This is a genomic window from Paracoccus aestuariivivens, from assembly GCF_009711225.1.
Taxonomy (GTDB): Bacteria; Pseudomonadota; Alphaproteobacteria; order Rhodobacterales; family Rhodobacteraceae; genus Paracoccus; species Paracoccus aestuariivivens.
The window spans coordinates 1-57438 of record NZ_WMIE01000007.1; the positions used below are offsets into that span (position 1 = coordinate 1).

Consider the following 57438-nt stretch of genomic DNA (forward strand, 5'->3'; position numbering starts at 1 on the left):
GCACAGCGCATGGCCCCGGCGTGACGCCGGCGGACATCGTCGATCTTCGAAGCCGGTTCGGGTTGCGGGGCCGGTAACCTGAACGAGGAATGTGCCATGTCGCGCCACCGGTCCGAGCGACCATGGAGAACTATGACCGATGAAAGGATGGCGCTGCTTGATCTCGTTGAAATGCAGGCTGATGGCAATCTGCTGCGCGAGATGCTGACCTTTGCGGCCGAACGGACCGCGGAATGCGAACGTCAGGAAGCCGATCAGGTGGATCGATCTTAATGAGAATGGGCACCGGCGCGGTCGAGAGCGCGCGGTCGGCCCTGCGCAAGGTCCAGCGTCACGGCTGTCGCGAGCGCGACCGGGCTGCCCGCGCCGGTTAGATCGCGCTGGAGATCCCGAAGCTGCGCAAGGACAGCTACCTGCCCGTTCTGCCCTTCGATCGATCTCCCGATCGATGGACGCCTGCGGCACCGGGTTCTCACTTCTCGACGCCGTCGCAGGGCCAGGAAAGCCCTCGTGGCGTTGATCCTGGATACCCATGTGTCAGGCATTCCCGCGCGCTTGGTCAACGATCCTATCAAGGCCATGGGCGCGGGAGGCATGTCCAGAAGCCAAGTCAATCTACTCTGCCCCGTGGTCGAGGCGCAGGTGAACACTTTTCCGAACCGCCCGCTGAAGGGCGCGTGGCCCGGCGCCACCTTTCTGAAGGTGCGTGCGGGAGGACGCATCGTCGGCCGTGCGGCCAAAGTGGCGGTGGCGGTCAATGCGGATGGGCCCCTCGGAAGCCGGAACGTTCTGTACCGGGTTCCCGCGCCTCCTGGCTGATCGGGGGTTGCGCGGCGCGAAACTGGTGATCGCCGATGATCACAAGGGCCTACGGGCCGCCGCCAGACGGATCTGCAATGCCAGCCATCAGCGGTGCCGCGTTACGCAAGAAGATCGCAAAGCTCGGCACCTTCATGGACAATTCCCGCGACGATGTCCTCGCCGACAACGGCGACGCCCGTTCTTGCCTCGAACAGTCTACTGAATAGTTTGCTGCTTCCAGCGGACTGACGCGAGCCACCGCGCGAGCATTGGACCCGGCTTGCATCGACAAACCCAGTCGAACGGGCGAAACGGGAGATCAAGCGGCTGGCAGATGTCATCATTCGCCGCGCCGGCGCGCCGATGCTGAAGTTTAATGACGAATGGGCTGTCGCGCGGCACTACATGTCGCTTGAAACCATCGCCCGCGTCACCGACAATCGAAACCTCAGGCTGCCCGCTTTGGCCGCCGGAGCGGGCTTAGGCTTGGCCGAAGGTCGGCGCTCGTACATTAGGCTCAGGGACACAGTCCAGGAAACTGTCATCGCGTCCCACCCGGCAGTCAGTGACTCGAAAGTCCTTAACGCCCCAACCATCTGCCGATTGGATGGAGGGGCTGCGACGTCTGCTAACCTCTTGCCGCACAATTACTTGGCATGGTCCGGAAATTGCAAATTGTCCAAACACAACGAACCCGACTGCGGCCGACCGCAACTTTGCTCATTGTTGGTAAATGGAACCACCGGCTCAGACAGAACAGGCAAAACAATACCTTATGTGGATGAGTGGTGGGCGACCCTGGAATCGAACCAGGCATGGGTCTCCCCGGCGGAGTTACAGTCCGCTGCCGCACCTTGCAGCACGTCGCCCGCCGGATCACTCTCGGCGTGGGGCGGTGATTACCCATAGCTGGCGGGAGCGTCAAGCGCTGAAACAACGAAAAAACGCGACTTCTGCAAAAAGTCCTGCGACCCTGGGAAAGGTTGCATTTTTCATCGATTTCTGCGCAACCAAATCCGAAATTGAGGAAGCGTCATGGCCGAGAAACCGCATAAATCCAAGAAGCCCACATGGGTCATCGACAAGGAACGTGCCAAGCGCGCCGCCGCAGCCGAGACTGTCTGGCTGTTCGGCCTTCATGCGGTCCGCGATGCATTGGCAAACCCTGCCCGCGAAAAGCTGCGGCTGGTCGTCACGCAAAATGCGCTGGACCGGCTTGGCGCCCCCCCCGAAGGCATCGAGCCCGAAATCACCGATGCACGGACCTTCGACCGCGCCGTGCCGCTGCAACCCGACAGCGTCCACCAAGGGGCCGCGCTCGAGGTCAAGCCGCTGAAATGGGGCAGCCTGATCGATGTGGCGCTTTCCGGCGCGGGGAAACCCCTGATCGTCGCATTGGATCGCGTCACCGACCCCCACAATGTCGGCGCGATTCTGCGCTCGGCCGAAGTGTTCGGTGCGCGGGCCGTCATTGCCCCGTCACGCCACAGCGCCCCCGAAACCGGTGCATTGGCCAAAACCGCCTCGGGGGCGCTTGAGCGTCAACCCTATCTGCGCGTGGGTAACCTTGCCGACACGCTGATCGAACTGAAGGAAATGGGCTATATCGTCCTTGGCCTTGACGGCACTGGCGATGAAGCCTTGCCAGACGCGCTTGGCGCCCTGCCCGGTCGTGCAATCTGCATCGTTCTGGGCGCCGAGGGCCCGGGCCTACGCGAACGTACGCGCGAGACATGCGACAAAATACTGAAAATCCCCTTCGCTGCGGATTTCGGCTCGTTAAACGTGTCCAATGCCGCAGCGATTGCGCTTTACGCCGCATCACGGATCTGAGTGCAGCCTTCACAACGCGGATAGCCTAGCCCCCCGATGGTTGAGAATCGCGGGGCTTTTTGCCAAATGAAGGGGTAACCGCACCGCACCCCCAAATTTGGCATCCATGTTCCGTCGCGCCCTCATTGTCCTGTCGATAGCCGTCGGGCCCCAGCTCGCATCGGCACAGGACTGGGCGCTGAACGGAATCGATCCGGTCGCCTACGGTCAAGAAGGCGCGGCCATTCCGGGCCGGAGCGATATCGTGACGATGTGGCGTGGCAAGACTTGGCACTTTGTTTCCGAAAACAATCGCGACAGATTCGAAGCCAACCCCCGGGCGTTTGCGCCGGGTCTTGGCGGGTTATGCGTCGTCGCACTGTCGGAAGGCCGCTCCGAGCCCGGCAATCCCCGCTACTTCGCGATCATCGGCCAGCGCACCTACCTGCTTCGGACCGAGGCCGCACGCGAACGTTTGCTGGCTGATCCGCAGCGGATCCTGATGAGGGCAAAAGCCACATGGTTGCGTCTCCACCCCTAGATTCTCACTTTTTCGAGAGAGGAGTGGAACTTTAGCGCCACAGTTGTCATTTATTTAGTGGACATAGGCACGGAACGCTTATGTCAGATCACTGTCCCTCGTTCCGCGACTTGCGCCCGGCCACACTCTGGACCGGGCGCTTTTTATGTGCGACCTTAGGTTGAGATCTGGGGGAGGATCAGATGGAATTTGCCATACTGCGCGACGTCGGCAGTTCGCCGATGGACGCCGATATTGCGCGAATCGCCCGCGAGACTCGTTGCATCGCAATGGTCGGCCTTTCGCCAAACGAGCATCGTCCCGCCTGGGGCGTGGCACGCTTTCTGAAGTCCCAGGGTTACCGCGTCATCCCGATCAATCCCGGCCATGCCGGAAACCATATTCTGGATGAGCTGGTCTATCCCGACCTTGCTTCGGTTCCCGTCGATATTCCGGTGGATATGGTTGATATCTTTCGCAAACCCGAAGCTGTTCCGACGATTGTCAATGACGCGATAGCCCATCTTCCGCGGCTGCGGACGGTCTGGTTGCAGCTTGGCGTCCGGCACGCGCAAACAGCCATCTGGTCGCGCAGGCAGGGGCTGACGGTGATCGAGGACCGCTGCCCGAAAATCGAATTCCCGCGCTTCCTGTAAACGGAAAGGGCCCCGGACGCGGCAGCATCCGGGGCCCCTCGCGGCGTGGATGGGCCACGCCGCATTCGATATCCGCTCAGACGTTGGTGTACAGACCTTCGTAGATCGGGCCCAGTGAATCGACTTCGAACAGCGAACTGACCGAGGTGCCGTTCCAGATGTTCAGGATGGCTTGAGCAAACATCGGCGCGGTCGGCACGATGCGAATGTTGCTTGCGGCTTTCACCTGATCGGTGGCTTCGATCGAATCGGTGATGACCAGCGATTTCATCACCGACTTCTGCACGCGATCAACGGCGGGACCGGACAGCACACCATGGGTGATATAGGCGTGGACTTCCACAGCGCCGTGCTCGGTCAGGACCTGAGCGGCTTTGCACAGCGTGCCAGCGGTATCACAGATGTCGTCGACAATGATACAGGTCTTGCCGGTCACGTCACCGATCACGGTCATCTCTGCGATCTCGCCGGGTTTTTCGCGACGCTTGTCGACGATGGCCAGCGGCGCACCGATACGCTGCGCCAGATCGCGCGCACGGGCCACCCCGCCGACGTCGGGGGAAATGATCATCAGGTCCGACAGGCGGTCCTTGAAATGGTGCATGATGTCCAAGGCAAAGACAGGTGCGGCATAAAGGTTATCCACCGGTATGTCGAAGAAGCCCTGGATCTGCGCGGCGTGCAGATCCAGCGTCAGCACGCGGTCCACGCCTGCTTCGGTCAGCAGGTTGGCGACCAGCTTGGCGCTGATCGGCGTGCGGGCCTTGGAACGGCGGTCCTGACGGGCATAGCCGAAGTAGGGGATCACTGCTGTGATGCGCTGCGCCGACGAGCGCTTCAGCGCGTCGGTCATGATCAGCAGTTCCATCAGGTTGTCGTTAGCCGGATTCGAGGTCGACTGGACGATGAACATGTCCTCGCCGCGCACGTTCTCGTAGACCTCGACAAAGATCTCCTGATCGTTGAAGCGCTCGACACGGGCTTCGATCGGGGCGACATTCATGCCACGATGCATGGACATGCGGCGGGCAATCGCGTTGGCCAAGGGCCGGTTGGCGTTGCCTGCAATCAGCTTGGGTTCGGTCATCGCCGGCATGGCTTGCTCCGTCTATCTTGAATGGCTGGATTCGCGTGATTGCACACCGCTTATCACCGGGCTAGCGTGCCCGCAAACCCCGGAGGCCCCTCTTATGGCGCATATCGACTATTACTTTGGGACACCGAGTCCCTGGACCTATCTCGCAGGCACCCGGCTTGAGGAAATCGCGGCCAGACACGGCACTGGTATCACTTACAAGCCTCTCGACCTGCTCCAGCTCTTCGACCGGACCGGCGGGATCCGTCCGGCCAATCGGCATCCCTCGCGTATGGAGTACCGCGCGCAGGAATTGCGCCGCTGGTCCGAATATCTGGGCATGTCGCTGAACCTGAAACCCGCTTTCTGGCCCGTCAATCCGGCTCCCTCGTCATACGCGATCATCGCAGCCCAGAAGGCTGGTGGCGGCGACCTACCCGCGCTGATCAGCAGCTTTGTCCGTGCGGTCTGGGCCGAGGATCTGAACATTGCCGATGACGACGTGATCCGCGCCAAGCTGAGTGCCGCCGGATTTGATCCGAGTCTTGCCGATAGCGGGTTGTTCGTTGGCGCACAGGCTTACGAGCGCAATCTGGAAGAAGCCGTCGAGGCAGGAGCCTTCGGTGCCCCCTTCTACATCGTGCGCGAAAGCGGTGAACGGTTCTGGGGTCAGGATCGGCTGGACTTTCTGGATCGGCACCTGTCCACACTATGAGCCCGATGCATATTCGAAACTGGTCCGGAAACTCTGATCGTCCGGCGTTGGCCCTGCATTGCATGATGGGGAATGCCAGTTATTGGGCCCCCATCGCGACGCAACTTGCCGATCTGGTCGAAATCACCGCACCCGATCTGCCGGGCCACGGGCAGAGTCCCGATTGGCCGGGCGATCCCGATTACCACACCCATACCACCCGAGAAACCGCGCCGCTGATCCAGCGCCCGCTTGATCTGATCGGGCATAGTATCGGAGCAACCGTCGCCCTGCGCATCGCGGTCGCTGCTCCCGAGGCCGTGCGCAGCCTGACGCTGATCGAACCGGTGCTGTTCGCAGCCGCCCCAGATCCAACGGCTGTGGATCAACTCGAAGCCATCCGCCAGCTTTCGGTTGATGGCAAAGACGAAGAAGCCGCGCGGCAATTCCTGTCGATCTGGGGAGAGGTCGATCTGGACAACCAGTCCCCGACCAGCCGCTCACGGCTGATTCGCCAGATCCGCATGGTGGTATCGGGCAATGATACCCTTGTGCACGACAGTGCAAAGATCCTGCGCGACGGCGGATTGGAGGCCATCGACGCTCCGGTGATGTTGGTCATGGGCGAAGAATCTCCGCCTGTGATCGCGGCGATTGCCGAAGCCTTGGCCGCGCGGATGCAGGATGTCGCACGCGCAAGCGTACCGGGCGCTGGCCACATGCTGCCAATCACGCATCCGAATCAGGTAGCCGGCCTGATCCGGATGAATCTTGAGCAAAGCTAAGGCTTAATCGTCGTCGAAATCATCGTGGTGGCGCAATGGTCCGATGGCCAGCCAATTAACGCGGACCCGCGCCACCCGAGTATCTCCCCAAGTCCGGAATTCGACACGGAATCCTTCGGTCGTGATCTGCGTCGCCTTGATATCGACGCGCTGGTTGGCGTTGACACCGATATCCCACATCGCCAGTCCCACCTGAACGGTCGGTGCTTCGGCAAAGGGCTGGTCGAAATGAATTTCTTTGATCTCAAGCCGCGGGCCTTCCCCCGTCCACATCGGACCGGAATCCTCGAAGGCCGAAAACATATCAGCGGTGCCGTTAGTGACACCAACAGCATAATTGTCGAAACGTCTCAAACTTTCATGCTCCTCACGCCGCGATCGGCGTCCTCCGTGAAACAATAAAGCCCCGGAATCCCGGGGCTTCAATTGGACTTCCAGACAGGTTTTTGCCTTAGTGCGGGAAGTTCGACTGGTTCGGGTCCAGACCGATATGGGTGCCAAGGGCCTCCATGTCGGCCAGCAACTTGACGGCTGCCGCGACGACCTCTTCACCCACCGAGCCACGCTCTTGGGCAACCTTCACCTGACGCTGGGCCTGAGCCATCATGTCATTGAAAATCGCCTGCGTCATCTCTGCGCGCGGATGGCCACGCTCGGCCAGCAGGGTGACGGATTCCCCGTTGATCTCGGCGAAGCCGCCGGTCACCGCGAATTCCGTTTCCGACCCGTCAGCCTTGACCACGGTCACCAGACCGGGGCGCAGGTTGACGATGGCCGGCGCATGGCCGGGCATCGCCGTCAGATCGCCCTCGGCGCCGGGCAGGCGCACCTCGCGCACCGGGACGGAAACAAGGTTCCGTTCCGGCGAGACGAGGTCGAACTGCATCGTGTCGGCCATGTTGCCCCCTTACGCCGCGTCAGCGGCGAGACGCTGCGCCTTGGCTTTCACTTCTTCGATGCCGCCAACCATGTAGAAGGCCGCTTCCGGAAGATGGTCGTACTCGCCGGCCACAACCGCTTTGAACGACTTGATCGTGTCTTCCAGCGGAACCTGAACGCCGTCCGAGCCGGTGAAGACTTTGGCAACGTCGAAAGGCTGCGACAGGAAGCGCTGGATCTTACGAGCGCGCGTCACCGTCAGTTTGTCTTCTTCCGACAGTTCGTCCATGCCGAGAATGGCGATGATGTCCTGCAGCGACTTGTATTTCTGCAGGATACCCTGGACCGAACGGGCGACGTTGTAGTGATCTTCACCAACAACTGCCGGGTCGAGAATACGCGAGTTCGAGTCCAGCGGGTCCACGGCCGGGTAGATGCCCAGTTCCGAGATCGCACGCGACAGAACGGTCGTGGCGTCGAGGTGGGCGAAGGTCGTGGCCGGAGCCGGGTCGGTAAGGTCATCGGCCGGGACGTAGACGGCTTGGATCGAGGTGATCGAGCCGTTCTTGGTCGAGGTGATGCGTTCCTGCATCGCGCCCATGTCGGTGGCCAGCGTCGGCTGGTAACCCACGGCGGACGGGATACGACCCAGCAGCGCCGACACTTCCGAACCAGCTTGGGTGAACCGGAAGATGTTGTCGACGAAGAACAGAACGTCGGTGCCCGAGGCATCGCGGAACTGTTCGGCCAGCGTCAGACCGGTCAGCGCGACGCGCATACGGGCTCCCGGCGGCTCGTTCATCTGGCCATAGACCAGCGCCACTTTCGATTCCGACAGGTTGTCGGGAACGATAACGCCCGATTCAACCATCTCGTGATACAGGTCGTTGCCCTCACGGGTCCGTTCACCAACGCCCGCGAACACCGAGTAACCCGAGTGCACTTTCGCGATGTTGTTGATCAGTTCCATGATCAGAACGGTCTTGCCGACGCCTGCGCCGCCGAACAGACCGATCTTGCCGCCCTTGGAGTAGGGCGCCAGCAGGTCGATGACCTTGATGCCGGTGACCAGGATTTCCGAAGCGGTCGCCTGCGCGGCGAATTCCGGAGCCGGCTGGTGGATCGCGCGCTTGTCGGTGACGGTCAGGGCAGCGCCCTCGTCAACCGGCTCGCCGACGACGTTCAGGATGCGGCCCAGCGTCACGTCGCCCACGGGAACCATGATCGGCTCGCCGAGATCGGTGACCGGCAGACCACGGACCAGACCTTCGGTCGCGTCCATGGCGATGGTGCGGACAGTGTTTTCGCCCAGATGCTGTGCAACTTCCAGAACCAGACGCTTGCCGTTGTTCTCGGTTTCAAGCGCGTTCAGAATCGCGGGAAGTTGGCCGTCGAACTGTACGTCCACGACGGCGCCGATCACCTGCGTGATTTTTCCTTTGGCCTCTGCCATGTTATACCCCTAGGTGTCAGAGCGCCTCGGCGCCCGAGATGATTTCAATCAGTTCCTTGGTGATCGCAGCCTGACGCGAGCGGTTATACTCAGTGGTCAGGCGGTCGATCATGTCGCCGGCATTGCGCGTGGCGTTATCCATGGCGCTCATCCGTGCGCCCTGCTCGGAGGCCGCATTTTCCAGCAGCGCTGCGAAAACCTGCGTCGCCACCGAACGGGGCAGCAGGTCGTTCAGGATCGCGTTCTCATCCGGTTCGTAATCGTAAAGCGACGAGGCACCGGCCTCGGTCGGCTCATCGATCACGGCGGGGATGATCTGCCGGGCGGTCGGAATCTGGCTGATGACGGATTCGAACCGGTTGTAGAACAGCGTGGCCACGTCGAAGCTGCCTGCCTCGAAACGCTCGAGGATCTCATCCGCGATGCCGCGCGCATTGTCGTAACCGATGCGCTTGACCTCGCTGAGATCGACGTGATGCACGAACAGATCGCCGAAATCGCGTTTCAGCTGTTCGCGGCCCTTCTTGCCCACGGTCAGGATGGTCACCTCTTTGCCCTGCGAGCGCAGCTCGGCCAGGCGCAGACGCGCAAGCTTGACGATGGACGAGTTGAACCCGCCCGCAAGCCCGCGCTCCGAGGTCAGCACCACCAGCAGGTGTCGGCGATCTTCGCCGGTTCCCGCCAGCAGGCGCGGCGCCATGTCCGAGCCGGCTGCCGAAGCAGTCAACCCGGCCATGACAGCGGCCATCCGGTCAGCATAGGGACGCGCGGCTTCCGCCGCTTCCTGCGCACGGCGCAGTTTAGCGGCGGCGACCATTTGCATCGCCTTGGTGATCTTGCGCGTGTTTTTAACGCTGCCGATCCGGTTCTTTAGGTCCTTGAGGCTGGGCATCTATCCCTCCCCTCAGGCGTAGGTCTTGGCGTAACCGTCCAGCGCTGCCTTGATCGATGCTTCCAGATCGCCCGCGATTTTGCGGTCGTTCCGGGTCATGTCGTCAAGCAGATCGGCTTTCTGGTTACGCAGGAACTGGATCAGGCCCTGCTCCCACTTCGTCACGTCCTTGACCGGAACGGCATCGATATAGCCTTTGGTGCCGGCATAGATGACGATCACGATCTCGGCGTTGGTCAGCGGCGAGTATTGCGGCTGCTTCATCAGCTCGGTCAGGCGCGCACCGCGGTTCAGCAGCTTCTGGGTCGCGGCATCAAGATCCGAACCGAACTGCGCGAAGGCAGCCATTTCGCGATACTGAGCCAGTTCCAGCTTGACCGGACCTGCGACCGATTTCATCGCCTTGGTCTGAGCGGCCGAGCCAACGCGCGACACCGACAGACCGGTGTTCACGGCCGGGCGGATGCCCTGGAAGAACAGTTCCGTTTCCAGGAAGATCTGACCGTCGGTGATCGAGATCACGTTGGTCGGGATGTATGCGGAAACGTCGCCAGCTTGGGTTTCGATGATCGGCAGAGCCGTCAGCGAGCCATTGCCATTCGCGTCGTTCAGCTTGGCCGAACGCTCGAGCAGGCGCGAGTGCAGATAGAAAACGTCGCCCGGATAGGCTTCACGTCCCGGCGGACGGCGCAGCAGCAGCGACATCTGGCGGTAGGCAACAGCTTGCTTGGACAGGTCATCATAGATGATCAGGGCGTCCATGCCGTTGTCGCGGAAATACTCGCCCATCGCGGTTGCCGAATAGGGCGCGATATACTGCATCGGAGCCGGGTCCGAAGCAGTTGCCGCAACGACGGTCGTGTAGGCCATCGCACCGGTTTCTTCGAGCTTCTTCACCAGCTGAGCGACGGTCGAGCGCTTCTGACCCACGGCGACGTAGATGCAGTGCAGCGTCTTCATGCCATCGGCTTCGCGGCCGTTGTAGTTCTGCTGGTTCAGAATGGTGTCGAGCGCGATTGCGGTCTTGCCGGTCTGACGGTCACCGATGATCAGCTCGCGCTGGCCACGGCCAACGGGGATCATGGCGTCGACGGATTTCAGGCCGGTCGCCATCGGTTCGTGCACCGATTTACGCGGCATGATGCCCGGAGCTTTGACGTCGGCGATGCGGCGCTCGACATTCTCGATCGGGCCTTTGCCGTCGATCGGGTTACCAAGGGCGTCAACGACGCGACCCAGCAGACCTTTGCCAGCGGGAACTTCCACGATGGCACCGGTACGCTTGACGGTGTCGCCTTCCTTGATCGAACGGTCGTCGCCGAAAATAACGACGCCGACGTTGTCGGTTTCAAGGTTCAGCACCATGCCGCGGATGCCGCCCGGGAATTCGACCATCTCACCGGCCTGAACTTTGTCCAGACCATAGATGCGGGCGATACCGTCACCGACGGACAGCACCTGCCCGACTTCGGCCACCTCGGCATCCTGACCGAAATTCTTGATCTGATCCTTGAGGATGGCCGAAATTTCGGCTGCCTGGATTCCCATTATCCGACCTCTTTCATAGCATTCTGGAGGGAGGCGAGCTTGGAGCGGATCGAGCTGTCGATCATCTGCGAGCCCAGTTTTACAATCATGCCACCGATGAGGGTCTCATCGACGCGCGCGTTCAGTTTGATTTTCTTGCCCGATTTGCTGGCCAGCGTATCGGCCAGACGGGTCTTCTGGTCTTCGGTCAGCGCCTGTGCGCTGACAACATCCGCGGTCATCTCTCCGCGCGCATCGGCGATCAGGCCGCGCAGCTTGGCGATGAATTGGGGCAACGTGAACAGCCGGCGATTCTGTGCCAGCAAACGCAACGTGTTGGTCAGCTCGACCGAGAAACCCATGCGCGAGGCCAGCGCGGAAATGGCGGCCTCCTGCGCATTGCGGCCATATAGCGGCGAGACAGTCAGGTCGCGAAGATCGGCGCTTTCACCAAAGGCGGCAGCCAGGTCGTCGATTTGCGTGGACAGGGCGTCAAGACCCGAATCCTTCACCAGATCGAAAAGGGCCTGTGCATAACGCCCGGCGATATCAGCGGAAATCGAAGCGGAATTGGCCACGGTCATCCTTCCGGTTTGCGCAAGCTCCGCTGGCGGGCCGGTTTTCCAACCGGTCTGTCACGGAGCGCGGGTCAAAGGGCTCCTTAGGCCGTGCCAGGCCAAAAGTATCCCGAAATCTGCGGCGTCATTAGCAGGTGATTTCCCGTGCCGCAACCGCATTGCACACGGAAATGAGAGGCTTTGCGCCCTTAGTGGTATGACGCCGCGACGAAAGCCCTAAAGATGGCGCTAACGGTGGCGCAAGACCGGAATTCGCGCCGCCAAACCACCCCGTCACAGCAGATGCGAAGGTTCGCTTTTCTCGCGCGCCGTCTTGCCGCTTCCGGCCGGTTTGGGACGCGCGATCCCCTCCAGAATGTCCAGCGGGCTGGGGACGGTCACGCGTCGCACCTTGCCGATCGGCGCCGGAACCTGCTTGCTGAATTCACCCAGCACGACGCCCGCGACCAGCACCTGGCTGACCTTGCTGCCGACCCGTTCCCACATCTGCGCGCTGCGCAACCAGAAGCGGCGGTCCGAGGGCGGGATATAAAGTGCTGCACCCGTGTTCTCGACCGCGAAACCGGCGGTCCGCGCCAATGCCTCGAGCTGGCCAGCGGTATAGCTGCGGCCAAAGCCGAAGGGGGTCGCATCGGACCTCGCCCATAGTCCGGCGCGGTTCGTCGCCATGACCAGCATCCGTCCGCCCGGCCCCAGCACGCGCCACGCTTCGGCCAGCACGGCCTGCGTGTGGTCCGCCGTCTCAAGCGCGTGCAGCAGGATCAGCCGGTCCACGCTGCCCGTATCCAGCGGCCAAGCGGTTTCCTCGCACAAGGCGGCGCAATTGGGCAGCCCCGGAGGCCATGCCATCACCCCTTGCGGGCTGGGCATCAGGCTGATGACACGCCGCGCCCGTCCCAGATAAGGGCGCTGCATCGGAGCCGCAAAACCGTAGCCTGCCAGCGTCATTCCCGCGGTCTTTTCCGGCGGCCACAGCAGGGTCAGCCGGTCACGCAACACCTTTTGAACCACCCGACCAAGCGCGCGATTATAGTAGAATTTCCGTAACTCGATCACATCGTGATGCATTGCGCCTCTCGTTCGACCGCGCCAGACTGGGGCAAAGCAAAGGATTTGCCAATGCCGCTGGAACTTGTCCCCGTTCGCTGCCTGACAGACAACTACGCATGGTTGTTGCATGGCAATGGTCAGACCACGCTGATTGACGCCCCCGAAGCCGCGCCCATCCTTGCCGAACTGGCCGCGCGCGGCTGGACGCTGGACCTGATCGCGCTAACCCATCACCACGCCGACCATATTCAGGCCGTTCCCGAACTTGTGGCAATGACCTTTGCCAAGGTGCTGGGCAACGCGCAGGACGCCGCCCGCCTGCCGCCGCTGGATATCGCGACCCGCCCCGGCGAACGGATCGAGATCTGCGGCGAGCCTGCCGAAGTCATCGACGTTTCCGGCCACACCATCGGCCATGTCGCCTTTTACCTGCCCGATTCAGACATGGCGTTCACCGCCGACAGCTTGATGGCTTTGGGTTGTGGACGCCTGTTCGAGGGCAACCCGCAGATGATGTGGGACAGCTTGTCACGGCTGAATGCTTTGCCGGGCGAAACGCTGATCTGCTCGGGTCACGACTACTGCCTCGGCAATGGCGCATTCGCCCTTTCCGTCGATTCCGGAAATGATGCATTGAGGCAACGCTTGGATGACACTGCCTCTGGCCGCCGTCCCTGCGCCCCCGCCACCCTTGATGACGAACGCGCGACGAACCCCTTTCTGCGTGTGGCGGAATTGCGAAGCCCGCTTGAGATGAGCGATGCCAGCGATGCCGCTGTTTTTGCTGAACTTCGCGCGAGAAAGGATCGCTTTTGAGCCGGTTTCTGCGCCGCAGCAAGAGCTTTCTGCCAAGCGTCTGCGTTGGTGCCCGAACTGATCGGCCATTCCTCGGGGTGCTTGAAAATACGGCAGCCCGAGATCACATCTCGTTAAACCGCCGGAGTTTCAGTACGAGACAAGTCAATTACCGCTTGAATTGCGCGAAATTCCCCCAAATTCTTAATTGTATCGTGACAGTCTGGACAGGTGGACCGCCCCATTTGCGGCCCATACCGCCAGCCGACTGACAGGAGCTGAATCGTGCCGTCCTTTTCGAACACCTTGGAACAGGCAATCCATTCCGCGCTGGCTTTGGCCAATGAACATCGCCATGAACTGGCCACGCTTGAGCATCTTTTGCTCGCGCTGACGGAGGAACCCGACGCCGTAAAGGTGATGCGGGCCTGCAATGTCGATCTGGACGAATTGCGCCGCATGCTTGTGGAATTCATCGAGGATGACCTCTCGACCCTGATCACCGATGTCGAGGGCTCCGAGGCCGTCCCCACCGCCGCTTTCCAGCGCGTGATCCAGCGCGCCGCCATCCACGTCCAATCCTCGGGTCGCACCGAAGTGACCGGCGCGAACGTTCTTGTCGCGATCTTCGCCGAACGGGAATCGAACGCCGCCTTCTTCCTTCAGGAATTGGACATGACCCGCTATGACGCGGTGAATTTCATCGCGCATGGCGTTGCCAAGAATCCGTCCTTCTCGGAAAGCCGGCCGGTTCAGGGCGCCGACCAGCCCAATGAGGAAACTCAGTCCGAAGCGCCCGCGGCCAAGGATGAATCGGCATTGGCAAAGTATTGCGTCGATCTGAACAAAAAGGCCTCCAAAGGCGATGTCGATCCGCTGATCGGTCGCGCCGACGAGGTCGAGCGCTGCATTCAGGTTCTGTGTCGTCGGCGCAAGAACAACCCGCTGCTGGTGGGCGATCCCGGCGTCGGCAAGACCGCCATCGCAGAGGGGCTGGCGTTGAAGATCACCCGTGGTGAGACGCCGGACGTGCTGGCCGGCTCTACCATCTTCTCGCTGGATATGGGCGCGCTGCTGGCAGGCACCCGCTATCGCGGCGATTTCGAGGAACGGCTGAAAGCTGTCGTCAAAGAGCTTGAGGATCACCCTGACGCGATCCTGTTCATCGACGAAATCCACACCGTCATCGGCGCGGGCGCGACCTCGGGCGGGGCGATGGATGCCTCGAACCTGCTGAAACCGGCACTGTCGGGCGGCAAGCTGCGCTGCATGGGCTCGACGACCTACAAAGAGTTCCGCCAGCATTTCGAAAAGGACCGCGCGCTTTCCCGTCGCTTCCAAAAGATCGACGTGAACGAGCCGACCGTGCCCGACACGATCAAGATCCTGATGGGCCTGAAACCCAGCTTCGAGAAGCACCACGACCTGCGCTACACCAATGACGCGATCCGCATGGCCGTGGAACTGTCGGCGCGCTACATCCACGACCGCAAGCTGCCCGACAAGGCCATCGACGTGATCGACGAAGCCGGAGCGGCGCAGCATCTGGTTTCGGAAAGCAAACGCCGCAAGACCATCGGCCCGAAAGAGATCGAGGCGGTCGTAGCCAAGATCGCCCGCATCCCCCCGAAAAGCGTCTCCAAAGACGACGCTGCGGTGCTGAAGGATCTGGAAGCGACGCTGAAACGGCTGGTCTTTGGTCAGGATGCCGCGATCTCGGCGCTGTCCTCCTCGATCAAGCTGGCTCGTGCGGGTCTGCGCGAACCGGAAAAACCCATCGGCAATTACCTGTTCGCGGGTCCGACCGGCGTCGGTAAGACCGAGGTCGCCAAGCAACTCGCCTCGACCCTTGGCGTGGAGTTGCTGCGGTTCGATATGTCGGAATACATGGAGAAACATGCAGTTAGCCGACTGATCGGCGCCCCTCCGGGCTATGTCGGCTTCGATCAGGGCGGGCTTCTGACCGATGGCGTGGACCAGCACCCGCATTGCGTGCTGCTGCTCGATGAGATCGAAAAGGCGCACCCGGATGTCTACAACATCCTGTTGCAGGTGATGGATAACGGGAAACTGACCGACCATAACGGACGGCAGGTCGATTTCCGCAACGTGATCCTGATCATGACCTCGAACGCGGGCGCCGCCGATCAAGCCAAGGCCGCCTTCGGCTTCGGTCGCGACCGCCGCGAGGGCGAGGATACCGCCGCCATCGAGCGCACCTTCACGCCGGAATTCCGCAACCGTCTGGATGCGGTAATCAGTTTCGCGCCCCTCTCGCGCGAGATCATCGTGCAGGTGGTCGAGAAGTTCGTCCTGCAACTGGAAGCCCAACTTATCGACCGTGGCGTCCATATCGAACTGTCCTCGGAAGCTGCCCATTGGCTGGCTGAAAAGGGCTATGACGACAAGATGGGCGCGCGTCCTCTGGGTCGGGTCATTCAGGAGACGATCAAGAAACCGCTGGCCGAGGAACTGCTGTTCGGTCGCCTGACCAAAGGCGGCGTGGTCCGTGTGCATATCGAGGACGACAAACCGGTCTTCGACATCACCGGCCCCGACACCCCGCGCATCAGCAAGTCAAAGCCTCCGCTACTGACGGCGGACTGAACGGCAAGCCATAAGTGTGAGGGGCGGCGCTTCGGGGCCGCCCTTTTACTATGGGTGATTGGTGGTCGTGGCTTTAAGCTCGGCCAAGATAGTCGGTGTATCCGCAAGCCGCGCAAAATCTGCCTCGAGATGGGCCATGGTCACGTCAAAGATCGTCCGGGCCGAAAGGTTGGCGGCAGGTAGGCCAAACCCGATGACGGCATCCGTTGCGACCGTCATGTGAAAGCCCAGATCCGCACCCGCGCGAATGGTCGAGTTGACGCAGAACCCCGCGACCGCGCCGACAACGACCAGATCGGTGATGCCCTGCAAGGCCAGATGTTCCGCAAGTCTGGTCGAGGCGAAGGCGGACGAGGTGCGCTTGACGAAGACTGTCTCACCGCTTGCAGGTTCAGCGCAGGCCATGACGGGATAACCCGCCGCATCGGGATGAAAGGCCGACGCCCTATCCGATTCCTGATGATGGATATGGATAACGGGTAGCCCTGCGGCACGGAAGGTTGCCACAAGCGAGGCAATACGAGCCGGAGCGGCAGCGTTGACGTGATCCGCTCCGCCCGCAATGCGGTGCTGCATTTCCATCTGCATGTCGATGATCAACAGCGCCTGCATTACCCGCCCTTCCCGTTTACCGCTTGGCGCGGCCTTCCTTGATTTTCGCCGCCAGTTCCTTGGCAATCGCGAAGGATCCCTTGATCCGGTCGGCATCCGAACTCCAGTCCTGCAGCACCACGATCTTGTTGTCGGTGACCTTGGCCTGCCCCTTCTGGTCATGGATGAACTCGACCAGACCTGCGGGGTTCGGGAACTTGTCGTTGTGGAACTGGATGGTGATGCCCTTGGGACCGGCATCCAGCTTCGAGATATTCGCCCGCTTCGCCATCGCCTTGATGCGGATGACCAGCAGAAGCGTGTTCACCTCGCGCGGCAGCGCTCCGAAGCGGTCGATCAACTCGGCAGCGAAGCCCTCCAACTCGACCTTGGTCGTCAGTTCGGCCAAACGCCGGTAAAGTCCCAGCCGCACATCCAGATCGGGGACGTAACTTTCGGGGATCGTCACCGGCACGCCAAGATTCAGTTGCGGCGCCCATTCGTCCTCGGGCGTGCCCTCGATCTCGCCTGACTTCAACTTGGCGATCGTTTCCTCCAGCATCTGCTGGTAAAGTTCGAAGCCGACCTCCTTGATATGGCCGGACTGCTCTTCGCCGAGCAGATTGCCTGCCCCACGCAAGTCCAGATCCTGCGAGGCTAGGTTGAAGCCCGCTCCAAGGCTGTCGATGGCCCCGAGGAATTTCAACCGCCGCATCGCCTGAGGCGTCAGCGGCACACGGGGTTTGGTGGTCAGATAGCAATAGGCCCGTGTCTTCGAACGCCCGACCCTGCCGCGGATCTGGTAAAGCTGCGACAGACCGAACATATCCGCCCGCCAGACCACCATGGTGTTAGCCGTCGGAATATCCAGACCCGATTCCACGATGGTCGTCGCCAACAGCACGTCGTGACTACCGTCGTAGAATGCGTTCATGCGTTGATCCAAATCGCCCGCAGCCAGCTGCCCATGCGCGACGATATAGCTGATCTCGGGGACATGCTCCTTCAGCCACTCCTCGACCTCGGGCAGATCGGAAAGGCGAGGCACAACGAAAAAGCTTTGCCCGCCGCGATATTTCTCGCGCAGCAAGGCCTCGCGCGTCGTGACGCTGTCGAATTCGCTGACATAGGTGCGGATCGCAAGGCGATCGACCGGAGGCGTGCCGATGATCGACAGATCCCGCACGCCGGTCAGCGACAGTTGCAGCGTACGCGGAATCGGCGTTGCGGTCAGCGTCAGAACGTGGATGTCGCTGCGCAACTCTTTCAGACGTTCTTTATGGCCGACACCGAAATGCTGCTCTTCATCGACGATCAGCAGGCCGAGATTCTTGAACCGGACCTGCTTCGCCAACACGGCATGGGTGCCGACGACGATATCGACCGTACCATCCGCCAGCCCCGCACGGGTCAGACTGGCCTCTTTGGCGCTGACGAAGCGCGAGAGCGGACGCACATTGATCGCTGTGCCACGGAAACGATCCGCGAAGGTTCGATAATGCTGCCGTGCAAGCAGCGTCGTCGGCGCGACGACCGCCACCTGCCGTCCTTGGCTGGCGGCGATAAAGGCCGCGCGCATGGCGACCTCGGTCTTGCCGAAGCCCACATCGCCCACGACCAGCCGGTCCATCGGACGACCGGCGGCCATATCCTCGGCCACGTCGGCGATGGCGCTGGCCTGATCCTCGGTCTCGGCATAGGGGAAGCGGGCGGCGAAGCCCTCGATCTCGTGATGCTCGGGTTCCAGCACGGGCGCAGGGCGCAAAAGACGTTCGGCGGCGACACGCATCAGTTTGTCGGCGATCATCTTGATGCGCTCTTTCAGCCGCGCCTTGCGGGCCTGCCATGCGCCGCCGCCCAGCTTGTCGAGCATGCCTTCTTCGTGGCCATAACGGCTGAGCAGTTCGATATTCTCGACCGGCAGATACAGCCGGTCGCCACCGGCATATTCCAGCGCCACGCAATCATGTGGCACTTTCAACGCCATGACGGTTTCGATGCCGATATAACGCCCGATGCCATGTTCGACATGAACGACCAGATCACCGGGGGACAGCGTCTGGGTATCGCGCAGGAAATTCTCGGCCTTGCGGCGCTTTTTCGCGCCACGGATCAGGCGGTCACCCAGAACGTCCTGCTCCGAGATGACCGCCAGCGGCCCCGTCGCCTGCCCGTCGGAAATGAAACCTTCATCCAAGGGCCAGACCGCCAGACCCAATGCGCCCGGTTGATCCGGCAGATCGCGCATAGTGGCAATGGGCTTCGCGCCGCTTACACCTTCGTCCGCGATCAGCCCGGCCAGACGCTCGCGCGCGCCCTCCGAGAAACTGGCGATGACAACACGGCGCGTGGCCAGCAGATCACGGACATGATCGGCCAGAGCCTTGAACAAGTTTCCTTTTTCGGCCTGACGCTCGGGTGCGAAACTGCGCCCGACCCGACCGCCCGCATCCAGCACCCCCGGCCCCGGTGGCTGGTGCAGAACCGACAAGCGCAACATGCGATGCGGGGCCAGCCACGCTTTCCACTCGACCTCGTCGGGGAACATCTGCGACGGAGGCACGGGCCGATAAACCGTATCCGTGCCACCCTTGCGGCTCAGCGCCTCGCGGCGGGCGTCGAACTGCTCGCCAATCGTGTGCCAGCGCACGTCGCGCACCTGATCCAGATGGTCGTCGGTGACAATCGAGGCCTCGGGCAGATAATTGAACAGGCTTTCCAGCCGCTCATGGAACCACGGCAGCCAATGTTCCATGCCGGCCATTTTACGGCCCGCGCTGATTCCCTCGTACAACGGATCATTCGCGCCACCGCCATATTCCGAGCGGTAGTTCTGTCGAAAACGGGTGATCGCCGCCTCGTCCAGAATGACCTCGGACATGGGCGCGAGTTCGACCCAATCCAGCTTTTCGGTCGAGCGCTGCGTATCGGGATCGAAGCGCCGCGCGCTTTCCAGCACGTCACCGAACATATCCAGCCGGATCGGCCCCGCGTCTCCGGGCGGATATATGTCGATGATCCCGCCCCTGACCGCGAAATCGCCGGGTTCGGTCACAGTGGCGGATTGCGAAAAACCCATGCGTGTCAGAAAGGCCCGCAAGGCGCCCTCGTCCATCCGACTGCCCACAGCGGCCGAGAAACTCGCCTCGCGCAGAGCCTCGCGCGGGGGGACGCGCTGCATCGCGGCACCAAGGGTCGTCAGCAGGATGAACGGCCCCTTGATCGCCTGATGCGCCAGCGCGGTCAGCACGGCCATGCGCGCAGCCATTACCGCCGGTGCAGGCGAAACGCGATCATAGGGCGTGGTATCCCAAGCCGGAAATTCCAGCACGACGGCTGCGGGATCGAAGAACGCCAGCGACGCGCGCATGGCGGCCATTCGCCGGTCATCGCGGGCGATATGGATCACCGGCTGGCCACGGGAAAGCTCGCGCAGGATCAGCGCAGCATCAAGCCCCTCGGGGGCACCGGACAGGATCAGATGGTCGGACATGAATGCTGAGGTAAAGCCGTCGCGGGCGAAGTCAAGGCGCGACTCCTAGAAGCCGAACGGATGGGCAATGAACCAAAGCGCGCCGCGATAGGCCGTGACCGCGACGACGATGATCGAGATCAGGGTTACAAACGCCCGATGCCAGCGCATCAGGTGGGCGGCCTGCCGTGCGGCCTCGTTCACCGCGAGTTGCTCTGCGCCAGCGGCCTCGACCAGATGCAGAAGCTTGCGGGTCAGGCGCAGCTCGACGGGAACCAGAATCAGGAAAGGCAGCACCAGCAGCACCAGCGCCTGCGCCATCTCGAGACCGTAGACGAACCCCAGCAGAAACAGCGCGCTCATCGCAAAGGTCGCGACAAACAGCATGACCAGCCCCTCGGTACGGCCAAGATGCCGACGCGGCAGCGTCAGCGACAGCCAGTCCAGCAGCAGGAACGCTGCGGGATGATCCTCGTCGCTGTCGGGCTGTTTGCGTGCGCCCTGCACAATGTCATAGGGCACGCCCGCAACCCGACGACCGGCCAGCGACCAGACCAGCGCCAGCACCAGCCAGAACCAGATGGATCCAAAGGATCGGCTGTCGAGAAGGGCCAGAATACCTTCGATCAAGGGTAAGTCATCTCCTGCGATATGGCCGGACCCTAACCCTGCCCCGCGCAAAGGAAAACCGGAAGTGGTCGCAAGACCGCCAAGGGGTTGCGCCTCTGCAACTGAGGGTGCAGGGTCTGGCCGGTATTCGCGCCGTCTTTGCAATGCCCGGCGCAAGTCAGGAAGGTACCGCAATGTCCAGCGCCCCCATCGTCGCCCCTTATCCGGCCACCCGCCTGCGCCGCCTGCGCCGCACTCCCGCGCTCAGGGCGTTGACGACCGAAACCAGCCTGAGCGCCGACAACCTGATCTGGCCGATCTTTGTCACCGAGATCGCAGGCGGCGAAGGAGAAATCCCCTCGATGCCCGGTGTCGACCGGCTGACGCTGGACGGGGCGAAGCGGGCGGCCGAAACGGCCATGCGCCTGAACATTCCGGCGATCTGCATTTTCCCGCATTCCGATCCCGACCTGAAGACCGAAGGTTGCGAACGCGCCTGGGACCCCGAGAATATCGGCAACAAGGCGATCCGCGCCATAAAGGAAGTCGCGCCGGATCTGGCAGTGATGACCGATATCGCGCTCGACCCCTATAACGCCAACGGGCATGACGGGCTGGTCAGGGACGGGGTCATCCTGAACGATGAAACCGTCGAGGCCTTGGTCCGCATGGCTCTGGTGCAGGCCGAGTCCGGAGCCGACATCCTTGGCCCCTCGGATATGATGGACGGCCGCATCGGCGCATTGCGCGCGGCGCTTGAAACGAACAGCCACAAGGATGTAGCGATCCTGTCCTATGCCGCGAAATATGCCAGCGGTTTCTATGGTCCCTTCCGTGACGCGGTCGGAGCCTCGGGTCGTCTGGTCGGCGACAAGAAGACCTACCAGATCAACCCTGCCAATCGCGAGGAAGCCGTGCGTTGTGTCGCGCGTGACCTGTCCGAGGGCGCCGATATGGTCATGGTCAAACCGGGGATGCCCTATCTGGATATCTGCCGCGAAGTGAAAGACCGCTTCGCCGCTCCGACCTACGCCTATCAGGTCAGCGGCGAATACGCGATGCTGGAAGGGGCAATCCGCAACGGTTGGTTGTCGCGCGATGTGGTGCTGGAAAGCCTGCTCGCATTCCGGCGGGCGGGCTGTGACGGCGTTCTGACCTATTACGCCCCGCAGATCGCCGAAAAGCTGGCGTGATAAACTGAACCCCCCTATTATTCGCACCACAAACGGGCGGGGCAACCGCCGGTCAAAGGGATGAGGCGAGCATGAAATCAATCAATGGCTTGAGCAGACGGAACCTGCTTCTTGGCGGTGCCGCACTGGGACTTGCGGCCTGTTCGAATGCGGTCGGGCAGGATGCTTCTGCACGGCTGGACGCGCGGGTCGATGCGACCCATAACTTCCTGCTACAGACCTATCCGGGCGCGGGCCCCTTGATCCAGAATGCCAAGGGTGTGCTGTATATGCCCTTGATGACTGAGGCCGGCTTCGGAGTCGGCGGCGCGTATGGCCAGGGTGCGTTGCGGATCAACAATGTTACGGTCGATTACTACTCGGCTACGCAAGCTAGCGTTGGTTTCCAGATCGGCGCGCAGCAATATGCCCATGTCCTGATTTTCCAGACCGATGCCGCGCTGGCCGATTTCCGTAGTGCGCCCGGCTGGGTTGCCGAAGCCGATGCCTATTACGCCCTGCCCGCCCGCGGATTGGCCTTGGGCGCGGACACCATTACCGCACAGCAACCGGTTGTCGCGATGATCTTTGGCCAGTCGGGCCTGATGGCCGGAGCGTCGATCGCCGGAACAAAATACAGCCGCGTTATCCCTTCGACCTTCTGAATGGACAAAACGAAAGGGCCGCAGTTGAACTGCGACCTTTTTTCGTTTCGGGAAGCATTCAGCTGCCGTGAATGATCCGGACGTAGTTCGTTGTCTCGCGGAACGGTGGAACGCCGCCATATTTCGCGACCGCCCCGGGTCCGGCGTTGTATGCTGCCAGCGCAAGCTTCCAACTGCCGAAGGTATTGTACATCTGGCGCAGATAGCGGGCTCCGCCTTCCAGATTTTGCAGAGGATCATTCGGGTTAACGCCCATCTTCGCGGCAGTCCCCGGCATAAGCTGCGCCAAGCCTTGCGCGCCCTTATGCGACCGCGCCGAAGGGTTCCAACCCGATTCCTGCTGCACGAGACGCAGGAAAAGATCCTCGGGCACACCATGCTTGCGGGCCATTGCCTTGGCATGAGGCAGGTATTGGCTGCGGCGGCTGCCCTTGTAGGCCGGTATCGCCGAGGGCAAAGCAATGTCCACAACGCTTTTCGACGACGTTCCCGTCGGTCGCAACCGTGCAGATTGCTGGTACTGACCAGACAGACGGGAATCCATCAAACGGGTCTGGCGCTCGAATTGGGCGATCCGTGACTTGCCACTTTTTTGCAACCGCAAACCATCGGCCGAGGCCGGAAGCGCAATGCTGCAACCCAAGGTCAAGATCAGCGCCGCATGGCCCAGAATACGCAGCCGGGCGCGTGCAGGTGAAAGCATCTTTCGTCCCTCATGCCGACATTCGTTTTTTGCGTGCATCATAACGCAAACCCGCCAATCCGCTGCAACCCCGTTTCTCGGAACGAGTGATCTCGACCACAATCGGCAAATTTCCGCCGAAATCGTGGCGCGAAAGGCAACACGAGATGCGACGCCCAAGCCTCTTGCCGCGATAGGGCCAGAAGCGTTAGATCAAGCGCAAAGCGACACGCAAAGACGAAGGACCATTTGCATGGCAGGCAGTGTGAATAAGGTGATCTTGATCGGCAATCTGGGTCAAGACCCCGAAATCCGCACCTTCCCGAATGGTGGCAAGGTGGCGAACCTGCGCATCGCCACATCCGAGACATGGAAAGACCGCAACTCGGGTGAGCGCAAAGAACGCACCGAATGGCACACCGTCGCGATCTATTCCGAGCCGCTGGTTCGCGTGGCCGAGCAGTTCCTGAAAAAGGGCTCGAAAATTTACGTCGAGGGTCAATTGGAAACCCGCAAATGGCAGGACCAGCAAGGCAATGACCGCTACTCGACCGAAGTCGCCCTGCGTCCTTTCCGTAGCGAACTGACCATGCTGGACGGCCGCGCGGGCGGCGGCGGCGGTGGTCGCGATGACAGTTATGGCGGCGGTTACGACAGCGGCCCGTCCTCGGGTGGTGGATATTCGTCCGGCCGCGGCGGCTCGTCTTCGGGTGGCCAATCCTCGGGCGGACGGCCCGATTTCGACGACGAAATCCCGTTTTGATTTCCGAAATCCGGCTTACATTGCTAGAATTCAATCAAAGCGCTGTTTTACAGCGCTTTTTTGATCGACAGCACAGTGAATCCCAACACGGCCCAGCTTCAGATTCGACACCCGCGCCGGTGCAAGCGTTTCGCTCGTCGCCGTTCAACCGACTTCGCGACCCTGACCCGATGAGATAGTTTTAAGAACTTGTTTGGTTCCTAGAGAGATGCGGGGTAGATTTAAGGCTACAGCACTCGGAATTGCGGCTTCTCGACGTTTCGAGATCCGTGCCGGATCTCTCGTCGATGCCCGGACCATTCCGAGTTTCGCTGTTTGATGACTCGACCTCGATATCAATCCTGAACGTATAGTTTCGAGAGGAAGTTAAATCATGATCAGAAGCGCAGGTATTGCAGTTGTCTTGCTCGCCAGCCTGAGCGGCTTGGCCGGTTGCACAGACAATCAGGGCGTCAATGCCGGAACCGGAGCACTGGTTGGTGCCGCCGTCGGAAACCAGGTTGGCAGTGGCAGCGGGAAAACAGCCGCGACATTGGCCGGGGCCGCTGTTGGCGCTCAGGTCGGAGCGATGCAACCAACCACACGCATGTGTAATTACCGCAATACGCAAACCGGACAGACCTATCAGGCAGCCTGCTGACCGTGTCCATGTGGATTTTGACTGCACTCCCCGACCGAACGCAAATTGCGGTCGGGGAGAAAAACCCGTGACCTTTCCGACATCACGCCCTAGTCCGGCAATGTATCCTTATAGATTTTCCCGTCCTTCATAATCAGCAGAAAGTTCTGATCTGGAGCGGCCAGCAGGTCGATATCGCTCAGGGGATCGCCATCGACCAGCAGCAGATCGGCAAGCGCGCCCTGCTCGATCACGCCCAGCTTGCCCTTATAAGGACTACGCGGTCCGGAAAGTGCGAGAAACTCGCTATTTGTCGAGGTGGCCTGACGCAGAATCTCGGCCGGAGTGAACCATTTTGTCAGAGAGGTCAGCATTCGGCCCTGCTGGCGCGCCATGGCCTCTGAAAACAAGACGTCGGTTCCGAAGGCCGTCTTGATATTGTATTTCTTCACCATCTGGTAAAGCTGTTCCGTTCCTTCCATGACCTCGTCTGCCTTGGCCGCCTGATCCGAGCCGGGCGGGAACATGCCCGCGAAGAACTCGGGAACGATAGGCTGGGTCGAAAGCCAGATGTCCTTGTCGACCATATATCGCGCGGTGTCGTCATCGACCAGATGGGCATGTTCGATCACCTTGACGCCCGCATCGATCGCCCTTCGGACCGCAGCCGGAGTATAGGCGTGGACCGTCACATAGGTCCCCCAGTTCGAGGCCGCCTCGACCGCAGCGGTCAGTTCCTCGGCGGTGAAGGTCGAGACATCCAGCGGGCTGTGGGGCGAGGCCACCCCACCTCCGGCTGTCAGCTTGATCTGGCTGGCGCCCTGCATCAATTGCTCGCGCACGCGCTGGCGCACCATATCGGGACCGTCCGCGATCATCGCACCTCCCAGTTCCTCGACCCGCGACAGGGGCTTCGAGCCATCGCGTGGCAGGTCCGAGATCGGGCGGAAATCACCATGCCCGCTGGTCACGGTAATCATCGCACCGGACGGCCAGATCCGTGGACCGGCGACGACACCCGCATCTATGGCCTGCTTGAGTCCGAACGACGGCCCGCCCATGTCGCGCACCGTTGTAAAGCCGCGCATCAGTGTTGCGGTTGCCTCGGCTCCGGCTTGCAGATTGGCAAAGCCGACATCGCCGAACAACATCTGTTCGGGTGTCTGCCGGATCAGCATGGTGTGCCAATGCGCGTCGATCAGGCCCGGCATCAAGGTGCGGCCGCCGCCATTTATCGTAACCGCATCTGAGGCGGGGCTGATCGAATCGCCAATGGCAGCAATCAGATTTCCACGGACCAATACAGAGGTGGCAGCCGAAAGCGTCTCTCCTTTTCCATCATATATCCGCACATCCTTGAACAAGGTCTCGGGCGAGGCCTGCGCGTTGGCCTCGGGTGCGATGTTGGGCATCGACAGCAATGCGCTGAATGTGAAGGCGATTTTCCATGGGCTGTTCATGCTTGCTTCTCTTCCTTTGACCTAGATCAGGAATGCCGCGCGGAACGTAATCTTGTGTCAGTGCCCCCAGAGTTGATTTGAAAGGGATGTGTGTCAATCGACCCTCGGGCGGTTTTTGCCCCCGCGCGCGGTCCCGTTGGGCTGCGTCACCCTCCTTCTTACGGCTTGATGCTTGCCATCGTTCAACTCCAGCGGGCGCGAATTGACGAATCATCTCGGTGCGCGTAAGAACAAAAAGAGAACATAAAGCCTGATCCATGACCGCAAACCCTTTCCTCTTCGGGGTCGCGCCTTTCGGGCGGGCGTCCGGCCCATTGGTGCCTGCCCCTCCGAAGTGGCAGACGCCCGTCCTGTCCGAAACCTTCGGAACCCGCCCTCTGGACGGGGCGGCAAGTGGATTCGTTCGCGCGGCCCTGCCTCAAGGACGCGTGCTATGGGTACAAGACCGACTCAGCCGGATCGAGTTCGGGGCACCCTTCCTGCCCGGCATGGGACGCAGCCTGCTACGGATCGACCTGACCCGCCCGACAGATGTGCTCAGCGCAATGGAGGACGGGTTGCAAAGCCGCGCCCTTGCCGCCGTCGTCGGCGAGATCCATGGCACGCCCCGTGCCCTCAGTTTCACGGCCAGCCGCAGGCTTGCCCTCCGTGCAGAAGCGTCACGCGTGCCCTGCTGGCTGATCCGCCACGCGGCCCCCTCGCCCGAGGCCAGTGCCGCGCGGATGCGCTGGCGCATCTCGGCCCTGCCCTCGGCACCGGATCAGGACGACCCGCAGGCTCCCGGAGACCCGCGTTGGCTGGCCGAGTTGTTTCGCGCCCGTGGCGCACCCCCTTCGCTATGGGAGGCACGCCATGACCGAGCGGCGAATCGTCTCGATCTGGTTGCCACGTCTCGCGATCGAGAACTGGCAGCGCCGGAACGCCGACTGGCCTGAAGACCTGCCACTCGCATTGGCGACAGCCGGAACGCATGGCCAGATTGTCCATGATCTGAACCGCGCGGCGATGGAGTCCGGGGTTTCAAAAATGTCAAGAATTGTTGATATGAAAACAATATGTCCCGCATTGAAGATATCTGATGCGGATCACATCGGTGATACAAAATGGCTCGCTCGTCTGGCGCTATGGGCGCGGCGCTGGGGGCCATGGAGCACGCCGGACGGAACGGATGGCCTGCTGATCGACACGAGCGGAGCGGACCATTTGTTCGGGGGCGAACCGGCCATGCTGATCGACATCCAGGACCGGTTCGCATCGGCTGGTTGCAGCACGAGGCTGGCCATTGCCCCCACACGCGGCGCGGCCTGGGGCTTGGCTCGCTTTGGCAGCGAACGTGCCATCAGCAAGACCGATCCCTTGCCCTATGTCGCCCCCCTGCCCGTTGCCGCGCTGCGGCTTGATCCGCAAACTCTTCTCTTGCTGCGGAGACTGGGCATCAGGACCATTTCCGATCTGGTCGCCGTGCCTCGTCTGGCGCTGATGCGCCGCTTTGGCCGCGCCAATCTGGCCGAAAACCCGCTGCTTCGTCTGGACCAGATGCTGGGTCGCCGACCCGAGCCAATGGCCTCGCCCGAACCTCCGCCCCGCTATCTGGTCGAGACGCGACTGGCCGATCCGGTCATGGACCCAAGCGACTGGCTACCCGGCATGATCAAGGACCTTTGTGACCAGCTTGCCGCGCAGGCGCAGGGTTGCCGCCAACTGCGACTGTCGATCTTCCGCGTCGATGGTGTGGGATGCGACGTCACTGCCCGCACCGCAGCCCCCACGCGAGAGGCAGGGCATTTGTTGCGGCTGTTCGACGGCAAGCTGGAAAACATCGACCCCGGCTTTGGCTTCGATGTGTTCCGCCTGACCGCAGAGGCGGTCGAACCCCTGAACGCGGCCCAACCCGGCCTTGATGGCGAAGACACCGAAGGTTTGGCCTTGGCCCGTCTGATCGACCGGCTGACCGCGCGTTTCGGTGCCGATGCCATCAGCCGTCCGCTTTCCTATGAAAGCCATATACCGGAACGCTCCCAGATCCTTGGCGCGCCCGTTTCGGACGCACCCGCACCTTTGGCCCGTGCCGACCGCCCCCTGCGCCTGCTGACCCCTCCCGAGGAGATCCGTGTGCTTTACGCCATCCCCGAGGGTCCTCCGGGGGCGTTCATCTGGCGTCATCAGACCTTGCGTGTCGCAAAGCACGCCGGACCAGAGAGGATCGCACCGGAATGGTGGCACGACCGCTCTGGCACACGCCTGCGCGATTACTTCCGGATCGAGGACCCCACCGGCCTGCGTCTGTGGATCTACCGCGAGGGGCTGATCCATGACGGGCGCGGTGCCGCGCCGCGCTGGTTCCTGCACGGGATTTTTGCTTGATGCCTGAACACCCGCCACGCCAGCGCCGTAGTCTGCCCCTGCCCCACGGCGCCAATCCGCGCAGCGCCTATGTTGAACTGGCCGTCACCAGCGCCTTCAGTTTCCTGCGCGGGGCCTCGCATCCGCATGATCTGGCTTCTACCGCTTACATGCAAAGCCATGATGCATTGGGAATCGCGGATCTGAACAGTCTGGCGGGTGTCGTGCGCCTGCATGCCGCAGCCAAGCAGCTTGGCCTGCGACCGGTCATCGGCGCGCGACTGGTGCTTCAGGATGGTACGGGCTTTCTGGCCTATCCGACGGATCGGGCGGCATATGGGCGGCTGTCATCGCTGATCTCGAAGGGACGACGGCAGGATCTGTCGGGCGGCTGGCAGAAAAAGGGCGTCTGCGACATTTCACTGGACGATCTGGCCGACCATGCCGAAGGAATGCGGCTGATCTGGCTGCCGGACGATGATCTTGGCCCTTTACCCACCCTTGCCCGCCGCCTGCCGCAACTGTCGCATATCGCGGCAACCTGGCTTTATCGTGGCGATGATCGGGCCAGAATCAACCGTCTGGACCGCACAGCACGGGATCTGGGGCTGGCGATCGTGGCCACCAATGACGTGCATTACCACACTCCCGAGCGTCGGCCTTTGCAGGACGTGATGACCTGTATCCGCGAGGGGACGACCATCACACGTGCGGGACTGATCCTTGCCCAAAACGCCGAACGCCACCTGAAGTCCCCGACCGAAATGATGCGCCTGTTCGCGGACTGGCCCCATGCCATCCACGCCACGCGCGAGATCGCCGATAGCTGCCGTTTCTCGCTGGACGAACTGCAATATGAATACCCGCACGAAAGCGTGCCCTCGGGCAGCACCGCTCAGGACCATCTGGCCACGCTGACCTGGCAGGGAGCCGAGGGACGCTATCCGGATGGAGTGCCGTCGAAAGTACGCGAAGCCATCCTGAAGGAACTGGCGATGATCGGGAAAAAGAACATCGCGCAGTACTTCCTGACCATCCACGAGATCGTCACCTATGCCCGCGCGCAGGGCATCCTGTGTCAGGGACGTGGCTCGGCGGCGAACTCGGCGGTGTGTTTCGTGCTGGGTATCACGCCGGTCGATCCCGCCATCCATGACTTGTTGTTTGAACGCTTCATCAGCGAGGACCGCGAGGAGCCTCCGGATATCGACGTCGACTTCGAACATGAACGCCGCGAGGAGGTCATCCAGCACATCTATGCGAAATATGGCCGTCACCGTGCGGGCCTTTGCGCCACCGTGATCCATTACCGCCCGCGCAGTGCCATCCGCGAAGTCGGCAAGGTCATGGGCCTGTCCGAAGACGTCACCTCGGCGCTGGCCAATACGGTCTGGGGCAGTTGGGGCGAGGACATGTCCTCGGCCCATCCCGATCAGGCGGGCATCAGGCTGACCGATCCACTGATGTCGCGAACCGTCAAGCTGGCCGAAGAGATGATCGGCATGCCGCGCCATCTGTCCCAGCATGTCGGCGGCTTTATCCTGACCGAAGGCGCGCTGTCCGAGACCGTTCCTATCGGCAACGGAGCCATGCCGGATCGCAGCTTTATCGAATGGGACAAGGATGACATCGACGAGTTGAAGATCCTGAAGGTCGATGTGCTGGCGCTAGGCATGCTGACCTGCATCCGGAAATGCTTCGATCTGGTCCGCGCGCATCACGGCCACGACCTGACGCTGGCGACGATTCCTCCGGATTGCGAAAAAACCTATGACATGCTGTGTCGGGGCGACAGCGTCGGCGTCTTTCAGGTCGAAAGTCGGGCGCAGATGAACATGCTGCCCCGCCTGCGCCCGCAGGAATTCTACGATCTGGTGATCGAGGTCGCCATTGTCCGCCCCGGACCGATTCAGGGCGACATGGTGCATCCCTATCTGCGCCGCCGCAATGGCGAGGCCGTCGAGTACCCCTCGCCACGCGACGGCGATCCGGATGAGCTGAAAAAGATCCTGCACCGCACCTTGGGCGTGCCGATCTTTCAGGAGCAGGCGATGAAGATCGCCATGATCGCCGCCAATTTCGACGCGCCCGAATTGAACCAGCTTCGCAAGGCAATGGCCACGTTCCGCTCTCGGGGCACGATCGGAGAGTTGCAGGACAAAATGGTCGGTCGCATGATCGAACGCGGCTATGATCCGGTCTTCGCCCGACGCTGTTTCGATCAGATCAAAGGCTTTGGCGAATACGGTTTTCCCGAAAGCCATGCCGCGGCTTTTGCGCATCTGGTCTATGTTTCGGCATGGCTGCGCTGCCATTACCCGGACGCCTTCGCGGCAGCCCTGCTCAACAGCCAACCCATGGGCTTTTATGCGCCCGCCCAGATCGTGCGCGACGCCCGCGAACATGGCGTGCCGGTTCTGCCGGTCGATGTGAATTTCAGCGATTGGGACAATCTGCTCGAACCCTGCGGGCAAGGATTCGCGCTGCGTCTTGGCCTGCGTCAGATCGACGGGCTGGTACGGTCTCAGGCGGCACGGTTGATTTCTGCCCGTGACAGTCCCTTTGCCGATCTTGCCGATTTACACCGGCGGGCGCGTCTGGACGCCCGTACGATCCGCCAGATCGCTGCGGCAGATGCGTTGCGCTCGATGGGGCTGGACCGTCGCGGCGGACTTTGGCAGGCCCGTGCGCTACGCGACGCGCCCGACCTACCGCTGTTTCGCGAACATGACGACGAAGGGGAAGAACCCCCGATCACCCTGCCCGCCATGCCGCTTTGCGAGCATGTGGCGGCAGATTACCAGACGCTGCGCCTGTCGCTCAAAGCCCATCCCATCGCCTTCTTGCGCAGCAGCATGGCGAAACAGGGCTATGTCTCGGCGCGGGGTCTGGACGCATTGCCGAACAGGACGCGCCTACGCATGGCCGGAATCGTTCTGATCCGCCAGCGGCCCGGCAGCGCCAAAGGCGTCTGCTTCATCACCATCGAGGATGAGACCGGCAGCGCCAATCTTGTCGTCTGGCCCAAAACCTTCGCCCAGTTCCGCAAGGTCGTGATGACGGCGCGGCTACTTGAGGTGCATGGCCATATCCAGCGTGGCGAGGGCGTGACCCATGTCGTCGCGGAATGGCTTGGCGACCGCTCGGACGCACTGTTGCGGCTGACCGGCGATGCGCCGCGCGCGACCGGACTGCCAGCGCCGCGCGCAGGCCATCCGCGTCAGCAGAGGATTCTGCCCGCCTCCCGCGATTTCCATTAGCCGAAATAGCAAGGACCGCGCCCTTTGCGGGGCGCGGTCCTGCATGATCGTAACTGATCCGGCAGATCTTACTTGATCTTGCCTTCTTTGTACTCAACGTGCTTGCGCACAACCGGGTCGTACTTGTTGACCGTCATTTTCTCGGTCATCGTGCGGGCGTTCTTCTTGGTGACGTAGAAGTGCCCGGTCCCGGCCGAGGAGTTCAGACGGATCTTGATCGTCGTCGGCTTCGCCATTTGCTTCGCTCCTGCTGCGGGGCAAAACGCGTATAGCAAACCCCGTGAAATCTCTTGGAAGCCGCCTTTTAGCTTCCGGAACGCCAAAGTCAACCGGGAATCACCCGAACAACCGTGCTTTTGCGGCCTGTCGCCGCAAGTTTCCCGGCCATGCCGGAACAGCAAATGTCGGAAAGAACGCGCGGATGGCCTATAAGCCGGATTTTGTTCCGGGGTTGCCCCCTTCGATGACCATTCCTCTGGCCCCGCCATTGCTGACGGGATCTAGCTGCCAACCCGGACCTTCTGGGGCGAAAGCAGCCCTGCCTTGCGGCGCGAGGTCCCTATTCGGCATTGCTCCCGGTGGGGCTTGCCTTGCCGGTCCTGTTGCCAGTCCCGCGGTGGGCTCTTACCCCACCGTTTCACCCTTACCCATGCATGCATGGGCGGTCTGTTCTCTGTGGCGCTTTCCCTAGGGTTACCCCCGCCGGGCGTTACCCGGCACCGTGCCTTCATGGAGTCCGGACTTTCCTCGACGATTGCTCGCCGCGGTCATCCGGCCATCCGCGCATGGGCCAGATAGGGCCATGCGCAGGGATGGTCAAGCAACCCGTTCACTAAGCGGGCTTGGCATCGGTAATCCACAGCTTCGCGGCGTCCATGGCAGCATTGGGAAAGACTGCGACCTCGCTGGGCATGAGCGGCGCGAAAAGCTTCACCGACCGGGTGATCCAGCCGATATCGCTGACCACTGCCACACGTTCGAAGCTGCGCCAATGGGTCAGGCCAAGACGGGCATCGTCCCATATCGCACCTGCCGAATAGCCCTCGAATTCCGGTCCAAGTTGCATAAGCAACCGAACCTTGCCCAATCGCGCGGCTTTCTCGCGAACCAAGGGAATCAGCTGATCCTCGTAATCGCGCGAGGTGACTTCACCCAAAGCCCGGATTGCGATGACATTATCAGGGAACCCCTCGATCAACTGGTAGCCTTCCGGCTCGTTCTCGGGTGATCCGGCCCAAGCGATTGCCTCGGACTGATCCTTCACGTCGAAATGCCGCAATCTGGCGCGCACAAAGATATCGGCCAGTCCCGGCACAAACGACAGCCCCATGACATCGGTCACCACCGCCACACGCGGCAGAACCGAGGCATGTTTCCGAACCATCTCGAAATGGGCGCGCAACGCCGACAGCCCGTCCCAATGCGGCACGCCCTTCAGGAAAACCACCAATCCCGGCATGCGACCACGCTTGCTCGCATAGTCGTCGATTGCCTTGCCCAACGCTTCGAATTCCGATGCGGCCAGCGTTCCTTCGGGCCGCGCCTCTATGACATTCGTCGTTTCGTCGATCTCGATATTCAACATCGCAAGATCTCCTTCCATGAGGAAATCAAACGCGCGTCGACGCCACGAGGTTCTTAGAACGGTACGTCATCCAGATTACCGGCCTGACCTGACGGCTGCACATAACCTGCCTTGATGGTCTTGAAGCCGGTTGGAAACTCGACGGTCAGCGTATCCTCGGCAATGCCCCTGACGGTGCCATTGCCGAATTTCTGGTGAAACACCCGATCACCGACCGAATAGCTGACAGTCGCGCGCGCATCTATCGTCACCGGTACGCGAGGCGTGGCCTGCACCCGCGTCGCGCTACGCTCTTGCATCCGCCGCCATCCCGGAGAGTTGTAGACATCGGCATGGGCCGCGCGTTCATGCATGCTGGATTGTGCAAAGGTCTGCGCCGCCGCCCCATATCCGCCGCCATACAGACCCGGAGGCGTCAGAACCTCGACATGTTTCTCGGGCAATTCGTCGATAAAGCGCGACGGCAGGCTCGACTGCCACTGCCCGTACATCCGGCGGTTTCCGGCAAAACTGATCGTGACCAGCGCCTCACCCCGCGTGATGCCGACATAGGCCAAGCGGCGCTCTTCTTCGAGGCCCTTCATTCCGGATTCATCCATGCTGCGCTGGCTGGGGAACAGACCGTCTTCCCACCCCGGCAGAAAGACAACGGGATATTCCAGACCCTTTGCCGCGTGCAGCGTCATGATCGACACTTCCTCGGCCTGCTCGTCCTTCTGGGTGTCCATGACCAATGCAACGTGTTCAAGGAACCCTTGCAGGTTGTCGAACTCTTCCAGAGCCTTGATCAGTTCTTTCAGGTTGTCGAGCCGCCCCGGCGCGTCCGGGGATTTGTCGTTCTGCCACATCGCCGTATAGCCGGATTCGTCCAAAATCCGCTCGGCCAGTTCGACATGCCGCACATTCGTGTCGATGGCGTCGGCATGCCAACGCCCCATCCCTTCAACAAAGACGCGCAGCGCCGCAGCGCCCTTGCCACCAAGCGCGCCGACGGCCACCGCCGAGGCCGCGCCTTCCAACAACGACAATCCACGCTCGCGCGCCTCGCGCTGGATAGTCTGCACGGCCTTGTCGCCAAGGCCCCGCTTGGGCAGGTTCACCACCCGCTCGAAGGCCAGATCGTCGGTCGGGCTGACCGCCAGCCGGAAATAGGCCATGGCGTCGCGGATTTCCTGCCGCTCGTAAAAACGGGGACCACCGATCACGCGATATGGCAGGCCAATGGTCATGAAGCGGTCCTCGAAGGCCCGCATCTGATGGCTGGCCCGCACAAGGATCGCGATGTCGTTCAAACTGCGGCGACCGACCGAGTGGCGATGCCCCCCCTGAAACGCTTCGATCTCTTCGCCGATCCAGCGCGCTTCGGCTTCGCTGTCCCAGTGGCCGATCAGGCGGACCGGTTCACCGCCCTCGGCCTCGGTCCAAAGGGTCTTGCCAAGCCGGCCCTTGTTCGCCTCGATCAGCCCCGAGGCAGCAGCAAGGATATGCGCGGTCGAGCGGTAGTTCTGCTCGAGCCGGATCACCTTGGCGCCGGGGAAATCGGTCTCGAAGCGCAGGATGTTGCCGACCTCGGCCCCGCGCCAGCCATAGATCGACTGGTCGTCATCGCCGACGCAGCAGATATTGCGATGCGCCTTCGCCAGCAGGCGCAGCCACATATATTGCGCGACGTTGGTGTCCTGATACTCGTCCACCAGAATATAGCGGAAACGGTCCTGCCATTGGTGCAGCACGTCCGGATGGGCCTGAAAAACCGTGACGCAATGCATCAGCAGATCGCCGAAATCGACGGCGTTCAATTCCAGCAGCCGGCGCTGATAGGCTGCGTAAAGCTTACCACCATGCCCATCGAATGCCTGCCCCTCGCCTTTCGGCAGGTTCGGAGGCGTCAGGCAGCGGTTCTTCCAGCCATCGATCAATCCGGCCAATTGCCGCGCGGGCCAACGCTTTTCGTCAATATTCTCGGCCGCGATCAACTGCTTCAGCAGCCGGATCTGGTCGTCCGTATCAAGGATGGTAAAGCTTGGCTTCAGTTGAAGCGTGGCGTCGCCCACCAGTTCGGCATGGCGGCGCAGGATCTTGACGCTGATGCTGTGGAAGGTGCCAAGCCACGGCATGCCCTCGACCATTTCGCCAAGAAGGCGGCCGATACGGTCCTTCATCTCGCGCGCGGCCTTGTTGGTGAAGGTCACCGCCAGAATCTGGCCGGGGCGGGCTTTGCCCAGTGTCAACAAATGTGCAATGCGCGTGGTCAGGGCGCGGGTCTTTCCCGTTCCCGCCCCCGCCAGAAGCAGGACCGGCCCGTCCAGCACCTCGACCGCCTCGCGTTGCGCGGGGTTCAGGCCGTCCAGATAAGGCATGGGCCGTGCCCCCATCGCGCGCTGCGACAGGGGAACAGTGACCGAGACCGCAGCCTCGAATGCGTCGGAATCGTCGAATTCGTTCATAGCGTAAACATAGCCCCTGCCGGCGCATGGGGGAAGCCCATGTTCACGCCCTGTTCGCGTCAGGCCCGCAGGCTTGCAAATATCGCCGGATCAAGGCTGGACTGGGCGAAGGTTTCGCCTTGCGTCAGCACGCTGACCGCGTCATGCGAGTGCAGCGATTCCTGATGGCTTGCCACAACGCGGAAGTCGCCAATTCGCGGATCGGACATCATCGCCCCGGCAAATGCCCGCACCGCATCCTCGACGAAGATCGGATTCGCGGCGTTCAGCTCGGCAAAGGCCTGCTCGTCTTCGCGTTTGACCATGACCTGCGTTTCGGTCGGCACGGCCAAACGGCACAGATCGACCATATCCTCGAACCACAGGCGTCCTTCGCCCGTCAGCGCGACAGAAATCCGCGCGATCGAACGCTGCGAATGCGGCGTCGCCAGCTGACCGCGCATCTGGCGGGCATGTTCGGACAGTTCGAGCGAGCAAGGGCAGGTCGAGCTATAGACATAATCGACATGCACGATGCGCAGCCGCTGGCCGTTACGTTCGACTAGTTCCAGCGCAATATCGTAATACTGCCAGCCCGTCAGACCCGAGCGCAGCGATTCGACCCGCATCGGAAAGCTGAAGCGCATCTGGATGCGAGCGTCCAAACTATCCAGATCGGACTTGTAATCGTCCAGAGCCGCTTCGAGCACATCCATCGAGAAACGCTTTTCGGCATGGGCATAGAACGAGCGCATGATGCGGCTCATATTGATGCCCTTGCGATCGGCCTCGAGGCTGACGGTGCCGGTGACCGAAGTCTCGAGCAGGACCTCGCCGCCTTCGCGGGTCAGATAGTGGATCGGTAGGCGGAAATTCGAAATACCAACATGCTGGATCGGGGCGCGCGCACCCACGATCAGGCTGGCCGGACCGTTTTGCAGATCCGGCAGGCTGGCTTTATAGGTGTCATCGACGCGAAAATCCAAAGGATATTCGCGCGATAGCGCGGGGTAAGCACGGTCGGTAGCTATAGGGCGGGCCTCAGTCACGGTCGTCTCCCTTGGCAGGACGGGCACAATCTAGGGTCTGCGTACAGAAATTAAAGGGTTGTTTCGACCGCCCCATGACAATCTTAACGTGATTTATCCGCGAGCGTGGCAAAAGTCCCCGATCAGGTCATCGGCGTCCTCAAGCCCGATCGAAAGACGCAGCAGACCCGGCGTGATCCCCAGTCCGGCCTGAACCTCGGCAGACAGGCGCTGGTGGGTCGTCGTCGCGGGATGTGTTACGATGGATTTCGCATCGCCCAGATTGTTCGAGATCTGGAAGATCTCCATCCGGTTCATCGCGGCAAATGCGGCTTCCTTGCTGCCCACATCGACCGCGATCATGGTGCCGCCTGCCCCGCCCATCTGGCGCTGAACCAGATCGTATTGCGGATGGCTGGCCAGACCCGGATAGATCACCTTGCCCAGTTTTGGATCGGACTCGATTGCGGTCGCAAATTTCAGCGCGGTCGCCGTCTGGGCGTGGACCCGCAGTTCCATCGTGCCGATTCCGTTCAGCATCATCCATGCATTGAACGGACTGATCGCGCCGCCGGTATGCTTCAGATAAGGTTCGGCAACCTCGCGCACGAAATGTCTGCTGCCGCAGATCAGTCCGCCAAGGCAGCGTCCCGAGCCGTCGATATGCTTGGTCGCGGAATAGACCACGACATCCGCGCCCTGCTCGATTGCGCGCGAATAGACCGGAGTCGTGAAGACGTTATCGACGATCACCAGCGCGCCGACGGCATGGGCCAGTTCGGAAACGGCGGCGATATCCACGATTTCCAGCGTCGGGTTCGACATGGATTCAAAGAACACCGCCTTGGTGCCGGGCCGGATCGCCGCGCGCCATTGTTCAAGATCGGTGCCATCGACATAGCTGATCTCGACCCCGAAGCGGGCCAGCACGTCCAGAACATATAGACACGAGCCGAACAGCGCCTTGGCCGAGACGATGTGGTCGCCCGGTTTGGCGAAGCTCATCAACGCGCCGTTGACCGCCGCCATGCCGCTGGCGGTCGCGAATGCATCCTCGGCCCCTTCGAGATTCGCGATGCGGTCCTCGAACATGCGCGAGGTCGGATTGCCGTAGCGGGCATAGATGAACTCGTCCGGACCGCTTTTGATAAAGCGGGCTTCGGCTTGCTCGGCGCTGTCATAGGCAAAGCCCTGCGTCATGAACAATGCCTCGGCCATCTCGCCATATTGGCTGCGGCGAATGCCGTGATGGACGGCGCGCGTGCGCGGATGCAGAGGCTTATCGGTCATGGTCAGACTCCTGTGCGTAGGGGGCTTCGGTTACCCCCGACCGGTCATTCGCGCAAGAGGCGCCAGAGCCTTATTCGCCGTCCTTCGGCAGGGCGTGGCGCTCGAACAACTTCGAGTTCAGCACAAAGAACACCACCATCAACAACGGCAGGCCGAAAGTCTTGAAATTGACCCAAGCGGTTTCCGACATGCTGCGCCAGACGATTTCGTTGGCGACGGCAAGTCCAAGGAACAGCACAGCCATACGCTGGGTCAGGATGTGCCAGCCCTGCGCGGACATGGGCAGCGCCTCGGACATGACCAGCCCCAACCAGTTCTTGCGCAGCACAAGACTAAGACCAAGCAAGCCGGCAAAAATCAGATAGATGATCGTCGGCTTCATCTTGAAGAACCTGGGATCGTTCAACCAGACCGACAGGCCGCCAAAGACAATGACCAGTACCAGCGTCGCGATCTGCATCGGAGACAGCTTTCCGGTCAGCCGCCACAGTGCCAGCGTGGTCAGCACCAATACGGGGATGAAGACCAGTGTGGCGAAGATGAAGCCCGAATATTCGGTCCCGCCCAACGTCACGGTTTTATCGCGCATCCGCATGAAGGTGACGAAAAACAGGACCAATGGCCCGAACTCCAGCGCGGATTTCAGCCAGGGATTGATCTTGCGGGGTTCGGTCATTTGGGCCTCGGAATTCAATCGTAATAGCCGTGTTCTGGCCCACAAAGTCGTCGCGGACAAGCCGACAGGATCAGTCCAGCTTGATTGCGGCAAGGATCGGCCCCGTGGCGCGCCGCTCACGGTCGCGTCCTGTCATCTGGGCCAGAATGGCATGGCGGGTATCTGGCGGGAAAGCGCTGCCCGGTTCGGCCTGCGCCCTGACCGTCATCCGCAGGGGTGCGCGCCCGTCCCATTCGCCGATGCGTTCGGCCGCCAGAACCACGTTGCGATAGGTGACCTGCATGCCGCGATTTTCGCCTGCGCGAATGACCACCTGCTTCTGGGGCGCGTAGCGCACAAGCAGAATGGCGACGCCATTCGGGATCGGCTCGCGCGGGGTCAGTTCAAGCTGGTAGCCGTCATCCTGCTCGCGCGAGGTGACCAGAACCGGCGCGGGACGGGCCATCTGGTTTTCGACCAGCGCCATCAGATCGGCGGGCCGCACCGCGATCAGGGTATCCGAGCCTGCGACCACCATTTGCGGGGTATAAATGCCGCGCTCGCCCCAAGCACGGGCATAGGACTGCTGGCGGCGGGTGAACTCGGGACGGGCGAAATCGTCTGCCCAGCCCAGATAGTCCCAGTAATCGACATGCCATGACAGCGCGAGGATATCATCGCGGTCGGCCAGATCGTTGAGCATCTCGTCCGCAGGCGGGCAGGACGAACACCCCTGCGAGGTGAAAAGCTCGACCACGACCGGAGGATGGCCAATCGGACCAGCCATGCGGGCGCGGGCCTGCGCGGTGCGCCGCTCGGCAAAACTTGAAACACCGGTCGTTTCGTCAATCGTTCCGGTAGCCACTCCGGACAAGAGCGACCCGTCGATGCCCGTTCCGGCTTCGGGGGCCTCGATCAACCCGATTCCATCTTCCGCTCCGGCCTGCCGCCCCCCGTCGGACAAGGTCGAACCGGTCGGTGCGTCCAGCGTCATGGTCCCGACCGCATCATCCACCGGCTCCGTGGTCTGGGTGAAACCGCCTACGCTTGCATGACCGCCACCGGAAAATCCGCCATGTGACGAGCCGGTTCCAGCACCTTCCTGTGCCAATACCGGTTGCCCCAGCAACGCCACCGCAGCCACGACCAGCACCGCCAATTGGCGTCGTGTGTCGGCCGCCCGTTTGCTGTGCAGCCCGTGCATTGCTCGCACACAGGCAGTTGCCAAGCCAGAAGCCATATTCCCGATTAATCCCGATATTTTCGTCTTGCATCACCTAACGCCGCGCTAGCACTCACTACAAATCAATGCTTTGTTAGCGGGGTGCGCGTATCATGTGATCGTTGCGCGAAACCCACATTATGCATCCGCAGCATCATCTCAGCATGCAGTGGTATACAACGCGGTCCCCGACCTTGATCCATTGCCATAAAATGGGCACATATCGGGGCGATACCGTCATTCAGCCACCTTTTGAAGGATTGGGAGCCGAGCCATGACCATCGAAACCGGAAGCGACACCGCCAGAACCCGCCGCCAGATTGAAGTCGGCGGATCGACAATCGCCTATTACTCGATTGACGCTGCCACCGAGGCAGGGCTAGGCGACTTCTCGAAACTGCCCGCCTCGCTCAAGGTCGTGCTGGAGAACCTGCTGCGTTTCGAGGATGGCGGCCGCACCGTCAGCGTCGATGACATCAAGGCCTTCGCCGAATGGGCCAAGCTTGGCGGCCAGAACCCGCGCGAGATCGCCTATCGCCCGGCCCGCGTGTTGATGCAGGACTTCACCGGCGTTCCGGCGGTGGTTGACCTTGCCGCCATGCGCGACGGCATCAAGGCACTTGGCGGCGACGCCCAGAAGATCAACCCGCTGAACCCGGTCGATCTGGTCATCGACCACTCGGTGATGATCGACGAATTCGGCACCCCCCGCGCCTTCCAGAAGAACGTCGAGCTGGAATACGAGCGCAACATGGAGCGTTACACCTTCCTGAAATGGGGCCAGAACGCGTTCAACAACTTCCGCGTCGTGCCGCCGGGCACCGGAATCTGCCATCAGGTAAACCTTGAATATCTGGCCCAGACCGTCTGGACCGACAAGGACCAGAACGGCACCGAGGTCGCCTATCCCGACACGCTGGTCGGCACCGACAGCCACACCACCATGGTCAACGGCCTTGCCGTTCTGGGCTGGGGCGTTGGCGGGATCGAGGCCGAGGCTGCGATGCTGGGCCAGCCGATCTCGATGCTGATCCCGGAAGTCGTGGGCTTCAAGATCACCGGCGCGCTGTCCGAAGGCGTGACCGCGACCGACCTCGTTCTGAAGGTCGTCCAAATGCTGCGCAAGCATGGCGTGGTCGGCAAATTCGTCGAATTCTACGGCGAAGGCCTCGACAACATGCCGCTGGCGGACCGCGCCACCATCGCCAACATGGCCCCGGAATATGGCGCGACCTGCGGCTTCTTCCCGATCGACGATGAGACACTGCGCTACCTGCGCCAGACCGGCCGCGAGGAATCGCGCATCGCTTTGGTCGAGGCCTATGCCAAGTCGAACGGCTTCTGGCGCACGGCGGATTACGCCCCGGTCTATTCCTCGACGCTGGAACTGGACCAGGGATCGGTCGTCCCGGCCATCTCGGGTCCGAAACGTCCGCAGGATCACGTCGCGCTGACCGACTCGGCTTTGGAATTCCGCAAATACATCTGCGACACCCGCAAGTTGCCGGAACCCACCGCGAATGGCGAAAGGCGCTGGAACTCGGAAGGCGGCGCCCCTGCCCCGTCCGATCTGGCGGGCCACCACGAGGGCTATAACGAAGGCACCGTCGACGGTCAGGATTACAAGCTGCATGACGGCTCGGTCGTGATCGCCTCGATCACCTCCTGCACCAATACCTCGAACCCCTATGTGCTGATGGCTGCGGGTCTGGTCGCCCGCAAGGCGCGCGCCCTTGGCCTGACCCGCAAGCCTTGGGTGAAAACCTCGCTGGCCCCCGGCTCGCAGGTGGTCGAGGAATACCTGAAGGCTGCGAACCTGCAGGAAGATCTGGACGCGCTTGGCTTCAACCTTGTCGGTTTCGGTTGCACCACCTGCATCGGCAACTCGGGTCCGCTACAACCCGAAATCTCGAAATCGATCAACGAGAACGATCTGGTCGCGGTTTCGGTCCTGTCGGGCAACCGCAACTTCGAGGGCCGCATCTCGCCCGACGTGCGCGCGAACTATCTGGCATCCCCGCCGCTGGTCGTGGCCTATGCCATCGCGGGCGACATGAACATCGACCTGACGACCCAGCCGCTGGCCCATACTGCCGACGGCAAGCCTGTGTTCCTGAAAGACATCTGGCCGACCTCAAAGGAAGTCGCCGAGCTGGTCGACACCATCGTCACGCGTGAGATGTTCCGGTCGAAATATGCCGATGTCTTCAAGGGCGACGCGCGCTGGCAGGCCGTGAAGGTCACCGATAGCGAGACCTATGACTGGCCGGCCAGTTCGACCTATATCCAGAACCCGCCCTATTTCCAGGGCATGGGCAAGGAAAAGGGCGCGATCCACAATATCAGCGGCGCGCGCGTCCTGGCGCTGCTGGGCGACATGATCACGACCGACCACATCTCGCCCGCCGGTTCGTTCAAGCCGACGACGCCCGCAGGTGTCTACCTGACCGAGCGTCAGGTCGCGCCGAAGGACTTCAACAGCTACGGCTCGCGCCGCGGCAACCATGAAGTCATGATGCGCGGCACCTTCGCCAATATCCGCATCAAGAACGAGATGCTGGACGGCGTCGAAGGTGGCTACACGACCGGTCCCGATGGCGCGCAGACCTCGATCTATGACGCGGCGATGGCCTACAAGGATGCCGGCGTTCCGCTGGTGATCTTTGGCGGCATCGAATACGGCGCAGGTTCGTCGCGCGACTGGGCAGCCAAGGGCACGAACCTGCTGGGCGTGAAAGCCGTGATCGCGGAATCCTTCGAGCGCATCCACCGCTCGAACCTCGTCGGCATGGGCGTCATCCCCTTCGAGTTCACCGGCGGCGACAATCGCAAGACGCTGGGCCTGAAGGGCACCGAAACGGTGTCGATCGACGGGCTTGAGGGTGATTTCAAACCGCTCTCGCTGGTCCCGGCCACGATCCGCTATGCCGATGGCACCGAGAAAGTGATCCAGCTGAAAGCCCGCGTCGATACCGAGGTAGAGATCGAATATCTCGAAAACGGCGGCGTGCTGCATTACGTGCTGCGCAATCTGGCGAAAGCCTGAATCCGAAGGCCCCGGAGAAATCCGGGGCCTTCCGTATTGCCCGCTTGCGTTCCTGATACGTCCCGTCAATTGTGACAGCTTCGTGACAACAGGGACGCAAACAAATGCTCAAAAAGGGTTTTTCCGTCATCGCCGCGACGCTCGCGCTTGCCGCAGCCGCGCCCGGATATGCGGATGAAGCCACCGATGCCTCGGCCAATGCGCTGCTTTACGCGGTCGCTTGGAAACAGACTGCCGCCGAATACCGCGCGCTCTACCATCAAGGCTACAATATCGCCCGCGACCGCGTGGATGCCGCTTTGGCCGCCCGCAAGGAGGGCGACAAGCCGCTGGCCGTCTTCACCGACATGGACGACACCGTGCTGCTGCCGCTGCCCTATTGGTCGAAACTGACGGGCGAGGGCAAAGCCTTCTTCGACGATCCGATCTGGGACGCGTGGGTGCCGCAGAACGATCTGGTCATCGCGCCGGGCGCCAAGGAGTTCTTCGAATATTGCAAGGAAAAAGGCGTCGAGGTCTTTTATATCACCAGCCGCGATCAGGGCGAAAAGACCTATGAATACGCGCTTGGGCATCTCAAGACGCTCGGCCTGCCCTTTGCCGACGAGGCGCATCTGACCGTCCTGACCAACAGCTCGAACAAAGAGCCGAAGCAGAAGGAACTGGCCGAGAAGTTCACGCCGGTCGTCTATCTGGGCGACAACCTGAACGACTTCCAGCGCAAATATTACATCAAGGGCGACGTCGCCGCGCGCATCAAGGCGATGGAGGAGGACCGAGAGGAATTCGGCCGCCGCTTCATCATCCTGCCGAACCCGACAGACGGTCACTGGATGGCAGCGGTCTTTGGCGAAAGCGAGCCCTCCGACACGCCGGAAGCCCGCGCCAAGCTGGTCGAGGCCGCAAAAACCGTCCTGCGCTGAACCGACAGATGCCGCCGCGAACACTCGCGGCGGCATTTTCGACTTATTCTTCGGCGCAATACCACATGGTGCCGCCCGCAGCCGCCGTCCCGACCACCAGCGAGCCAACCGCCACCGGAGAGGCAGCGACTCCTGCCGCCGCCGTCGCCGCAGCCGTTCCCGCCGCCTGCGCCATGCCAACAACCCCGCTTGAGGTCGCCGCCAGAATTGTCGCCCCCGGCCGCTGCGTGACAGCATCATATCCGGCGACCGCAAGGTCATTCGCGCTTCTCATCGTCGCCGAACGCGCGCCGTTTACCTTCTCGCAGAAGGTCTTGCGGCAGACTGCATTGCCCTTGCGCTCTCCGATCTGCGCGCCGACATAGGTGTCGCCCGCCTTGTCCCACAGCAGGCAATAGGAACCGTCATCGGTCATCGCATTGCGGCGCAATATCTCGCGCAACGAAACATAGCCCGGACAGGTGATCTTGCCCCAGCCCGACAGGTTCTTCTCCAGCTTGCCGACATTCTCGCGGAATTCGGCGTCGCGGACGTAGTTGATCTCGGTCTTCTCGCCCGCAATTGAGGTCTCGCAGGTCCAGAGGCGTTCCTCTGCGGATGGGCCGTCCTCGGCAAACACAGGGTTGGCCAACCCAAGGGCCATCAGGCCGATCACAAGACGCATCTCACTCCCCGACATCCACGAATATCGCCACTCGCATGACCCAATGCCTGACAGGTTGCAATGAGCAATGCCCGGATTTCCGGCCAATGTGATCGAACAAACTTCCCCACCAACCGGGTGCGGGAACTTGCATCGGGCGCAAATCCGGACCATGCCGCCACGCTTAAGTGAACACGAAGTCCGAGGCCTCGATCAGATTGTGATCCACGTTTTTCAGCACAATGCTGTCGGCACCGTATGTGATCCGGACATCCGCTCCCAGATCAACAATCCGCAAGTCCGCGAAACGCTCGGCTCCTGACACGAATTCGATCCGGTCACGCCCGTCCTTGAAGTCGGTGATCTGATCATTCTGCGCGCCGCTGGAGAAAACAAAAGTGTCCACGCCGAACCCGCTCGAGAGGGTATCGTTGCCCACGCCCCCGATCAGGCGATCGTTGCCATAACTGCCAAACAGACGGTCCGCACCTGCGCCGCCATTGATCACGTCATTGCCGGCACCAGCGTTCAGGGTGTTCGCATGGGCCGAGCCGATCAGGCGATCCGCCCCCCATCCCGTAGTCAGGTTTTCGATATTGCTGATCGCAACGCTGCCACCTACACATCTTTGCGCCGCCGTCACCCCCAGATTGATCGTAACCGCCACGTGGCGGGATGCGATGCTAAGCGTGTCGGAGCCAGCGCCGCCATCCACGATATCTGCGCCGAGACCGACGATCAGCAGATCGTTGCCGTCATTCCCCGACAACCGGTCATTTCCCTCACCACCAATCAGGGTATCATTGCCCAATCCGCCGATCAGTTGGTCGTTGCCCGCAACGCCGCTCAAAATATCGGCTCCGGCACCGCCATTCATCACATTCCCGACCGCCGATCCGGTGAGGCGATCAGCGCCTGCACCTGTAGTAATATTCTCGACATTCTGGGCCGCGACCGAGGCCGCGCCGAACCGCTGAACTCCGGCAATCCCGAGGTTAAACGTAACATTCGCAGCGTTTGCGATGACCAAAGTGTCGATTCCGGCTTCGCCGTTCACCACATCCGCGTTCTGTCCGACATGAATGACATCATTGCCCCAGCCGCCCAGGAGGGTATCGTTGCCCAACCCGCCGCTCAGGGTGTCATTGCCGGTATCACCCAGCAGCCTGTCATTCCCTCCCATTCCGCTAATAAAATCATGTCCGCCAAAGCCGTTCACGGTATCCGAGCCGGATGATCCCGTAATTTGATCTGCCGTGGCCAAGGCAAGGCGCACCATGGGCAGAAGGTCTCCATTCTCGATGCTGTATTCTAGTGATTCCGGAGTGAAAAAATTTGCCTGCGTGATGCTGAATACGGGTCGGTCATCCTGCGAAAGGGAAAAACCATTCAGACGGTCATCACCATGCGTATGATCCTCAGAAGATATCCGCACGTTATCGTCGTAGATAAAATCGTCGCCGTCGATCTCCTCGTTATGATCCCAAAACCCAGTGAAACTGGTCGGGGCCGCAAGATTGAATGATTTGTGAAGAATTACCCTTGCCACATCTATCTCCTTAAGAATGCAACGTGACGATATTTAAACAACTACTGGATGTAAATTTATTCGCGACAAATAAAAAAGGCCGCCCCCGAAGGGACGGCCCTGAAAACCGAAATCCGAAAAGGATCAGTTTTTCGCGTAGAATTCGACGACCAGGTTCGGTTCCATCACGACCGGATAGGGCACGTCGCCCAGAGCCGGGGTGCGGACGAAGTTCGCGGTCATCTTGTTGTGGTCGACTTCCAGGTAGTCCGGAACGTCACGCTCGGTCAGAGAGACGGCTTCCAGCACAATGGCCAGCTGACGCGAGCGCTCGCGGATCGAGACAACGTCGCCTTCTTTGACGCGGTAGGAAGCGATGTTCACTTTCTTACCGTTCACTTCGACGTGGCCGTGGTTCACGAACTGGCGGGCGGCGAAGATCGTCGGAACGAACTTGGCGCGATAGATGATAGCGTCCAGGCGGCGCTCGAGCAGGCCAACCAGGTTCTCACCGGTGTCGCCTTTAACGCGCTCGGCTTCCGCGTAGATGCGGCGGAATTGCTTCTCGGTCAGGTCGCCGTAGTAGCCTTTGAGTTTTTGCTTGGCGCGCAGCTGGGTACCGAAGTCCGACAGCTTGCCCTTGCGGCGCTGACCGTGCTGGCCCGGGCCGTATTCGCGCTTGTTCAGCGGCGACTTGGCGCGGCCCCAGATGTTCTCGCCCATGCGGCGGTCGATTTTATACTTGGCAGCGGTGCGTTTGGTCATCGCTGATCTCCTTCTTGTGTTATCTTCTCGAAGGGCGTTGTCCTTTGGCCTCGACCCAATGGATCGGCCCGACAGGGTTCCCCTTGCGGGGTCCACCAACACCAATGAAGCGGCGCTTATAGCCGCGACAGGGGCAAAGTCAAGCACCCCTTGAGACGGCGAGTGCCTGCCCTTATGTGAAAGCAAGCGAACAAGGAAGACCCGATGTTTTCGATCCCCGGCAAAAGCCCCGTCACCATCACCGAAGCCGCCGAGCGCCAGATTGCGCGCCTGATGGCCGCGAAATCCGCCAGCGGGCTGCGTATCGGCCTGAAGAAGGGCGGCTGCGCGGGCATGGAATATACGATGGAACTGGCCGAGACCCCCGCCCCCGGCGATGAAGTCGTTGAACAAGGCAAGGCCCGCGTGCTGATCGCCCCGATGGCGCAGATGTATCTGTTCGGGACCGAAATCGACTATGAAAGCGGAGTGCTGGAATCCGGCTTCAAATTCCGCAATCCGAACGTAACCGACAGTTGCGGTTGCGGCGAGTCGATCAGCTTTGGCGCACTCGAAGGCTCCCGCGCCAAACTCTGAACTTTCTTCCCTCCGTTAGCGCACACATCCCTAAGGCTGGCTTGATCGCGCGAGGACTGCAGCCTAATCCCCTTTCAAACATGATGAAAAGGGAGAGGCTGATGGCCCCGCGCAAACTTGCTGCCGGCAACTGGAAAATGAACGGAACTTTCGCAGCGCTGGATCAGATCGACCGGCTGGCGGCCGACCTGCCGACCTCTGGTTGCGATGTCCTGATCTGTCCGCCCGCGACGCTGGTTCACGCGATGTCCGCACGCGCAGCCGGCAAGCTGGCGGTTGGCGGTCAGGACTGCCACGCCAAGACCTCGGGCGCACATACCGGCGACATCGCGGCGGAGCAGCTGAAGGATGCCGGTGCCACCCATGTTATCCTTGGTCACTCGGAACGCCGCACCGACCATGCCGAGACCGACGCCCAAGTCGCCGCGAAATCGCTGGCCGCCTATGAAACCGGTCTGGTCGCCGTCATCTGCGTCGGCGAGACCGAGGCGCAGCGCGACGCCGGCGAGACGCTGGACGTGATCTCGGCCCAACTGGCCGGTTCCATTCCCGAGGGCGCGACCGCCGCCAATACCGTCATCGCATATGAACCAGTCTGGGCCATCGGCACGGGCCGCACCCCGACCAATGAGCAAATCGCCGAGGTCCATGCCCTGATGCGCGAGCGTCTGAGCGCCCGCTTTCCTGACGGGGCCGACATGTCGCTGCTTTACGGCGGCTCGGTGAAGCCCTCGAACGCCGCCGAGATCTTCGCGACGCCCCATGTAAACGGCGCGCTGGTCGGTGGCGCAAGCCTCAAGGCGGCCGATTTCGGGCCGATCATCACGGCCCTTTCCGCCGCGTAATCCGGCGATCAGGAAAGAAGTTCCATCCGGCATGCCCCGGATGGAACAATATGAGCAATTTGCAGGCCAAGTGCCCCTTGCAAAGACCACATTCCCGCGCATAGGTCACGCCTGACATTCAGGAAGGACCCATGGCAGAGCCAGCAATCTCATTTCAGGGCGTGACGCGCCGCTATCCGCAGAAGCGCGGAGCAGCTGATGTCGTGGCCTTGCAGGACATCTCCCTCGACGTGCCGCAGGGCGCGATCACCGGTATCATCGGGCGCTCTGGCGCGGGCAAGTCCACATTGCTGCGCATGGTGAACGGGCTTGAGCGCCCCTCGGAAGGCAAGGTCATCGTGAACGGTCACGATGTTGGCGCGGCATCCGATGCGGCGCTGCGCGGCATCCGCCGCGAGGTCGGGATGATCTTCCAGCATTTCAACCTGCTGGCCTCGCGCACCGTCGCCGAAAACATCGCGCTGCCGCTGGAGATCGCGGGCGTCGATCCGCTGAAAATCTCGGGCCGCGTGCAGGAACTGATCACCCGCGTCGGGCTGACCGCGCAGGCGAACCGCTATCCGGCGGAACTGTCGGGCGGGCAAAAGCAGCGCGTCGGCATCGCCCGCGCCTTGGCGACCGGCCCGCGCGTGCTGCTGTCGGACGAGGCGACCTCGGCCCTTGACCCCGACACCACGCGGCAAGTGCTGGACCTGCTCAAGGACATCAACCGCGATCTGGGTCTGACGATCCTGCTGATCACCCATGAAATGGCCGTCGTGCGCGATATCTGCAGCCATGTCGCCGTGATCGAGGCTGGTCAGATCGTCGAGGCCGGAGAGACCTATTCCGTCTTCTCGCGCCCGACCCATGCCACCACCCGCAGCTTCTTGCAGGGCGTGACCGGCGTCGCGGTTCCGCAATTCGTCGCGGGCCAGTTGCGCGACGAACCCGAAAGCCTGCAATCCGAGGCGGTCGTGCAGATCACCTTCACCGGGCAGCATGCGACCGATCCGATGCTGGCGCGCCTGACCTCGGAGCGCGGCGTCAGCGTCAATATCCTTGCCGGTGCCATCGAGGAAATCGGCGACAAGCCCTTCGGCAGCCTGATCGTCGGCCTGCCCATGGGCCGTCTTGATGAATCCCGCCGCTTCCTTGAACAACACGGCCTTCTGACGGAGGTGCTTGGCTATGTCGGCTAACCTCATCCCGATCCTTTTGGAATCGACCCTGCAGACGCTTTACATGGTCGCCATGTCGACCCTGCTGGGCACGCTGATCGGCGCGCCGCTGGGGATCTTCCTTGCGACCTCACGCAAGGGCGAATTGCTGTCGGCCCCTTGGCTCAACAAGATGCTGGGCCTGATCGTGAACGCGGCGCGTTCGACGCCCTTCATCATTCTGGTCGTGGCGATCATCCCGCTGACGCGCCTGATCGCCGGAACCTCGATCGGCACCACGGCCGCCATCGTGCCCCTGACCATCGCCGCCGCCCCCTTCATCGCCCGCCTGATCGAGACCGCCATCCGCGAGGTCGATGCCGGTCTGATCGAGGCCGCCCGCGCCATGGGCGCAACCCCTTGGCAGATCGTCCGCAAGGTCCTGATCCCCGAGGCCAAGCCCGGCATCATCCTCGGCCTGACGCTCGCCGTGGTCAGCCTGATCGGCTATTCGGCCATGGTCGGCGCGGTCGGCGGCGAGGGTCTGGGCGATCTGGGCATCCGCTACGGCTATCAGCGTTTCATGCCCGAGGTGATGCTGGCTGTCGTCATCATCCTGATCGTGCTTGTGCAACTGGTCCAGTCGCTTGGCGAATGGATCGCAGCCCGCTTTGACAAACGCGCCCCCCGCAACCGGGGCCGGTAACTTCCAACCCGAAAGGACAATCCATGCGTAAACTTCGCATCGCCGCTCTGACCTCGGCCCTCGCGCTGGTCGCGGGCATGGCTTCCGCCGAAGACATCAAGGTCGGTGTTTCGGTCGGTGAACACGCCGAAATCATGGAGCAGGTGGCCGCCGTCGCCAAGGAAAAGGGCCTGAACATCGACATCGTCGAGTTCACCGATTACGTCGTGCCGAACCAGGCGCTGAACGACGGCGACCTGCAGGCGAACAGCTTCCAGCACCAGCCCTATCTGGATAACCAGATCAAGGACCGCGGCTTCGATCTGGTCGCCATCGGCAAGACCATCACCACGCCCATGGGCATCTATTCCGAAAAGCTGAAATCGCTGGACGAACTGCCCGAGGGTGGCAAGGTCGCGCTGCCGAACGACCCGACCAATGGCGGTCGCGCGCTGCTGCTGCTGCAGGACAAGGGCGTGATCAAGCTGGCCGAAGGCACCGGCCTGATCCCGACCCCGCTGGACGTGACCGAGAACCCCAAGAACCTGAAGTTTCTGGAACTCGACGCCGCCCAACTGCCGCGCGCGCTGGCTGACGCCGATGTCGCGGTCATCAACACCAACTACGCGCTGGAAGCCGGTCTGAATCCGGAAAAAGACGCGATCGCCATCGAGAAAGCCGACAGCCCCTATGCCAACATCATCGTCGTGCGTACCGCCGACAAGGATGCCGAATGGGCCAAGACGCTGGTCGAGTCCTATAACTCGGACGCCGTGAAAAAATACATCACCGAGAAATACACCGGCGCGGTCATCCCCGCCTGGTAATTCCCTCTCGGATCAAAAGGAAACGCCCCGCTTTCGCGGGGCGTTTTTTATTCCGGTTTCATCGTTCCGGTGCGGCGCAGCCGGTCATGCCAGCTCAGCGCCTCTTCCAGAACATGTGGGGTATGCCCGCCCCTCTGGACAGCCCGGTCGAAATAGTCCTGCAAGCCATCGCGCCATTCCGGCGAGACGCAATTGTCGATGATCAGCTGCGCACGCTCTCGCGGCGCAAGGCCACGCAGATCGGCCAGACCCTGCTCGGTCACAAGGATGTCCACGTCATGCTCGGTATGATCGACATGGCTGACCATCGGCACGACGGACGAAATGCGACCACCTTTGGCGATGGATTTCGTCACAAACACCGACAGATATGCGTTGCGCGCGAAATCGCCCGAGCCGCCGATCCCGTTCATCATGTTCGTGCCCATGACATGGGTCGAGTTGACGTTGCCATAGATGTCGAATTCCAGCGCTGTGTTGATGGCGATAAGGCCAAGGCGGCGGACGACCTCGGGATGGTTCGAGATCTCTTGCGGGCGCAGGACCAGTTTGCGCTTGTAGTCCTGAAACCGCGCCATCACCTCGGTATACTTCGCCTCGGACAGCGTGATGGACGACCCCGAGGCAAAAACCATCTTGCCAGCATCCATCAGGTCGAAAGTCGAATCCTGCAGGACCTCGCTATACATCGTCAGGCCCTCGAACGGGCTGTCGATCAGGCCATGCATCACGGCGTTCGCAATGCTGCCGATCCCCGCCTGCAGCGGGTGCAGCGAGGCGGGCATGCGGCCCTTGGCGACCTCCTGCGTGAAGAACTCGGTCAGGTGGCCCGCGATCTGGCGCGTCTCGGCATCCGGCTCGGTCACATTCGAGGCCGAGTCAAGCTTGTTCGAGATCACGATGGCCGCGATTTTCTCCGGCGGGATCGGGATATAGGGGAAGCCCGCGCGGCTTTCCGGCGTCACGACCGGGATCGGGGTCCGTACAGGCCAATAGGTCGGGATGTAGATGTCGTGCAGCCCTTCGAGTTCTGCGGACTGGTTCAGGTTGATCTCGACAATGACCTTATCGGCCAGAATCGCGAAACTGGCCGAGTTTCCGACCGAGGTCGTGGGCACGATGCCGCCGGTTTCGGTGATCGCGACGGCCTCGACGATAGCGACATCGACCGATGGCAGTTGCTTGGTGCGCAACTGTTCGACCGTCTCGGATAGGTGCTGGTCGATATACATGACCTCGCCCGCATTGATCTCGCGCCGTAGCGACGGGTCCGACATGAACGGAAGGCGGCGTGCCGTGACATGCGCTTCGGCCAGTATCTTGTCCAGATCGTTGCCCAGAGACGCACCGGTCATCAACGTGACCTTCAGCGGTTGGCTGCGGGCACGTTCGGCCAGTGCAAGCGGCACGGCCTTGGCCTCTCCCGAGCGGGTAAAGCCGCTCATCCCCAGAACCATTCCGTCCTTGATCAGACTGGCGGCCTGTTCGGCGCTCACGACACGGTCGCGCAACCCGCGATGGCGGATGCGGCTCAGAATATCGTCGGTCATGGTGTCCTCAATTCTCCTCGATCCGGCCTGATTAGGCAGGAACCGGTTTACTGACAAATCAAGGCTGCCATGCAAATAGCGAAAAGCCGGCCCTGAGGCCGGCTTTCCGAGATGCGACGTTCCGTCACTTGCGGCGCTGGATCGACCAGGCACCGTCACCAAGGAACGACAGCGCCAGCATTACGGCCGCCCAAAGCACCGGATACTCCCAGCCACCGCCTTGGCTGCTGAAGGTAAATCCGTTTCCACCGTGACCGAAAACGGCCGCACCCAGCAGAACCGGAACCGTGACCAGCGCCACCAGACGGGTCTGGTAACCGACGATCAGAGCGATACCGCCAAGAACCTCGATCAGGATGGTCAGGTAGCCAAGTGCACCCGGCAAACCGATCGATTCAAAATAGCCCGCGGTTCCGGCGGGGGTGAAGATGAACAGCTTGATCAGGCCATGGACCAAAAAGAACAGGCCGGTCGAAGCGCGGAGGATGAAGGCGGCGATATCTGCCCGGTTTTCTGCAGTCGCCGGTCCGGCAAAAGAAAGATCAGACATTTCGATGTTCCCATCAGGATGATTGGTTGATGCAACGAATGTAGCGGATTGCCACTATCGCAAAAATGGACATAGTTGGCGAAACATTGCCGCCAATTTGGGGAATAAGATGGATCGTCTGGACGGGATCAGATCATTCGTCGCCGTGGTCGATTCAGGCTCGTTCACCCGGGCCGGAAAACGGCTTGGCATCTCGAACAAGCTGATCAGCAAATATGTCGCCGCGCTTGAACGGCAGCAGGGCATAACGCTTCTGAACCGGACCACGCGTTCCCTGTCGCTGACACCGGCGGGCGAGCGTTTTCTGTTGGCAGCCCGCCGTGTGCTTTCCGCCGTCGAGGAGCTTGACGCCCAGGCCCGCGCCGACGAAGGCATGCTGACCGGCCGGATGCTGATCACCGCGCCTGTCAGCTTCGGCGAGATGTTTGCCCCTATCCTGACCCGCGACTTCATCGAGGCGAATTCCGGCATCAGCATCGACCTGCGCCTGACCGACCGCTATGTCGATCTGGCCGCCGAGGGCTTCGATCTGGCATTGCGCATCGGGGTTCTGGCCGATTCAAGTCTGATCGGGCGCCGGATCGGACGGACGGAATCGCTGGTGGTCGGAAGTCCCGCCTATCTTGCGGCACGGGGACGACCGCGTCACCCCGACGATCTGCGCGAGCATGTGAACATCCGCGACAGCAATGCCGCCTCGGCCCATCGCGCGACTTTTGTGATCGAGGGCAAGGCCGTCAGCGTTCCCCTGCCCGGCCGCATCACCGTCAACAGCCCGCAAGCCGTCCGCCGCCTTGCGCTGGAGGGCAGCGGCATCGCCATCATTCCGCGCTTCGTGGTCGATCGCGATATCGCCGAAGGACGGCTTGAACGATTGCTAGAGGGCTTCCCCGGCCCGCAGCTGGACATTCAGGCACTGTACCTGCCGCAGCCCTTCATTCCACCCCGATTGACCGCCTATCTTGAGCATCTGCGCAAGAACCTTAGTCCGACGCTTGGGAAAGTACCGCCCCCGGATTCATGATTCCCAGCGGGTCCAGCGCCGACTTGATCGCCCGCATCGCAGCCAAGCGCGCCGGATCGCCCCACCGTTCGAGTTCGGCGACCTTCAACCGTCCGACGCCATGTTCGGCCGAAAACGAACCGCCCCGAGCGACAACCATCTCGTGGACCAGTAGCGAAAGGTCTTTGCGCTGATCGTCATATTCAGCGCGATGGCGGCCAGCGGCAGGGAACAGGTTGAAATGCAGGTTTCCGTCGCCCAGATGGCCGAAGCAATTCACCCGCAGATCCGAGCGCGCCGCCAAGGCCGCGCCTGCATCAAGGATAAAAGCCGCGATCTCGGACAAAGGTAAGCTGACGTCATGGCTGGAGATAGCGCCGATCCGACGGTTCGCCTCGGGGATATGCTCGCGGAGATGCCAGAATCCGGCAGCCTGTTGCCCCGACTGCGCAATGACCCCGTCGGTCACAAGACCGCGCTCCATCGCGTCGGACAGCAACCCCTCAAGCGCGGCGTCAGGCGCCATTCCTACCGGCAGGCCGACTTCGATCAGCACCGACCAATGCGCCTTGGGCAAGGGCTGGCGGATCTCGGGCAATGTTTCGGCCAAGAAGGCAAGCCCCTGCCCGCCGATCAGCTCGAACGCGGTGACGCCGCCCGCCATATGCCCCTCGGCCAAGGCCAGCAGGGTAAGCGCAGCTTCGGGGCCGGGAACCTCCAGCATGGCGGTTCCGATATTCGGCGGCGGCACGACCAGCTTCAGGCTGGCGGCAGTTATGACCCCAAGCGAACCCTCGGCCCCGATCAACAGGTCGCGCAGGTCGTAGCCGGTATTGTCCTTGCGCAGACGCTTGAGGTCGTTGACGATGCTGCCATCGGGCAAAACGGCCTCGATCCCCAGACACAATGCGCGGGCGGTTCCGTATCGCAAAGCCGTCACGCCACCCGCATTGGTGGACAAGCAGCCGCCAATCGCCGCCGTACCCTGACTGGCCAAAGACAGCGGGAACAGCCGCCCGTGGTTTTCCGCCGCGTCGCGCACCGCCTGCAACGTCATACCCGCCTCGGCGACAAGGACGTTTTCCTCGGGCCATATACCGCGCAAAGCTGTCATCCGCTCGAGCGACAGAACCAGTGGCGCGGGTCCGTCCGGCATGACCTGCCCGCCCACCAGCCCCGTGCCACCGCCACGCGTGACAATCCCGACACGCGCCGCAGCGCAGGCCCGCACGATCTGCGCAACCTCGTCGGTCGTCCGAGGAGCAGCGATCAGACCCGCCTGCCCATGATAACGGCCCCGCGGTTCTTCCAGATAGGCGGGGGTGACAGGGCGCAGCACGCCGTCCGGCAACATGGCGGCCAGTTGCTCATCGGCGGGGTTCAGCATTCAACGGACCTCGGTCTTTCCGCGGCGATCGCTGCGCAGGTTCGAGTAAAGAACGTGGTTCCGCCACCGCCCATTAATCTGCAGATAGCTTTGCGCGACGCCTTCGTATTTGAATCCCGCCCGTTCCAGCGCACCGCGAGAGGCGACGTTTTCGGGAAGGCATGCGGCCTCGATCCGGCTGAGATCCATCAGACCGAAGGCGTGGTTGACCAGCGCGTCGATTGCCTCGCGCATGAAGCCCTGCCGCGCGTATGGCTCGCCGATCCAATAGCCGATGGTGGCGGATTGGGCGGGGCCGCGCCGGATATTGTCCAGCGTGATCGCCCCCAGCAGGGTCCCGTCATGCCGGACAAGGAAAAGCGGCAACGCCGTCCCGTTCCGGTTGGCGCGCTGCGCCCAATAGACCCGATTTGTGAAACTTTTCTTCGACAGGTGGTCGACAGCCCAGACCGGCTCCCATGGCGACAGAAAATCACGGCTTCTCGCCCGAAGCCCCGCCCATGCCTCGAAATCGCCATGGGCGGGCAAACGCAGCACCATCCGCTCGGTTTCCAAACGAGGCGGACGGCGGCGGTTGAACATCAGGCGGCAAGCCTTTCAGCGAGTTTCTCTCGGCTCGGAGCAGAACGCACCGGACCATAAAGTGCAAGGGCCGGTCGGGCGTTCCGGATCAGTTGTTCGGCATGGGCGCGAACATCTGCAACAGTCACCGCGTCGATGCGTTCCGCGACTTCGGCTGGCTCCGAGACCCTGTCCCAGATCGCCAGGGAACGCGCCATCCGCTCTGCCTGTCCGGTCGGACTTTCCAGTCCCATCAGCAGACCCGCTTTCAACTGGGCACGGGCGCGGGCGATCTCGACCTCGGTCATGTCCTCGGCAGCGCGCTTCAACTCGTCGATGGTCAGGGTCGCCAGATCGGCGATCTGTTCGCCCGAAGTTCCGGCATAGATCGTGACCATGCCGGTATCGTCGTGAAAACCGGACTGGGCGAAGATCGAATAGCACAGCCCTTTTTCTTCGCGCAGTTTCTGGAACAACCGGGACGACATTCCGCCCCCAAGCGCCGATGTCCAGATCTGCGCCGCATAGAAATCAGGAGCCTGATAGCCCGGACCTTCGAAAGCCAAAGCGAAATGCGCCTGCTCAAGCTTCTTGACGCGCCGCGTTTCGGCACCTTGCCAACGCGCGGGTTCCCGCTGGGTCAACGGGCGCGCTGGCAGATGCGAGAAGATCTGTTCTGCCTGACGCAGGATACGGTCGTGATCGACGGCACCGGCGGCGGCAAGGATCATCCGCTCCGGACCGTAATGCTCGCCGATAAAGCCAGCCAGATCCTCGCGGCCGAAATTGCTGACCCGCGACGCCGGACCTAGAATGGTGCGGCCCATGGGTTGATCGGGATATGCAGCTTCTTGCAGCCAGTCGAAGATCACGTCGTCGGGCGTATCCAAGGACTGCCCGATCTCTTGCAGGATCACGCCGCGTTCGACCTCGATTTCGCGCTGGTCGAAGATCGGGTTCAGCACGATGTCCGAGATCACGTCCAACGCCAGCGACACGTCACCCGCCAGTACCCGCGCGTAATACGACGTCACATCGCGCGAGGTATAGGCGTTGATATAGCCACCCACATTCTCGATCGCCTCGGCAATCTGCAGGGCGCTGCGCGTCGGCGTGCCCTTGAAGGCCATATGCTCAAGGAAATGGGCGATACCGTTCTGGTCGGCGCGTTCGTCGCGACAGCCAGCGCTGACCCAGACCCCGATCGAGGCCGAATGCAGACCGGGCATGTCGCGGGTAATGACGCGCAGGCCATTGGGCAATGTGCTGATGCGGGTGTTGTTCAAGCTGTTCTCCGTTCAAGGATCAGCGATTTAAGCTTCTCGGCGTCGTTTGCAACCCGCGTGATCCGCTCGTCCCGCGCGAACAGATCAGCCATGTGCTGAGGCAATGGCGGGCGCAAGCCGATTGCGGCCTCGACCGCATCGGGGAATTTGGCCGGATG

The 57438-nt window shown here is 61.7% G+C and carries 51 protein-coding genes, 1 tRNA gene, 1 other RNA gene and 1 pseudogene (1 of these 54 only partly in view); 23 read left to right on the plus strand and 31 right to left on the minus strand.

The features are described from left to right. Positions 1–132 precede the first annotated feature (132 nt). A pseudogene (locus GL286_RS12485) lies at positions 133–1272 on the plus strand (transposase); the annotation flags it as partial. Positions 1273–1587: 315 nt separating this feature from the next. Here GL286_RS12485 and GL286_RS12490 read toward each other — a convergent pair. After that, positions 1588–1671: transfer RNA gene (locus GL286_RS12490), tRNA-Tyr, on the minus strand. A 165-nt stretch (positions 1672–1836) separates the two neighbouring features. Here GL286_RS12490 and rlmB point away from each other — a divergent pair. From rlmB to GL286_RS12505, 3 genes are all read left to right on the plus strand, one after another. After that, a complete protein-coding gene (gene rlmB, locus GL286_RS12495; protein WP_155095911.1) occupies positions 1837–2634 on the plus strand; it encodes a 23S rRNA (guanosine(2251)-2'-O)-methyltransferase RlmB in 798 nt (265 codons plus the stop codon). A 106-nt stretch (positions 2635–2740) separates the two neighbouring features. After that, complete coding sequence (locus tag GL286_RS12500; RefSeq protein ID WP_155095912.1) at positions 2741–3154, plus strand: YHS domain-containing (seleno)protein; 414 nt, start codon at positions 2741–2743, stop codon at positions 3152–3154. A 182-nt stretch (positions 3155–3336) separates the two neighbouring features. Next, complete coding sequence (locus tag GL286_RS12505) at positions 3337–3789, plus strand: CoA-binding protein (protein ID WP_155095913.1); 453 nt, start codon at positions 3337–3339, stop codon at positions 3787–3789. Between the two features lie 76 nt (positions 3790–3865). Here the strand turns inward: GL286_RS12505 and GL286_RS12510 are convergent, their stop codons facing one another. Then, entirely contained in the window at positions 3866–4885 is a 1020-nt protein-coding gene (locus tag GL286_RS12510) for a ribose-phosphate pyrophosphokinase (protein ID WP_155095914.1), read from the minus strand. A 94-nt stretch (positions 4886–4979) separates the two neighbouring features. On the opposite strand from GL286_RS12510, the gene GL286_RS12515 reads away from it, so the two are divergent. Together GL286_RS12515 and GL286_RS12520 are read left to right on the plus strand one after the other, a co-directional pair. Then, positions 4980–5579, plus strand: a complete 600-nt coding sequence (locus GL286_RS12515) for a 2-hydroxychromene-2-carboxylate isomerase (RefSeq protein ID WP_155095915.1) — start codon at positions 4980–4982, stop codon at positions 5577–5579. 5 nt (positions 5580–5584) lie between these two features. Continuing rightward, positions 5585–6343 (plus strand): alpha/beta fold hydrolase, encoded by a 759-nt coding sequence (locus GL286_RS12520; RefSeq protein ID WP_246184939.1) that lies wholly within the window; start codon positions 5585–5587, stop codon positions 6341–6343. Positions 6344–6346: 3 nt separating this feature from the next. On the opposite strand, the gene GL286_RS12525 is transcribed toward GL286_RS12520, so the two are convergent. From GL286_RS12525 to GL286_RS12555, 7 genes are all read right to left on the minus strand, one after another. Further along, positions 6347–6697 (minus strand): H-type lectin domain-containing protein, encoded by a 351-nt coding sequence (locus GL286_RS12525; protein WP_155095917.1) that lies wholly within the window; start codon positions 6695–6697, stop codon positions 6347–6349. Between the two features lie 97 nt (positions 6698–6794). Then, a complete protein-coding gene (locus GL286_RS12530; protein ID WP_155095918.1) occupies positions 6795–7241 on the minus strand; it encodes a F0F1 ATP synthase subunit epsilon in 447 nt (148 codons plus the stop codon). Positions 7242–7250: 9 nt separating this feature from the next. Then, the gene (gene atpD / locus GL286_RS12535; RefSeq protein WP_155095919.1) at positions 7251–8675 is read right to left on the minus strand and encodes a F0F1 ATP synthase subunit beta; all 1425 of its coding nucleotides are present in this window, start codon (positions 8673–8675) and stop codon (positions 7251–7253) included. A gap of 16 nt (positions 8676–8691) precedes the next feature. Beyond that, positions 8692–9567: a F0F1 ATP synthase subunit gamma gene (locus GL286_RS12540; RefSeq protein ID WP_155095920.1), complete on the minus strand. Its 876-nt coding sequence runs from the start codon at positions 9565–9567 to the stop codon at positions 8692–8694. Between the two features lie 12 nt (positions 9568–9579). Further along, positions 9580–11115: a F0F1 ATP synthase subunit alpha gene (gene atpA / locus GL286_RS12545; protein WP_155095921.1), complete on the minus strand. Its 1536-nt coding sequence runs from the start codon at positions 11113–11115 to the stop codon at positions 9580–9582. Then, the gene (locus GL286_RS12550) at positions 11115–11672 is read right to left on the minus strand and encodes a F0F1 ATP synthase subunit delta (protein ID WP_343038886.1); all 558 of its coding nucleotides are present in this window, start codon (positions 11670–11672) and stop codon (positions 11115–11117) included. The genes atpA and GL286_RS12550 overlap by 1 nt, the downstream gene beginning before the upstream one ends. A gap of 273 nt (positions 11673–11945) precedes the next feature. Then, on the minus strand, positions 11946–12740 hold the full coding sequence (locus GL286_RS12555; RefSeq protein WP_155095923.1) for a class I SAM-dependent methyltransferase: 795 nt from the start codon (positions 12738–12740) through the stop codon (positions 11946–11948). A gap of 51 nt (positions 12741–12791) precedes the next feature. Between GL286_RS12555 and gloB the strand changes: the two genes are divergently transcribed. Together gloB and clpA are read left to right on the plus strand one after the other, a co-directional pair. Next, entirely contained in the window at positions 12792–13538 is a 747-nt protein-coding gene (gloB, locus tag GL286_RS12560) for a hydroxyacylglutathione hydrolase (RefSeq protein ID WP_155095924.1), read from the plus strand. A 264-nt stretch (positions 13539–13802) separates the two neighbouring features. Next, positions 13803–16124: an ATP-dependent Clp protease ATP-binding subunit ClpA gene (gene clpA, locus GL286_RS12565; protein ID WP_170295169.1), complete on the plus strand. Its 2322-nt coding sequence runs from the start codon at positions 13803–13805 to the stop codon at positions 16122–16124. A 48-nt stretch (positions 16125–16172) separates the two neighbouring features. Here the strand turns inward: clpA and GL286_RS12570 are convergent, their stop codons facing one another. The 3 genes from GL286_RS12570 to GL286_RS12580 are packed head-to-tail and all read right to left on the minus strand — an operon-like array spanning position 16173 to position 20817. After that, positions 16173–16736, minus strand: coding sequence for an isochorismatase family protein (locus GL286_RS12570; protein ID WP_155095925.1), 564 nt, complete (start codon positions 16734–16736; stop codon positions 16173–16175). A gap of 16 nt (positions 16737–16752) precedes the next feature. Next, complete coding sequence (gene mfd / locus GL286_RS12575) at positions 16753–20208, minus strand: transcription-repair coupling factor (protein WP_155095926.1); 3456 nt, start codon at positions 20206–20208, stop codon at positions 16753–16755. Between the two features lie 45 nt (positions 20209–20253). Further along, the gene (locus GL286_RS12580) at positions 20254–20817 is read right to left on the minus strand and encodes a hypothetical protein (RefSeq protein ID WP_246184940.1); all 564 of its coding nucleotides are present in this window, start codon (positions 20815–20817) and stop codon (positions 20254–20256) included. 173 nt (positions 20818–20990) lie between these two features. On the opposite strand from GL286_RS12580, the gene hemB reads away from it, so the two are divergent. Further along, positions 20991–21989 (plus strand): porphobilinogen synthase, encoded by a 999-nt coding sequence (gene hemB, locus GL286_RS12585; protein ID WP_155095928.1) that lies wholly within the window; start codon positions 20991–20993, stop codon positions 21987–21989. 71 nt (positions 21990–22060) lie between these two features. Continuing rightward, entirely contained in the window at positions 22061–22633 is a 573-nt protein-coding gene (locus GL286_RS12590) for a lipid-binding SYLF domain-containing protein (protein WP_155095929.1), read from the plus strand. Positions 22634–22691: 58 nt separating this feature from the next. On the opposite strand, the gene GL286_RS12595 is transcribed toward GL286_RS12590, so the two are convergent. Then, complete coding sequence (locus tag GL286_RS12595; protein WP_155095930.1) at positions 22692–23336, minus strand: lytic transglycosylase domain-containing protein; 645 nt, start codon at positions 23334–23336, stop codon at positions 22692–22694. 232 nt (positions 23337–23568) lie between these two features. Between GL286_RS12595 and ssb the strand changes: the two genes are divergently transcribed. Both ssb and GL286_RS12605 read left to right on the plus strand, forming a co-directional pair. Beyond that, complete coding sequence (ssb, locus tag GL286_RS12600; protein ID WP_155095931.1) at positions 23569–24078, plus strand: single-stranded DNA-binding protein; 510 nt, start codon at positions 23569–23571, stop codon at positions 24076–24078. A 373-nt stretch (positions 24079–24451) separates the two neighbouring features. Then, on the plus strand, positions 24452–24718 hold the full coding sequence (locus GL286_RS12605) for a glycine zipper 2TM domain-containing protein (RefSeq protein ID WP_155095932.1): 267 nt from the start codon (positions 24452–24454) through the stop codon (positions 24716–24718). 89 nt (positions 24719–24807) lie between these two features. On the opposite strand, the gene GL286_RS12610 is transcribed toward GL286_RS12605, so the two are convergent. Next, a complete protein-coding gene (locus tag GL286_RS12610) occupies positions 24808–26157 on the minus strand; it encodes a metal-dependent hydrolase family protein (protein ID WP_155095933.1) in 1350 nt (449 codons plus the stop codon). 257 nt (positions 26158–26414) lie between these two features. Here GL286_RS12610 and GL286_RS12615 point away from each other — a divergent pair, with 257 nt between their 5' ends. Genes GL286_RS12615 through GL286_RS12625 form a run of 3 tightly spaced genes read left to right on the plus strand, consistent with a single transcriptional unit; the run spans position 26415 to position 31760 of the window. Continuing rightward, the gene (locus GL286_RS12615) at positions 26415–27092 is read left to right on the plus strand and encodes an ImuA family protein (RefSeq protein ID WP_155095934.1); all 678 of its coding nucleotides are present in this window, start codon (positions 26415–26417) and stop codon (positions 27090–27092) included. Further along, positions 27010–28521 carry a Y-family DNA polymerase gene (locus GL286_RS12620; protein WP_155095935.1) on the plus strand — a complete coding sequence of 504 codons (1512 nt, stop codon included), beginning with the start codon at positions 27010–27012 and terminating at the stop codon, positions 28519–28521. The genes GL286_RS12615 and GL286_RS12620 overlap by 83 nt, the downstream gene beginning before the upstream one ends. Beyond that, positions 28521–31760 (plus strand): error-prone DNA polymerase, encoded by a 3240-nt coding sequence (locus GL286_RS12625; RefSeq protein ID WP_155095936.1) that lies wholly within the window; start codon positions 28521–28523, stop codon positions 31758–31760. Before GL286_RS12620 ends, GL286_RS12625 begins: the two co-directional genes overlap by 1 nt. A gap of 68 nt (positions 31761–31828) precedes the next feature. On the opposite strand, the gene rpmG is transcribed toward GL286_RS12625, so the two are convergent. From rpmG to GL286_RS12665, 8 genes are all read right to left on the minus strand, one after another. Next, positions 31829–31996 carry a 50S ribosomal protein L33 gene (gene rpmG, locus GL286_RS12630; protein WP_101752137.1) on the minus strand — a complete coding sequence of 56 codons (168 nt, stop codon included), beginning with the start codon at positions 31994–31996 and terminating at the stop codon, positions 31829–31831. A gap of 177 nt (positions 31997–32173) precedes the next feature. Then, an RNA gene (gene rnpB / locus GL286_RS12635) (RNase P RNA component class A) lies at positions 32174–32543 on the minus strand. Between the two features lie 49 nt (positions 32544–32592). Then, entirely contained in the window at positions 32593–33345 is a 753-nt protein-coding gene (locus tag GL286_RS12640) for a SpoIIAA family protein (RefSeq protein ID WP_170295170.1), read from the minus strand. A gap of 53 nt (positions 33346–33398) precedes the next feature. Beyond that, entirely contained in the window at positions 33399–35792 is a 2394-nt protein-coding gene (locus GL286_RS12645) for an ATP-dependent helicase (RefSeq protein WP_155095938.1), read from the minus strand. Between the two features lie 59 nt (positions 35793–35851). After that, complete coding sequence (gene folE2, locus GL286_RS12650; protein WP_170295171.1) at positions 35852–36820, minus strand: GTP cyclohydrolase FolE2; 969 nt, start codon at positions 36818–36820, stop codon at positions 35852–35854. Positions 36821–36913: 93 nt separating this feature from the next. Beyond that, positions 36914–38089 (minus strand): O-succinylhomoserine sulfhydrylase, encoded by a 1176-nt coding sequence (metZ, locus tag GL286_RS12655; RefSeq protein WP_155095939.1) that lies wholly within the window; start codon positions 38087–38089, stop codon positions 36914–36916. Between the two features lie 70 nt (positions 38090–38159). Then, a complete protein-coding gene (locus tag GL286_RS12660; RefSeq protein WP_155095940.1) occupies positions 38160–38765 on the minus strand; it encodes an inner membrane-spanning protein YciB in 606 nt (201 codons plus the stop codon). 70 nt (positions 38766–38835) lie between these two features. Further along, the gene (locus tag GL286_RS12665) at positions 38836–39948 is read right to left on the minus strand and encodes a DUF1223 domain-containing protein (protein ID WP_155095941.1); all 1113 of its coding nucleotides are present in this window, start codon (positions 39946–39948) and stop codon (positions 38836–38838) included. Positions 39949–40240: 292 nt separating this feature from the next. On the opposite strand from GL286_RS12665, the gene acnA reads away from it, so the two are divergent. Next, on the plus strand, positions 40241–43012 hold the full coding sequence (acnA, locus tag GL286_RS12670) for an aconitate hydratase AcnA (RefSeq protein ID WP_155095942.1): 2772 nt from the start codon (positions 40241–40243) through the stop codon (positions 43010–43012). Positions 43013–43116: 104 nt separating this feature from the next. Next, positions 43117–43935, plus strand: coding sequence for a 5'-nucleotidase, lipoprotein e(P4) family (locus tag GL286_RS12675; RefSeq protein WP_155095943.1), 819 nt, complete (start codon positions 43117–43119; stop codon positions 43933–43935). A 43-nt stretch (positions 43936–43978) separates the two neighbouring features. Here GL286_RS12675 and GL286_RS12680 read toward each other — a convergent pair whose 3' ends face one another. The 3 genes from GL286_RS12680 to rpsD all read right to left on the minus strand — a co-directional run bounded on the left by GL286_RS12680 (position 43979) and on the right by rpsD (position 46871). Then, positions 43979–44599 (minus strand): hypothetical protein, encoded by a 621-nt coding sequence (locus tag GL286_RS12680; protein ID WP_155095944.1) that lies wholly within the window; start codon positions 44597–44599, stop codon positions 43979–43981. 163 nt (positions 44600–44762) lie between these two features. Further along, positions 44763–45857, minus strand: a complete 1095-nt coding sequence (locus GL286_RS22790) for a calcium-binding protein (RefSeq protein ID WP_155095945.1) — start codon at positions 45855–45857, stop codon at positions 44763–44765. 393 nt (positions 45858–46250) lie between these two features. Beyond that, a complete protein-coding gene (gene rpsD, locus GL286_RS12690; protein ID WP_155095946.1) occupies positions 46251–46871 on the minus strand; it encodes a 30S ribosomal protein S4 in 621 nt (206 codons plus the stop codon). A gap of 204 nt (positions 46872–47075) precedes the next feature. On the opposite strand from rpsD, the gene GL286_RS12695 reads away from it, so the two are divergent. From GL286_RS12695 to GL286_RS12715, 5 genes are all read left to right on the plus strand, one after another. Then, a complete protein-coding gene (locus GL286_RS12695) occupies positions 47076–47447 on the plus strand; it encodes a HesB/IscA family protein (RefSeq protein ID WP_155095947.1) in 372 nt (123 codons plus the stop codon). A gap of 101 nt (positions 47448–47548) precedes the next feature. Further along, positions 47549–48292 carry a triose-phosphate isomerase gene (tpiA, locus tag GL286_RS12700; protein ID WP_155095948.1) on the plus strand — a complete coding sequence of 248 codons (744 nt, stop codon included), beginning with the start codon at positions 47549–47551 and terminating at the stop codon, positions 48290–48292. Between the two features lie 131 nt (positions 48293–48423). Continuing rightward, positions 48424–49473, plus strand: a complete 1050-nt coding sequence (locus GL286_RS12705) for a methionine ABC transporter ATP-binding protein (RefSeq protein ID WP_155095949.1) — start codon at positions 48424–48426, stop codon at positions 49471–49473. Then, positions 49463–50137 carry a methionine ABC transporter permease gene (locus GL286_RS12710; protein ID WP_155095950.1) on the plus strand — a complete coding sequence of 225 codons (675 nt, stop codon included), beginning with the start codon at positions 49463–49465 and terminating at the stop codon, positions 50135–50137. The genes GL286_RS12705 and GL286_RS12710 overlap by 11 nt, the downstream gene beginning before the upstream one ends. Positions 50138–50160: 23 nt before the next feature. Beyond that, a complete protein-coding gene (locus tag GL286_RS12715) occupies positions 50161–50943 on the plus strand; it encodes a MetQ/NlpA family ABC transporter substrate-binding protein (protein WP_155095951.1) in 783 nt (260 codons plus the stop codon). A 47-nt stretch (positions 50944–50990) separates the two neighbouring features. Here the strand turns inward: GL286_RS12715 and scpC are convergent, their stop codons facing one another. Then, positions 50991–52493, minus strand: coding sequence for a succinyl-CoA:acetate CoA-transferase ScpC (gene scpC, locus GL286_RS12720; protein ID WP_155095952.1), 1503 nt, complete (start codon positions 52491–52493; stop codon positions 50991–50993). A 124-nt stretch (positions 52494–52617) separates the two neighbouring features. Next, positions 52618–53043: a DoxX family protein gene (locus GL286_RS12725; protein WP_155095953.1), complete on the minus strand. Its 426-nt coding sequence runs from the start codon at positions 53041–53043 to the stop codon at positions 52618–52620. 109 nt (positions 53044–53152) lie between these two features. On the opposite strand from GL286_RS12725, the gene GL286_RS12730 reads away from it, so the two are divergent. Next, positions 53153–54067, plus strand: coding sequence for a LysR family transcriptional regulator (locus GL286_RS12730; RefSeq protein WP_155095954.1), 915 nt, complete (start codon positions 53153–53155; stop codon positions 54065–54067). On the opposite strand, the gene GL286_RS12735 is transcribed toward GL286_RS12730, so the two are convergent. The 4 genes in view from GL286_RS12735 to thrC are tightly spaced (each overlapping or abutting the next) and all read right to left on the minus strand, a layout consistent with a single transcriptional unit that may run on beyond the window. Continuing rightward, positions 54027–55433, minus strand: a complete 1407-nt coding sequence (locus GL286_RS12735; RefSeq protein WP_155095955.1) for an FAD-binding oxidoreductase — start codon at positions 55431–55433, stop codon at positions 54027–54029. The genes GL286_RS12730 and GL286_RS12735 overlap by 41 nt on opposite strands. Continuing rightward, the gene (locus GL286_RS12740; protein WP_155095956.1) at positions 55434–56015 is read right to left on the minus strand and encodes a GNAT family N-acetyltransferase; all 582 of its coding nucleotides are present in this window, start codon (positions 56013–56015) and stop codon (positions 55434–55436) included. It lies immediately after the preceding gene. Further along, positions 56015–57280, minus strand: a complete 1266-nt coding sequence (locus tag GL286_RS12745) for a M16 family metallopeptidase (protein WP_155095957.1) — start codon at positions 57278–57280, stop codon at positions 56015–56017. Before GL286_RS12745 ends, GL286_RS12740 begins: the two co-directional genes overlap by 1 nt. Continuing rightward, positions 57277–57438 carry the 3' portion of a threonine synthase gene (thrC, locus tag GL286_RS12750; RefSeq protein WP_155095958.1) on the minus strand. 1227 nt of this gene lie beyond the right edge of the window, so only the last 162 of its 1389 coding nucleotides appear in the window; its start codon lies off the right edge, out of view; the stop codon is at positions 57277–57279. Before thrC ends, GL286_RS12745 begins: the two co-directional genes overlap by 4 nt.

What these genes read in the sequence shown, in the direction of transcription:
- rlmB (WP_155095911.1), top strand. Translation starts at nt 1,837, where the DNA reads ATGGCCGAGAAACCGCATAAATCCAAGAAGCCCACATGGGTCATCGAC.
- GL286_RS12500 (WP_155095912.1), top strand. Translation starts at nt 2,741, where the DNA reads ATGTTCCGTCGCGCCCTCATTGTCCTGTCGATAGCCGTCGGGCCCCAG.
- GL286_RS12505 (WP_155095913.1), top strand. Translation starts at nt 3,337, where the DNA reads ATGGAATTTGCCATACTGCGCGACGTCGGCAGTTCGCCGATGGACGCC.
- GL286_RS12510 (WP_155095914.1), bottom strand. Translation starts at nt 4,885, where the DNA reads ATGCCGGCGATGACCGAACCCAAGCTGATTGCAGGCAACGCCAACCGG.
- GL286_RS12515 (WP_155095915.1), top strand. Translation starts at nt 4,980, where the DNA reads ATGGCGCATATCGACTATTACTTTGGGACACCGAGTCCCTGGACCTAT.
- GL286_RS12520 (WP_246184939.1), top strand. Translation starts at nt 5,585, where the DNA reads ATGCATATTCGAAACTGGTCCGGAAACTCTGATCGTCCGGCGTTGGCC.
- GL286_RS12530 (WP_155095918.1), bottom strand. Translation starts at nt 7,241, where the DNA reads ATGGCCGACACGATGCAGTTCGACCTCGTCTCGCCGGAACGGAACCTT.
- atpD (WP_155095919.1), bottom strand. Translation starts at nt 8,675, where the DNA reads ATGGCAGAGGCCAAAGGAAAAATCACGCAGGTGATCGGCGCCGTCGTG.
- GL286_RS12540 (WP_155095920.1), bottom strand. Translation starts at nt 9,567, where the DNA reads ATGCCCAGCCTCAAGGACCTAAAGAACCGGATCGGCAGCGTTAAAAAC.
- atpA (WP_155095921.1), bottom strand. Translation starts at nt 11,115, where the DNA reads ATGGGAATCCAGGCAGCCGAAATTTCGGCCATCCTCAAGGATCAGATC.
- GL286_RS12555 (WP_155095923.1), bottom strand. Translation starts at nt 12,740, where the DNA reads ATGCATCACGATGTGATCGAGTTACGGAAATTCTACTATAATCGCGCG.
- gloB (WP_155095924.1), top strand. Translation starts at nt 12,792, where the DNA reads ATGCCGCTGGAACTTGTCCCCGTTCGCTGCCTGACAGACAACTACGCA.
- GL286_RS12570 (WP_155095925.1), bottom strand. Translation starts at nt 16,736, where the DNA reads ATGCAGGCGCTGTTGATCATCGACATGCAGATGGAAATGCAGCACCGC.
- mfd (WP_155095926.1), bottom strand. Translation starts at nt 20,208, where the DNA reads ATGTCCGACCATCTGATCCTGTCCGGTGCCCCCGAGGGGCTTGATGCT.
- hemB (WP_155095928.1), top strand. Translation starts at nt 20,991, where the DNA reads ATGTCCAGCGCCCCCATCGTCGCCCCTTATCCGGCCACCCGCCTGCGC.
- GL286_RS12590 (WP_155095929.1), top strand. Translation starts at nt 22,061, where the DNA reads ATGAAATCAATCAATGGCTTGAGCAGACGGAACCTGCTTCTTGGCGGT.
- GL286_RS12595 (WP_155095930.1), bottom strand. Translation starts at nt 23,336, where the DNA reads ATGCTTTCACCTGCACGCGCCCGGCTGCGTATTCTGGGCCATGCGGCG.
- ssb (WP_155095931.1), top strand. Translation starts at nt 23,569, where the DNA reads ATGGCAGGCAGTGTGAATAAGGTGATCTTGATCGGCAATCTGGGTCAA.
- GL286_RS12605 (WP_155095932.1), top strand. Translation starts at nt 24,452, where the DNA reads ATGATCAGAAGCGCAGGTATTGCAGTTGTCTTGCTCGCCAGCCTGAGC.
- GL286_RS12610 (WP_155095933.1), bottom strand. Translation starts at nt 26,157, where the DNA reads ATGAACAGCCCATGGAAAATCGCCTTCACATTCAGCGCATTGCTGTCG.
- GL286_RS12615 (WP_155095934.1), top strand. Translation starts at nt 26,415, where the DNA reads ATGACCGCAAACCCTTTCCTCTTCGGGGTCGCGCCTTTCGGGCGGGCG.
- GL286_RS12620 (WP_155095935.1), top strand. Translation starts at nt 27,010, where the DNA reads ATGACCGAGCGGCGAATCGTCTCGATCTGGTTGCCACGTCTCGCGATC.
- GL286_RS12625 (WP_155095936.1), top strand. Translation starts at nt 28,521, where the DNA reads ATGCCTGAACACCCGCCACGCCAGCGCCGTAGTCTGCCCCTGCCCCAC.
- rpmG (WP_101752137.1), bottom strand. Translation starts at nt 31,996, where the DNA reads ATGGCGAAGCCGACGACGATCAAGATCCGTCTGAACTCCTCGGCCGGG.
- GL286_RS12640 (WP_170295170.1), bottom strand. Translation starts at nt 33,345, where the DNA reads ATGTTGAATATCGAGATCGACGAAACGACGAATGTCATAGAGGCGCGG.
- GL286_RS12645 (WP_155095938.1), bottom strand. Translation starts at nt 35,792, where the DNA reads ATGAACGAATTCGACGATTCCGACGCATTCGAGGCTGCGGTCTCGGTC.
- metZ (WP_155095939.1), bottom strand. Translation starts at nt 38,089, where the DNA reads ATGACCGATAAGCCTCTGCATCCGCGCACGCGCGCCGTCCATCACGGC.
- GL286_RS12660 (WP_155095940.1), bottom strand. Translation starts at nt 38,765, where the DNA reads ATGACCGAACCCCGCAAGATCAATCCCTGGCTGAAATCCGCGCTGGAG.
- GL286_RS12665 (WP_155095941.1), bottom strand. Translation starts at nt 39,948, where the DNA reads ATGCACGGGCTGCACAGCAAACGGGCGGCCGACACACGACGCCAATTG.
- acnA (WP_155095942.1), top strand. Translation starts at nt 40,241, where the DNA reads ATGACCATCGAAACCGGAAGCGACACCGCCAGAACCCGCCGCCAGATT.
- GL286_RS12675 (WP_155095943.1), top strand. Translation starts at nt 43,117, where the DNA reads ATGCTCAAAAAGGGTTTTTCCGTCATCGCCGCGACGCTCGCGCTTGCC.
- GL286_RS12680 (WP_155095944.1), bottom strand. Translation starts at nt 44,599, where the DNA reads ATGCGTCTTGTGATCGGCCTGATGGCCCTTGGGTTGGCCAACCCTGTG.
- GL286_RS22790 (WP_155095945.1), bottom strand. Translation starts at nt 45,857, where the DNA reads ATGGTGCGCCTTGCCTTGGCCACGGCAGATCAAATTACGGGATCATCC.
- rpsD (WP_155095946.1), bottom strand. Translation starts at nt 46,871, where the DNA reads ATGACCAAACGCACCGCTGCCAAGTATAAAATCGACCGCCGCATGGGC.
- GL286_RS12695 (WP_155095947.1), top strand. Translation starts at nt 47,076, where the DNA reads ATGTTTTCGATCCCCGGCAAAAGCCCCGTCACCATCACCGAAGCCGCC.
- tpiA (WP_155095948.1), top strand. Translation starts at nt 47,549, where the DNA reads ATGGCCCCGCGCAAACTTGCTGCCGGCAACTGGAAAATGAACGGAACT.
- GL286_RS12705 (WP_155095949.1), top strand. Translation starts at nt 48,424, where the DNA reads ATGGCAGAGCCAGCAATCTCATTTCAGGGCGTGACGCGCCGCTATCCG.
- GL286_RS12710 (WP_155095950.1), top strand. Translation starts at nt 49,463, where the DNA reads ATGTCGGCTAACCTCATCCCGATCCTTTTGGAATCGACCCTGCAGACG.
- GL286_RS12715 (WP_155095951.1), top strand. Translation starts at nt 50,161, where the DNA reads ATGCGTAAACTTCGCATCGCCGCTCTGACCTCGGCCCTCGCGCTGGTC.
- scpC (WP_155095952.1), bottom strand. Translation starts at nt 52,493, where the DNA reads ATGACCGACGATATTCTGAGCCGCATCCGCCATCGCGGGTTGCGCGAC.
- GL286_RS12725 (WP_155095953.1), bottom strand. Translation starts at nt 53,043, where the DNA reads ATGTCTGATCTTTCTTTTGCCGGACCGGCGACTGCAGAAAACCGGGCA.
- GL286_RS12730 (WP_155095954.1), top strand. Translation starts at nt 53,153, where the DNA reads ATGGATCGTCTGGACGGGATCAGATCATTCGTCGCCGTGGTCGATTCA.
- GL286_RS12735 (WP_155095955.1), bottom strand. Translation starts at nt 55,433, where the DNA reads ATGCTGAACCCCGCCGATGAGCAACTGGCCGCCATGTTGCCGGACGGC.
- GL286_RS12740 (WP_155095956.1), bottom strand. Translation starts at nt 56,015, where the DNA reads ATGTTCAACCGCCGCCGTCCGCCTCGTTTGGAAACCGAGCGGATGGTG.